Origin of the sequence: Streptomyces sp. NPDC058872 (assembly GCF_042743065.1) — a bacterium.
GTDB lineage: Bacteria > Actinomycetota > Actinomycetes > Streptomycetales > Streptomycetaceae > Streptomyces.
In genome coordinates, this window is the sequence record NZ_JBHYMK010000055.1 from 1 (window position 1) to 53397 (window position 53397).

The following is a 53397-nucleotide window of genomic DNA, read 5'->3' on the forward strand; positions in this document are numbered from 1 at the left end:
GGCCCGTCGAGATCGCCACCCACGGCGACCACCGGATCGTGATGTCCTTCGCGGTCACGGCGCTGCGCACGCCCGGCATCACCTTCGACGACCCCGGCTGCGTGAAGAAGACCTTCCCGGACTTCCACCGGGTGTTCGACGCGTTCGTCCGCACCCCGTGAAGACGGCACGGGGTTTGCGGTGAGAATGGGGGCATGAGCGACCGCCCCTCTCCTCTTGCCGATCCGCACATCGCCTTCGACGTGTCCGAAGGACGCCGGGACGTCGTCGTCCTCGGCTCGACCGGGTCCATCGGCACCCAGGCCATCGACCTGGTGCTGCGCAACCCCGACCGCTTCCGGGTCACCGCCCTGGCCGCTTCCGGCGGCCGGGTCGGCCTGCTCGCCGAGCAGGCGCACCGGCTGAAGGTCGCCGCGGTCGCCGTGGCCCGTGAGGAGGTGCTTCCCGAGCTGCGCGAGGCACTGCGGGCGCTGTACGGCTCCGAGCCGCTCCCCGAGCTGCTGGCGGGTCCCGACGCCGCCACCCGGCTGGCCGCCTCCCCCTGCCACACCGTCCTCAACGGCATCACCGGCTCCATCGGCCTCGCCCCCACCCTCGCCGCCCTCGAAGCGGGCCGCACCCTGGCCCTCGCGAACAAGGAGTCGCTGATCGTCGGCGGCCCCCTCGTGAAGGAGCTCGCCAAGCCCGGTCAGATCATTCCGGTCGACTCCGAGCACGCGGCCCTCTTCCAGGCGCTCGCCGCCGGCACCCGCGCCGACGTCCGCAAGCTGGTCGTCACCGCGTCCGGCGGCCCCTTCCGCGGCCGTACCCGCGAAGAGCTGGCCCACGTCACCCGCGAGGACGCCCTCGCCCACCCGACCTGGGCCATGGGCCCCGTCATCACGGTCAACAGCGCGACCCTGGTGAACAAGGGCCTGGAGGTCATCGAGGCCCATCTGCTCTACGACATCCCGTTCGACCGCATCGAGGTCGTCGTCCACCCGCAGTCGTACGTCCACTCGATGGTCGAGTTCACGGACGGCTCGACGCTCGCCCAGGCCACCCCGCCGGACATGCGCGGCCCGATCGCCATCGGCATCGGCTGGCCCGAGCGGGTCCCGGACGCGGCCCCCGCCTTCGACTGGACCAAGGCGTCCAGTTGGGAGTTCTTCCCGCTCGACACCGAGGCCTTCCCGTCCGTCGGTCTGGCCCGGCACGTGGGCGAGTTGGGCGGCACCGCCCCCGCCGTCTTCAACGCCGCGAACGAGGAGTGCGTCGAGGCGTTTCTCGCCGGACGGCTGCCGTTCAACGGAATCATGGATACGGTCACAGCGGTCGTCACCGAGCACGGACAGCCCATCCGGGGAACCTCGCTCACGGTGTCGGACGTCCTCGAAGCGGAGACCTGGGCCCGGGCCCGGGCCCGAGAGCTCGCAGCGAAGGCAACAGCGGAGGCCCGCGCATGACCGAAATGCTCCTGTACGCCCTGGGCATCCTGCTGTTCGCGCTGGGGCTCCTCGTCTCCATCGCGTGGCACGAGCTGGGCCACCTCTCCACCGCCAAGATCTTCGGCATCCGCGTGCCGCAGTACATGGTCGGCTTCGGCCCCACGATCTGGTCGAAGAAGCGCGGCGAGACCGAGTACGGCATCAAGGCCATTCCGGCCGGCGGCTACATCCGCATGATCGGCATGTTCCCGCCCGGCGACGACGGCAGGATCGAGGCCCGTTCCACCTCGCCCTGGCGCTCCATGATCGAAGACGCCCGGGAGGCCTCGTACGAGGAGCTCCAGCCCGGCGACGAGACGCGGCTCTTCTACACGCGCAAGCCGTGGAAGCGCGTGATCGTGATGTTCGCCGGTCCCTTCATGAACCTGGTCCTGGCGGCGGCGCTGTTCTTCGGCTCGATGATGACGCTCGGCATCGAGGGCCCGACGACCCAGGTGGCCGGCGTCCAGAAGTGCGTCATCAAGCAGAGCGAGAAGCGCAACGAGTGCCAGGCGGGCGACCAGGTCTCGCCCGCGTACGCGGCGGGGCTCAAGGACGGGGACCGCATCCTCGCCCTGAACGGACGGCCGGTCGCCGACTGGGACGCGCTCTCCGACCGCATCCGCGCCACCATCGGCCCCGCCACCCTCACCGTGGAGCGGGACGGGCAGCGGCTCGACCTGCATCCCAACCTGGTCGTCAACAAGGTCGAGAAGAAGGACGCGGACGGCAACGTGGTCCGACCGGTCCAGTACGTCGACGCCGGCTACCTCGGCTTCCAGCCGACGTCCGAGGTCGCCCCCCTGACCTTCGGCGAGACCTCCGAGCGGATGACCAGCCTCCTGGAGAACGGCGTCCACTCGGTCATCGCCCTCCCGGGCAAGATCCCCGGCCTCTGGGACGCCACCTTCGGCGACGGCGAGCGGGCCGAGGACTCCCCGGTCGGCGTCGTCGGCGCCGCCCGCATCACCGGCGAACTGCTGACCGTCGAGGCGCCGCCGACGACGATCCTCGTGATGTTCATGAACCTGCTGGTCATGTTCAACGTCTCGCTCTTCCTGTTCAACATGCTCCCGCTGCTGCCGCTCGACGGCGGCCACATCGCGGGCGCCCTGTGGGAGTCCCTCCGCCGGCACACGGCGCGGATCTTCAAGCGCCCCGACCCGGGCCCGTTCGACGTGGCCAAGCTGATGCCCGCCGCCTATGTGGTGGCCGGCGTCTTCGTCTGCTTCACGCTGCTCGTCCTCGCCGCCGACATCGTCAACCCGGTGAAGATCACGTGATCCCCAGGAGGGCCGGACCCGGTGGTGTCCGGCCCTCCGCCCCCGGGGCGGTAACCTCGGAGACCTGAGCCCGCCGACGCACAACCTTGAGGTTGCACTTCAGATGACCGCGATTTCTCTCGGTATCCCGACCGTTCCGACCCGGCTCGCCGAGCGGCGCAAGAGCCGCCAGATCCAGGTCGGCAGCGTGGCCGTCGGCGGTGACGCCCCCGTCTCCGTGCAGTCGATGACGACGACCCGCACCTCCGACATCGGCGCCACGCTCCAGCAGATCGCCGAGCTCACCGCCTCCGGCTGCCAGATCGTCCGGGTGGCCTGCCCCACCCAGGACGATGCCGACGCGCTCGCCACGATCGCCCGGAAGTCCTCCATTCCGGTCATCGCCGACATCCACTTCCAGCCGAAGTACGTCTTCGCCGCGATCGACGCCGGCTGCGCGGCCGTCCGCGTCAACCCGGGCAACATCAAGCAGTTCGACGACAAGGTCAAGGAGATCGCCAAGGCGGCCTCCGACGCCGGCACCCCGATCCGGATCGGGGTCAACGCCGGCTCGCTCGACGCCCGGCTCCTGAAGAAGTACGGCAAGGCCACCCCCGAGGCGCTCGTCGAGTCCGCGCTCTGGGAGGCGTCCCTCTTCGAGGAGCACGGCTTCCGCGACATCAAGATCTCGGTCAAGCACAACGACCCGGTCGTCATGGTGGAGGCGTACCGCCAGCTCGCCGCCCAGTGCGACTACCCGCTCCACCTCGGCGTCACCGAGGCGGGCCCCGCCTTCCAGGGCACCATCAAGTCGGCCGTCGCCTTCGGTGCCCTGCTCTCCCAGGGCATCGGCGACACCATCCGGGTCTCGCTCTCCGCGCCGCCGGCCGAGGAGATCAAGGTCGGCATCCAGATCCTGGAATCGCTGAACCTGCGCCAGCGCCGTCTGGAGATCGTCTCCTGCCCGTCCTGCGGACGCGCCCAGGTCGACGTCTACAAGCTCGCCGAGGAGGTCACCGCCGGCCTCGACGGCATGACCGTCCCGCTGCGCGTCGCCGTCATGGGCTGCGTCGTCAACGGCCCCGGCGAGGCCCGTGAGGCCGACCTCGGCGTCGCCTCCGGCAACGGCAAGGGCCAGATCTTCGTCAAGGGCGAGGTCATCAAGACCGTTCCCGAGTCGAAGATCGTCGAGACCCTCATCGAAGAGGCGCTCAAGATCGCCGAGCAGATGGAGAAGGACGGCGTCACCAGCGGCGAGCCGACGGTCGCCATCGCCGGCTGATCCCTCCGGAACCCCGTACGAGGCCCCTCCGCCCCACCCGGTGGAGGGGCCTCGTCGGCATGACGGGCCCCGCCCGGTGCCGCGGGGGTACAGTGCGGAGACCAGCAGATCCGTACCGTGAGGCCCCCTCGTGCTGACAGAGACCACCACGCGGGTCCTCGAACCCGCCGACCTCGGTGCCGCGCTCGCCGTCCTGGAGAGCGCCCCCGTCGAGAACGCCTTCGTCGCCGCTCGCGTCCGGGCCGCGGGACTCGATCCCTGGCGTCTCGGCGGCGAGATGTGGGGCTGGTACACCGAAGGCAGACTGCGCTCGCTGTGCTACTCCGGCGCCAACCTCGTCCCCATCTGCGCCACCCCCGAGGCCGTCCGCGCCTTCGCCGACCGGGCCCGCAGGATCGGCCGCCGGTGCTCCTCGATCGTGGGCCCCGCCGAGCCCACCGCCGCGCTGTGGCGGCTCCTGGAGCCCGGCTGGGGCCCGGCCAGGGACGTCCGCGCCCATCAGCCGCTGATGGTCATCGAGGAGCCCTCCAGCACGGTCGTGCCGGATCCGCTGGTCCGCCGCGTCCGCAAGGACGAGATGGAGGTGATCATGCCCGCCTGCGTCGCCATGTTCACCGAGGAGGTCGGCGTCTCCCCGCTCGCCAACGACGGCGGCCTGCTCTACCAGGCCCGGGTCGCCGAGCTCGTCGGCGCCGGCCGCTCCTTCGCCCGCATCGAGGAGGGCAAGGTCGTCTTCAAGGCCGAGATCGGTGCCGCCACCCACCAGGCCTGCCAGATCCAGGGCGTCTGGGTCGCCCCCGAACACCGCGGCAAGGGCCTCTCCGAGACCGGCATGGCCGCCGTCGTCCGGTACGCCCTGGCCGACGTCGCCCCCGTCGTCAGCCTGTACGTCAACGACTTCAACGCCCCGGCGAGGGCCGCGTACCGCCGCGTCGGCTTCCGCGAGACCGGCGCCTTCATGAGCGTGCTGTTCTGAGGCCCCGGGCGCTTGTAGGGTGCGCCGCATGGATGACGCAGAGGTCGCGATCGGACCGGTCAATCTCGCCGCCCGGGTGGACGAGGCCCTCGCCGTGCAGGCGGTCGCCTTCGGCCTGGACGACGACGAGGTCGCCGTGCGCCGCCACATCGTGCTGCGCCACCTCCTCAGCCCCGGCGCCCGCGCCCTCGGGGCCACCACGCCCGGGGGACGGCTCGTCGGCTTCGTGTACGGGATGCCGAACGACCGCACCCACTGGTGGTCCACCGTGGTCGAGACGTACCTGAGGGCCACCGGCACCGCCGACTGGCTCGACGACTCCTTCGCCATCACCGAGCTCCACGTCCACCCCGCCTTCCAGGGCCGGGGCGTGGGGCGTTCCCTGATCACCACGCTCACCGACGGCGCCGCCGAGCCGCGTTCGATCCTCTCCGCGATCGACGCCGACAGCCCGGCCCGCTGTCTCTACCGGTCCCTCGGCTACGTCGACCTGGCCCGGCAGGTCCACTTCCCCAGTGCCATCCGTCCGTACGCGGTCATGGGCGCCCCGCTGCCGCTCAAGCGCCGGAACTGATTTCTCGTCGCCGGTGCCCCCCGGCTAACCTCCTAGCCATCACCTCCCCCACGCTCGGCCGCGTTTGAGCGGGGGGACCACCAGCCCGGCAGGAGTACGAGAACCATGGCCAACGCACCGGTCCAGCGCATGTCCCAGTTGATGGCGAAGACGCTGCGCGACGACCCGGCGGACGCCGAGGTCCTCAGCCACAAGCTCCTCGTCCGTGCCGGCTACGTCCGCCGCACCGCCGCCGGCATCTGGAGCTGGCTGCCCCTCGGCAAGAAGGTCCTGGCCAACGTCGAGCGGATCGTCCGCGAGGAGATGGACGCCATCGGCGCCCAGGAGGTCTCCCTCCCCGCGCTGCTGCCCCGCGAGCCCTACGAGGCCACCGGCCGTTGGGACGAGTACGGCGCCGAACTCTTCCGGCTCCAGGACCGCAAGGGCGGCGACTACCTCCTCGGCCCCACCCACGAGGAGATCTTCACGCTCCTGGTGAAGGACCAGTGCTCGTCCTACAAGGACCTGCCGGTGATCCTCTACCAGATCCAGACCAAGTTCCGTGACGAGGCCCGTCCCCGCGCCGGCATCCTGCGCGGCCGCGAGTTCCTGATGAAGGACTCCTACTCCTTCGACACCGAGGACGAGGGCCTCGCCCACTCCTACGCCCTGCACCGCCAGGCCTACCAGCGGGTCTTCGAGCGCCTCGGCCTCGACTACCGCATCTGTGCCGCCACCGCGGGCGCCATGGGCGGATCGAAGTCCGAGGAGTTCCTCGCCCCGGCCGAGGCCGGCGAGGACACCTTCGCCGACTGCCCGAACTGTGACTTCGCGGCCAACACCGAGGCCGTCGCGTACGAGCTGAAGGCGGTGGACGGCTCCGCCGTCGCCGCTGCCGAGGAGATCCCCACCCCGGACACCCCGACGATCGAGACCCTCGCGGCCTCCTTGGGCGTGCCCGCCTCCGCGACCCTCAAGAACCTCCTGGTGAAGGTCGACGGCGAGATCGTCGCGGTCGGCGTCCCCGGAGACCGCGAGGTCGACCTGGACAAGGTGGAGGCGCACTTCGCCCCGGCTACCGTGGAGATGGTGACGGAGGCGGACTTCGCCGAGCGAGCGGACCTGGTCCGCGGCTACGTCGGCCCGCAGGGGCTGGAGAAGGTGAAGTACCTCGCCGACCCGCGCGTGGCCCCCGGCACCGCCTGGATCACGGGTGCCAACAAGGACGGGATGCACGCCAAGAACGTGGTCGCGGGCCGTGACTTCGAGGTCGACGAGTACGTCGACGTCGTCGTCGTCCAGGAGGGCGACCCCTGCCCCACGTGCGGCACCGGCCTCAAGCTGGACCGCGCGATCGAGATCGGTCACATCTTCCAGCTGGGCCGCAAGTACGCCGACGCCCTCAAGCTCGACGTCCTCGGTCAGAACGGCAAGCCGGTCCGGGTGACCATGGGCTCGTACGGCATCGGCGTCTCCCGCGCGGTCGCGGCCCTCGCCGAGCAGACCGCCGACGAGAAGGGCCTGTGCTGGCCCGCGGAGGTCGCCCCCGCGGACGTCCACGTCGTCGCCGCCGGCAAGGCACTCCAGATCGAGCTGGCCCTGGAGCTCTCGGACAAGCTGGCCGCCGCCGGCCTCCGCGTCCTGGTCGACGACCGCGCGGGGGTCTCCCCGGGCGTCAAGTTCACCGATGCCGAGCTGATGGGCGTCCCGAAGATCCTCGTCGCGGGCCGCCGCTCGGGCGAAGGCGTGGTGGAGCTGAAGGACCGCCGGACGGGGGAGCGCGAGGAGCTTCCGGTCGACGAGGCCATCGCCCGTCTGACGGCGTGAGCAGAGGGGGGCGCCGCCCCGCCGGGCGGCGCCCCCCTCCGTCCGCCCCCGTGTGCGCGGGGCGGCACCCGTACCCACCCGCGGCCCGCCGGTCCGGAACGGTCCGGGGCCGGCGGGGCGGGGCTCAGGCGCCGTCCTCCCGGGGAGCCGGTTCCACCGACGTCCCCGTCAGGTCTTCGATCGCTTCCTCCGCCGCCGCCCGGCCCCGCAAGTACGCCTCGCTCAGCGGCGGCGCCGGAGTGACCGCCTCCTCACCCGCCGCTCCGGGAGCCGCGCGCTCCAGGAAGCGCAGCAGTTCCACCGGGATCGGCAGGACCAGCGTCGAGTTCTTCTCGGCGGACACGGCCATCACCGTCTGCAGCAGCCGCAGCTGCAGTGCGGCCGGCTGCGCCGACATCACCCCCGCCGCCTCCGCCAGCTTCTTCGAGGCCTGGAGCTCCGCGTCCGCGTTGATCACCCGGGCCCGCCGCTCGCGGTCGGCCTCCGCCTGCCGGGCCATCGAGCGCTTCATGGTCTCCGGCAGCGACACGTCCTTGATCTCGACCCGGTCGATCGCGACGCCCCAGCCCATCGCCGGACTGTCGAGCATCAGCTCCAGGCCCTGGTTGAGCTTCTCCCGGTTGGAGAGCAGGTCGTCCAGGTCGCTCTTGCCGATGATGGACCGCAGCGAGGTCTGCGCCATCTGCGAGACCGCGAACTTGTAGTCCTCGACCCGGACCACCGCGTCCGCGGGGTCGACGACCTTGAAGTAGACGACCGCGTCGACCCGCACCGTCACGTTGTCCCGGGTGATGCCCTCCTGCGCGGGCACCGGCATCGTGACGATCTGCATGTTCACCTTGTGCAGGGTGTCCACGATCGGCACGATCATCGTGAACCCCGGTGGGCGGACGTCGTTGCGCAGCCGACCGAAGCGGAAGACCACGCCGCGCTCGTACTGCTTCACGATCCGTGCCGCCGCACCCGCGTACACCACGAGCGCGGCGCCCACACCGGCCGCCACCATCAGCAGCTCTTGGATCATCACGGCCCCCTGGAATCGAGCCGAACAGTACAAAAAGGGTATTCCCCTAAAGCCAGCTCGCGAACTCCAGGAGCAGTTCGGCATCCTGTCGCCGCCCCGCCGCCAGTGCCCTCGTCCCCGATTCGACGGCGCGGAACAAGGTCCAGCCGCGCAGTCGCTCACGGTCCACGTCCAGCGAGTCCGCCAGCTTGTTGACCCGTCGCCGGGCCGCCGAGGCGCCCGAGGAGGCGGCCACGAGGTCCTCGACCCGGTCCCGGACGAGCCGGGCGAGGTCATAGGCCCGTTCGCCGACCAGCGGCTCGGGGCCGACGGCCAGCCAGGGCGCCCGGTCGCCGGCGAGCACCTTGCCCTGCCGGAAGTTCCCGTGCAGCAGGACGGTCTCGGCGTCGGTCGCCACCAGTTCCTCGCGCGCCGCCAGCGCCGCCGCCGTCAGTTCGGCGGTCGCCGCCGCGGAGCGGTGGGGGACCATGGCCCCGGCCTGCCGGGCCGTCCGCTCCGCCACCGTCTCGAAGCCGTGCGACGGCGGCGGCTCGACCCACAGCCTCCGCACGGTGCCGGCCGCTTCCAGGAGCGCCTTCGCCTCCGGCAGGGACCGCAGCGACACCTCGGGGTGCAGCCGCTCGAGGAGGAGAGCCCCCTCACCCGCCTCGTCGAGGAGCCGCACCGCGCCCCAGCCGTCCCAGTGCGCCAGCGCGTCCCGCTCCAGGTCCGGTCGGGCGAACGGCGGCGCGAGCTTCAACGCGGCGGGGGAGCCGTCGGGGCGCCGGACGAGCACGACCATGCTGCTCCGTCCGCCGGGAGCCATCACCCGTTCGCCGTCCAGGGAGGCGTGGTCGAGCACCTGATCGGCGAGCGCGGGCAGCTTTTCCAGCCACTCGGCCGCCGTGGCGTCCCCGTAGGTCTCGCCGAGCGTCCTGAGCAGCCGCTGCGGCGGTTCGAAACCCATGCGTGCGTTGTTCCTTCGGTCGGTGCGGGACTACGCGCGCTCGGCGAGCCCAGGAAAGGTTACGTCGCTGCCGCGCCAGCGGACCGCGCGTACCGCCGCCTCCCGGAGCGCAGCGGCCGCCTCGGCCCGCGCGCTGCCCTCGGTGGCCCGTACGAGATCGGAGTACACCCCGGCCACCCGGTCCTCCAGGACGGCGGCGAGGCGTTCCGCGTCGGCCGCGTCCGCGACCCGGAACGGCAGCGCGTACGCGGCCTCGGCCACCACCGGAGTCCCGCCGAGGTCCCGCACGGTACGGCGCAGCGCGTCCCGGCGCGCCCGGTGGGCCGTGTGGGCGGAGGCGGCTTCGGCGCGCCGCTCCGCTCCCAGGCGCCCGCCGACGACGCCGTAGCCGTACACCGCCGCGTGCTCGGCGGCCAGCGCGGCCTGGGTGGCGTCGAGGGCGCTCATGCCCGGGCTCCTTCGGTCAGCAGATAGGCGTGCACGGCGCCCGACGCCGCGACCGAGGCGAGGAGCCGTGCGTACTCGGGAGGGGCGGCGAGCAGCGCGGCCGCGTGCCCGTCCGAAGCGGCGCGCTCGGCGGCGGCGAGCTCCTGCAGGGCGGCCCGGGGGTCGGCCGCCACCCGAACGGGCGCGCCGGAGGCCGTGGGCTTCCCGGTGGCGGTGGCGGTGGCGGTGGCGGTCGACGGGGCCGTGGGCGGCGCGGGCGGCGCGGGCTGCGAGGGCGGCGGCGTCGCGCCCCCCTCGCCCAGGACCTCGGCGTGCGCCACCACCGCACCGCGCAGCGGGGCGAGCCGGGCCGCCAGGGCCGGGTGTGCGGCCAGCGTGGCGTCGTAACGTTCCAGCAGCCCGTGCGCGGTGGTCACCGACCGCAGGCGCAGGGCGGCTTCGGCACGTGCCACCCGTTCGGCCTCCAGCTCGGCGGCGCTCGGCCGCCGGGGTCCACCGCCCGTCGAGGTGCAGGCCGTGAGGACCGTCGCTCCCGCCGCCGCTCCCGCGACGAGGAGTCCGCGTCTGTCCGTCGTCCGCACGTCTTCTCTCCCCGTCTGCCGTCCGTCGTCGAAGATCGCCGAGATCACCGCAGGCGAGCGTACCCGCGGGCTCCGGGGCGGTGGACGGCAACACCCTCCGGGACCGGATACCCTTTGGTCTGACACGCGACGAACCCACAACAGCACACGCGGCCGAGGAGTCACCCGGATGAGCACCACCCAGAGCGACAGGCTGCGCGGACTCGTGGAGCCGCTCGTCGCCGCCAAGGGCCTGGATCTGGAAGAGATCGAGACGTCCCGGGCCGGCCGCCGCGGACTGCTGCGGATCGTCGTCGACTCGGACGAGGGCGTGGAGCTGGACGCCTGTGCCGAGCTGAGCCGCGCGATCTCCGAGAAGCTCGACGAGACCGATGCGATGGGCGAGGGCGAATACGTCCTCGAAGTCAGTTCCCCCGGCGCCGACCGCCCCCTGACCGAGCACCGCCACTACGTGCGGGCCACCGGCCGGCTGACGAAGCTCCAGCTCGTCGAGGGCGGGGACCTGGTGACCCGGATCCTCGCCGTGGACGAGGACGGCATCGACACGGAGGTTCCCGGCGTGAAGGGGCGCAAGCCCACCGCCCGCCGCGTCGAGTTCGCCGAGATCGCCAAGGCGCGTGTCGAGATCGAGTTCAACCGCAAGGACAAGAAGGAAGAGGAGGCGTAGCCGTGGACATCGACGTGAAGCTCCTGAAGGGCTTGGCACAGGAGAAGGAAATCTCCTTCGAGATGCTGGTCGAGGCGATCGAATCGGCCCTCCTCATCGCGTACCACCGCACCCCCGACGCCCGCCGTCACGCGCGCGTGGAGCTGAACCGGGCCACCGGCCACGTGACGGTGTGGGCGAAGGAGGACCCCTCCGACCTGGAGGAGGGCCAGGAGCCCAAGGACTTCGACGACACCCCGTCGGACTTCGGCCGGATCGCGGCGAGCACCGCCCGTCAGGTCATCCAGCAGCGGCTGCGGGACGCCGAGAACGACGTGACCTTCGGCGAGTACGCGCGCCGCGAGGGCGACGTCGTCGCCGGTGTGGTGCAGCAGGGCAAGGACCCGCAGAACGTCCTGGTGAAGCTGGACGACAAGCTGGAGGCCATCCTCCCGAAGCAGGAGCAGGTGCCGGGCGAGGACTACACGCACGGCCTGCGGCTGCGCACGTACGTCGTCCGGGTGGCGAAGGGCGTCCGCGGTCCGTCCGTCACCCTTTCGCGGACCCACCCCAATCTGGTGAAGAAGCTCTTCGCGCTGGAGGTGCCGGAGATCGCCGACGGTTCCGTCGAGATCGCGGCCATCGCCCGTGAGGCGGGTCACCGCACCAAGATCGCCGTGCGGTCCACCCGTTCGGGCCTGAACCCCAAGGGCGCCTGCATCGGCCCGATGGGCAGCCGGGTCCGCAACGTGATGGCGGAGCTGCTCGGCGAGAAGATCGACATCGTCGACTGGTCGGACGACCCGGCCGAGATGGTGGCGAACGCGCTCTCCCCGGCGCGGGTCTCCAAGGTCGAGATCGTCGACCTGGCCGCCCGCTCCGCCCGGGTCACGGTGCCGGACTACCAGCTGTCGCTGGCGATCGGCAAGGAGGGGCAGAACGCCCGCCTCGCCGCGCGGCTCACCGGCTGGCGGATCGACATCCGTCCGGACACGGAGCCGGTCGAGCCGCAGGACTGAGGCCCTTTTTGGCCATCGACTGTTCGATTCTTGCCCCAAACGGGTGAGGTCGATACGGGGAGGTAGACTTAATCGTGTCTGGCCGGACGCATGCCCGCGCGTGCCCTGAGCGAACCTGTGTGGGGTGCCGGGAGCGGGCGGCCAAGAGCGATCTGCTGCGGATCGTGGTGAGTAAGGACGAGTGCGTTCCCGATCATCGCGGTACGCTACCCGGCCGGGGTGCGTACCTGCACCCCGCCGTGGTCTGTCTCGATCTGGCGGTACGCCGTCGAGCCTTCCCGAGGGCCTTCAAGGCCCAGGGACCGCTCGACACCGAGGCGCTCCGCCAGCACGTCGAGCAGGTGGCACCGCAGTGAACAAGAAGTACGGCACGGAACACCGTGCGGTCAGGTACCTCGCGAGTTGGAAGTAGGTCGAGATTGCGATGAGCACTCGATGAGTACGCGATGAGTACGCCCATGAAGTAGCGACGGTCCGGCGGTAATCCGGACCTCAAAGGAGCGAAGTGGCTAAGGTCCGGGTATACGAACTCGCCAAGGAGTTCGGTGTGGAGAGCAAGGTCGTCATGGCCAAGCTCCAAGAACTCGGTGAATTCGTCCGTTCGGCGTCCTCGACGATCGAGGCGCCGGTCGTGCGCAAGTTGACTGACGCTTTGCAGGGTCCCGGCGGCAACGCCGGCAAGACCGCTGCGAAGCCCGGCGCGCCCCGCAAGGCAGCGCCTTCCCCCGCCGCGCCCAAGCCGGCACCGTCGGCTCCCGCGCAGGCCGGGGGCACCTCCCCCGCCGCCAAGCCGGCGGCCCCCCGTCCCCCTGCCCCGAAGCCTGGCGCGCCCACCCCGGCGCCCAAGCCCGCGGCGGCCGAGAAGCCCGTGACGCCGGCCACTCCCGGCCCGCGTCCCACCCCGGGTCCGAAGCCCCCGGCCGCGCCGAAGCAGGCGCCGGCCTCTCCGGCTCCGACCACCCCGGAGTTCACCGCGCCCCCGTCGGCCCCCGCCGCCGGTCAGCGCCCCTCCGGTGCGACCCCGGGCCCCCGTCCGGGCGCGCGTCCGGGCCAGCAGAACCGCCCGCAGGGCCAGGGCGCACCGCGCCCCGGCGGCCAGCAGGGTCCCCGTCCGGGCGGTGCCCGTCCGGCCGGTCCCCGTCCGGGCAACAACCCCTTCACCTCGGGTGGCTCCACCGGCATGGCGCGCCCGCAGGCGCCCCGTCCGGGTGGCGGCGCCCCCCGTCCCGGCGGCCCCGGTGGTGCTCCGGGCGCCCCGCGTCCGCAGGGCGGCCCCGGTGGTGCTCCGCGTCCCCAGGGCGGCGCTCCGCGTCCGACCCCGGGCGGCATGCCCCGCCCGCAGGCCCCCCGTCCGGGCGGCGCGCCCGGCGGTAACCGTCCGAACCCGGGCATGATGCCGCAGCGTCCCGCTGCCGGCCCGCGTCCCGGCCCCGGCGGTCGTGGTCCCGGTGGCGGTGGCGGTCGTCCCGGCGGTGCCGGTGGCGGCGGCGGTCGTCCGGGCTTCGCCGGTCGTCCGGCCGGTCCCGGCGGCGGTGGCGGCGGCTTCGCCGGTCGTCCCGGCGGTCCCGGTGGCGGCGGCGGTCGTCCCGGCGGTCCCGGTGGCGGCGGCTTCGGCGGTCGTCCCGGCGGCTTCGGCGGTCGTCCCGGCGGCCCGGGTGGCCGTGGTGGCACGCAGGGCGCCTTCGGTCGTCCCGGCGGTCCCGCGCGTCGCGGTCGCAAGTCGAAGCGGCAGAGGCGCCAGGAGTACGAGGCCATGCAGGCCCCGTCCGTGGGCGGCGTGATGCTGCCCCGCGGCAACGGCGAAGCCATTCGCCTGTCGCGCGGTGCCTCCCTCACCGACTTCGCCGAGAAGATCGGCGCCAACCCGGCGTCGCTCGTCGCGGTCATGATGAACCTCGGCGAGATGGTCACGGCCACGCAGTCCGTCTCCGACGAGACCCTGCAGCTCCTCGGCGACGAGATGAACTACCAGGTTCAGATCGTTTCGCCGGAGGAGGAGGACCGTGAGCTGCTCGAGTCCTTCGACATCGAGTTCGGCGAGGACGAGGGCGGCGAAGAGGCGCTGGTCTCCCGTCCGCCGGTCGTGACCGTCATGGGTCACGTCGACCACGGTAAGACCCGACTCCTCGACGCGATCCGCAAGACCAACGTGGTCGCGGGCGAGGCCGGTGGCATCACCCAGCACATCGGTGCCTACCAGGTCACGACCCAGGTCAACGACGAGGACCGGGCCATCACCTTCATCGACACCCCGGGTCACGAGGCGTTCACCGCCATGCGTGCCCGTGGTGCGAAGTCGACCGACATCGCGATCCTCGTGGTGGCGGCCAACGACGGCGTGATGCCCCAGACGATCGAGGCGCTCAACCACGCCAAGGCGGCCGACGTGCCGATCGTCGTCGCGGTCAACAAGATCGACGTCGAGGGTGCGGACCCGACCAAGGTCCGCGGCCAGCTGACCGAGTTCGGTCTGGTGGCCGAGGAGTACGGCGGCGACACGATGTTCGTCGACATCTCCGCCAAGCAGGGTCTCAACATCGACTCCCTGCTGGAGGCCGTGGTCCTCACCGCGGACGCCTCGCTCGACCTGCGGGCCAACCCGAACCAGGACGCGCAGGGCATCGCGATCGAGTCCCACCTCGACCGTGGTCGCGGTGCGGTCTCGACCGTCCTGGTCCAGCGCGGAACGCTGCGCATCGGCGACACGATGGTCGTCGGCGACGCGTACGGCCGTGTCCGGGCGATGCTCGACGACAAGGGCAACAACGTCGAAGAGGCGGCGCCGTCGACTCCGGTCCTCGTGCTCGGTCTCACCAACGTTCCGGGTGCCGGTGACAACTTCCTCGTCGTCGACGAGGACCGCACCGCCCGCCAGATCGCCGAGAAGCGCGCTGCGCGCGAGCGCAACGCCGCTTTCGCCAAGCGCGTCCGCCGGGTGTCCCTGGAGGACCTCGACAAGGTGCTCAAGGCCGGTCAGATCCAGGAACTCAACCTCATCATCAAGGGCGACGCGTCCGGTGCGGTGGAGGCCCTCGAGTCCTCGCTGCTCCAGCTCGACGTCGGCGAAGAGGTCGACATCCGCGTCCTGCACCGCGGTGTGGGTGCGGTCACCGAGTCCGACATCGACCTGGCCATGGGCTCCGACGCCATCGTCATCGGCTACAACGTCCGTGCGGCCGGCCGGGCCGCGCAGATGGCGGAGCGCGAGGGCGTCGACGTCCGGTACTACTCGGTCATCTACCAGGCGATCGAGGAGATCGAGGCGGCGCTCAAGGGCCTCCTCAAGCCGGAGTACGAAGAGGTCGAGCTCGGTACGGCGGAGATCCGCGAGGTCTTCCGCTCGTCCAAGCTGGGCAACATCGCCGGTGTCCTCATCCGCTCGGGCGAGGTCAAGCGCAACACCAAGGCGCGCCTCATCCGCGACGGCAAGGTCATCGCGGAGAACCTCAACATCGAGGGCCTGCGCCGCTTCAAGGACGACGTCACCGAGATCCGCGAGGGCTTCGAGGGTGGTATCAACCTCGGAAACTTCAACGACATCAAGGTCGACGACGTCATCGCGACGTACGAGATGCGCGAGAAGCCGCGCGCCTGATCGCGTCCGATCGCAGCACTGAGTCGGGGCCGGTCGGCGGAACTTATTCCGTCGATCGGCCCCGGCCGTTGCGTGTACGGTTCTGGTGTCCCTGCCCCGCGACGGCGCGGCAGGCCACCGAACCCGAACCGGCGGGACATCCGGCACCGCATGTACGTGGGGACACTGTCCTTCGACCTCCTCCTCGGCGATGTCCATTCGTTGAAGGAGAAACGCTCCGTCGTCCGGCCCATCGTCGCCGAGCTCCAGCGCAAGTTCTCCGTGAGCGCGGCCGAGGTGGGCGAGCAGGACCTCCATCGCAGGGCCCGGCTGGGCGTTGCGCTGGTGTCCGGGGACCACGGATTCGTATCGGACGTGCTCGACCGCTGTGAGCGGCTCGTCGCCGCCCGGCCGGAGGTGGAGCTGCTGTCGGTGCGCCGCAGGCTCCACACTGATGAAGACTGATTGAGCAAGGCAAAGAAGGAGAAGGACCAGTGGCCGACAACGCTCGGGCGAAGAAGCTGGCAGACCTCATCCGGGAGGTGGTCGCCGAGAAGCTGCAGCGCGGCGTCAAGGACCCCCGACTGGGCACGCACGTGACCATCACGGACACCCGCGTCACCGGTGACCTGCGGGAGGCCACGGTCTTCTACACGGTCTACGGCGACGACGAGGAGCGGGCGAACGCCGCGGCCGGCCTGGAGAGCGCCAAGGGCGTCCTCCGCTCGGCCGTGGGTCGGGCGGCGGGGACCAAGTTCACCCCGACCCTGACCTTCGTGGCCGACGCCCTCCCGGAGAACGCCCGCACCATCGAGAACCTCCTCGACCGTGCGCGCGCCTCGGACGCCCAGGTGCGCCAGGCCTCCTCGGGGGCGAGCTTCGCGGGTGACGCCGACCCCTACAAGAAGCAGGGCGAGGACGAAGCCGCCGAATGAGCAACACGACCAAGTCCTTCCCGGCGACCGCCGGGAAGGACCCCCGAGACGGCCTCGTCATCGTCGACAAGCCGTCGGGCTTCACTTCGCACGACGTCGTGGCCAAGATGCGCGGGATCGCCAAGACCCGTCGCGTCGGCCACGCGGGCACGCTCGACCCCATGGCCACCGGTGTCCTCGTCCTCGGCGTGGAGCGGGCGACGAAGCTCCTCGGACACCTCGCGCTGACCGAGAAGGAGTACCTGGGCACCATCCGCCTGGGGCAGACGACCATCACCGACGACGCCGAGGGCGAGATCACGGCGTCGGTCGACGCGTCGAAGGTCACCCGCGAGCAGATCGACGCGGGAGTGGCCGAGCTGACCGGCGACATCATGCAGGTGCCGTCGAAGGTCTCCGCGATCAAGATCGACGGCAAGCGGTCGTACGCCCGCGTCCGCGGGGGCGAGGAGTTCGAGATCCCGGCCCGCCCGGTCACGGTCTCCTCCTTCCGTGTCTACGACGTCCGCGAGGCCACCGCCGAGGACGGCACCCCGGTCGTGGACCTGGTCGTCTCGGTGGTCTGCTCCTCCGGCACGTACATCAGGGCGCTCGCCCGGGACCTCGGTGCCGGGCTCGGCGTCGGCGGTCACCTGACCGCGCTGCGGCGCACCAGGGTCGGCCCGTACAAGTTGGACGCGGCCCGCACCCTGGACCAGCTCCAGGAAGAGCTCACGGTCATGCCGGTCGCCGAAGCGGCTGCCGCGGCGTTCCCGCGCTGGGACGTCGACGCGAAGCGGGCCAGGCTGCTGCTGAACGGCGTCCGCCTGGAGATGCCGGAGTACCCGAAGGGGCCCGTCGCGGTCTTCGGACCCGAGGGCACGCTGCTGGCCCTGGTCGAGGACCAGCGGGGCAAGGCCAAGAGCCTCGCCGTCTTCGGCTGAACCGGAGCGGCCGTGGAGGTCGTCGTGGGGCGGGCACGCACGCGTGCCCGCCCCACGTTTTTCCCCCGTCACCCCCCTCTGTTTCCCCTGGAAGTGTCTGTCCCGCGAAGTCGTGGAAATTCACCTCATCAGGGAGGCGCTCGGAGTGAACCGGGGGAGCGCCGGGGGCGCGTTTCCTGAGGAGCGCCTCCGGGTGATCAACGGCCGCCTACCGTCGACACCATGGGACGCGGGGACCTGGGGACGCTGGTGAGGATCTGCGATCCGGCGGGCCGGCCGCGCGGCACCGGGTTCTTCGTCGACCACCACGGAACGGTCGTCACCAGCCACGAAGCCGTCGACGGGCTCGGCCGCCTGATCCTGCGCGCCCCCGACGATCGGACCTGTTCCGCCGGTGCCGGGTCCATCACCCCCCTGCCGGAGAGCGGCCTCGCCCTCGTACGGACCGAAGGGCTCGGCGGTCGCCCGCTGCCGGTCGCGACCCGCAGCGAGATCGATCCCGGCACGTACGTGCGGATCACCGCCGGGGGCTGGCGCGAAGCACGCGTGCTCGGCCCCGCGACCGTGAGCCATCTCGCCACCGGCCGTCTCCACTCCTTGGCCGATGCCCTCGCACTCGCCATCGGCACCGAAGGTGCCGACGCGCTCCGTCGCGGCGGACAGGCCACCGGCGGCCCCGTCCTCGACACCGCCACCGGCACCGTCCTCGGCGTGCTCGGCACCTCCCTACGGGGCGACCGCAGGGCCGCCGGATACGCCGTGCCGCTCCGGCCCGTCGGCCCGCTCGCCCCCTTGCTCCGGCGCAACGCGGCCACCGTGCCCGCCTACGGCCCCGATCTCAACCTCGCCGCGATCCTGGAGCTCACCGCCACCTCCACCGGACCCGCGCGGAATCCCGATCCCTGGCCCGAGCCGGTCGAACGCCCCGACTGCCTGCGCGAGTTCACCCGCTTCACGGCCGGTGACGCGCCGGTCCTGGCCCTCGTCGGCGCCCCCGGCACCGGTCGCACCACCGCCCTCGCCGCCCTCTGCGTCCGTCGGGCCCGGGGAGCGTCTCCCGCCCCCACCGTCCGGCTGCGCGGCGCGGACCTGCGCGCCGAGGACCGCTCGCTCGCCGATGCCGTCGCCCGCGCCCTCCACGAAGCCGGCCGCATCGTCACCGCTTCCGGAGCACCCGGCGACACCACGACCGCGACCCCGGAACGCGCCGCCGCACTCGCCCGGGAGGCCGGCCGCCCGCTGCTGGTCGTCCTCGACGGACCCGAGGAGATGCCGCCGCTCCTCGCCCACCGGCTGGCCGACTGGACCGCGACCACCGAGCAGTGGCTCCGTGCCCACCGGGTGCACCTCGTCACGGCCTGCCGCCCCGAGCACTGGGAGCAGGCCGGCGCCCTCTACGCCCCCGACGCCCTGCACCGACCGACCGTGCCTCCCGCCGACGGGCTGCCCTCCGCCGTTTCCCTCGGGCCGTACACCGAGGCCGAGGCGCGTGCCGTGCGGGAGGGGTACGGGATCGGGGCGGAGGCCGTCGCCGAGGCGGACGCCCGTCACCCGCTGGCCCTGAGGCTGTTCGCCGAGGTGCGGGCGGCACTGCCGGGAGAGGTGCCCGGGCGGCCCGGGCGGGAGGAGATCTTCACCGCCCACCTGGACCTGATGTGCCTGCGGATCGCCGTCCGGATCGCCGCCGGGACCCGGCCGCAGCTCCGCGGGGCCGCGGTCCGCCGACTCGCCGCACGGGTGACCGGACGGGTCCACGAGGCGGCCCGCAGATGCCTCGGACCCGGTCACGGCGTCCTCGACCGGCCCTCCTTCGAGGAACTGTTCCCCTGGCGGGAGGGATGGGCCCCGGCCGTCCTCACCGAGGGCCTCCTCGTCCCGGCGGGCGCGGGCTACCGCTTCGCCCACGAGGAACTCGCCGACTGGGTCCAGGCCGCCCACCTCGACCTGGACGCGGCCCTCCAGGGGCTGGTCCACGGCCACCACGGAGAGCCGCTGCCGGGGGAAGCCACGGCCCGGGTCGACCTGCCGGCGCAGCGGGACGACGGCACCGAAGGACCGGGCGGACAGCTGCCCGTGCCCCGGCACCGGATCGGTCCCGTGTCACAGGCGCTCTCGCTGCTCCACCGGGAGCAGGGGCCTGCCGGGCTCGCCCCCCGGCTCGTCGCGCTCGTCGAGGCACTGGCGCGGTTCGCCGAGGCGGAGGAGCACGGGGACGGGGCCTGGTGGGCGGCCCGGCTCCTCCGGGACGGCGTGCAGGGGACGTCCGACCCGCGCCCGTACCTCTCCGTCCTGCGCCTGCTCGCCGACCGGATCGGCGCCCGTCCCCGACGGCACCCGGTCTTCGCCCCTTTCGGGCCCCCGTTCTGGCTGGCCCTGTCCCTCGGCGAAGACGAGCGGATCGACCTGCTGCGGCGGCTCGTCCCCGCCGACCCGCCGCCCGGCGCACCGCCCCACGAGGAACGCGTCCTCGAAGCGGTCGCCGTGCTCCTCACCGCCGACCCCCGGGGCGTCCAACCCCTCCTCTGCCGCTGGTTCGGCGACGCACGGCCGCTGCCCGCCGCTCCTCACGCGACCGTCGCCACCGCCGCCCAGGCCCTCCTGCACACCCATCGGGGCCTCGCCGTCGACGACCTGTGCGAGTCGCTCGTCGCCACCGCCCATCCGCTCGCCGACCGCCTCCTCGTCGCGCTCGCCGAGGACGAACCCTCCGCGCTCTGCCGGGCCGTCGACCGCTGGGCCCACGACGACGGGCGCCCGGAGCGACGCGCCGCCGCCGCCGCGTACGGGAACGTGGTGGCGCGGCACACCACCACGACCGCCGACCGCGAGCTCCTGCGCTACGCGGCCCTCGCCCTGCTCGCCCGCCCCGGCGAGGAGAACCTCCACGGCGCCGCCCTCGGACTGCTCGTCCGCGACCCGCACAGCAGGCCCCGGCACCTGCCCCGCGCCCTGGTCGACCCCCGGGTCCCCGCGGACGCCCTCGCCGCGGCCCTCCCGACCCACCCCGACGAGGCCCTCGTCGGTCTCCGGCTCCGGCTGTACGGTGCCGGGGAGGCGCCGGCCGCCGCCCTGCAGGTCCTCGCAGAGGTCGACACGCCGGCCCTGGCCCGCAGGATCGCCGCCCTCGTCCGCAACTACGCCGCCGGCCACCCCGAGGGGGCCCGACACGTCGCGGCCTTCGTCGACCGTCGGTTCGAGGACGGACCGGTGGCCAGGGCAGTCCTCTTCCCCCTGGTCACCTCGCTGATCAGGAGTCGCACCGCAGCGCTGCGGTGCGCACTCGCCCCCGTTCTCGCCGCTCCCGGCACCGGTGCCTCCCGCCATCTGCGGGCCGAGTTGCTCGACGTTCTCCTGGAGCACGAGCGCCACGAGGCCGGGAGCGGTGACCGCACGGTCCTGGAGGCGCTCCTGAGGGCCGCCGCGGAGGGGGCGGAGCTGCGCAGCGCGGTCCGCACCCGGGCGCTCGTGCAACGGGTCGGCGCGCTGTGCGCCCGGACTCCGGAGGGGGCCCGGTGGTTCGACCGGGCCCTGGCCGGGGCCGTCCGCGAGCGGCCCGCGTTCGCCGCACCGCTACTGACCTGGGTGGTCGCCGCCCCCGACGACGGGGCGCCGCTCCTCGGCCCGGAGGGCCTCCGGGCCCTGCGCAGCACCGGCACCGCCATGCCGATGCGTGCCGACAGCCGTGGACATGGCAGTCTTAGACCTGCGTAAGGGCGAACAGGGCGAACAGGCGGACGAGGAGCGGTCACAGTGCAGCGCTGGCGTGGCTTGGAGGACATCCCCCAGGACTGGGGGCGCAGCGTCGTCACCATCGGCTCCTACGACGGGGTGCACCGCGGACACCAGCTGATCATCGGCCGGGCCGTCGCGCGCGCCCGGGAGCTCGGCGTCCCCTCCGTCGTGGTCACCTTCGACCCGCACCCCTCCGAGGTCGTCCGCCCCGGCAGCCACCCCCCGCTGCTCGCCCCGCACCACCGGCGTGCCGAACTGGTCGAGGAACTGGGCGTGGACGCGGTGCTCGTGCTGCCGTTCACCACCGAGTTCTCCCGGTTGTCCCCGGCCGACTTCATCGTGAAGGTGCTCGTCGACAAGCTGCACGCCAAGCTGGTCATCGAGGGCCCCAACTTCCGCTTCGGGCACCGGGCCGCCGGCAACGTCGAATTCCTCACCGAGACGGGCGCCACCTACGACTACGAGGTCGAGGTCGTCGACCTGTACGTCAGCGGTGCGGCCGGTGGCGGCGAGCCCTTCTCCTCCACCCTCACCCGTCGTCTGGTCGCCGAGGGCGACATGGCGGGCGCGGGCGAGATCCTCGGCCGTCCGCACCGGGTCGAGGGAGTGGTGGTCCGCGGCGCGCAGCGCGGCCGGGAGCTCGGCTTCCCGACGGCCAACGTCGAGACCGTGCCGCACACGGCGATCCCGGCGGACGGCGTCTACGCCGGCTGGCTGACGGCCGCGGGAGAGCGGATGCCGGCAGCGATCTCGGTCGGCACGAACCCGCAGTTCGACGGCAAGGACCGGACGGTGGAGGCGTACGCGATCGACCGCGAGGGGCTCGACCTGTACGGGCTGCACGTGGCCGTGGACTTCCTCGCGTACGTGCGCGGCATGCTCAAGTTCGACACCCTGGACGACCTCCTCCAGGCGATGGCCGGCGACGTGAAGCGCTGCCGCGAACTGACGGAGGAGTACGACCGGGCCTGATCGTCCGGTCCTCCGGCGGTGGGACCCGCCCCGGTGCCGGCCCGGCCGCCCGCCCCGCGGGGCGGTGCCGGCACCGGGGCGGGCTCAGTCCCCGGCGGTCGCCGTCACCCAGTGGCAGGCCACCGCCCGCCGCCGTCCGTCCAGGACCGGCAGGTCCTCGCCCCGGCAGCGGTCCGACACCGCCGACGCCCCTCCCGAGGCCAGGACCGGGCACCGCACGTGGAAGCGGCAGCCGGACGGGATCCGGGACGGGTCCGGCGGTTCCCCGGACAGCACCACCGGTGCGCCCCCCGACTCCGGCAGCACCGACAACAGCGCACGGGTGTAAGGGTGTTGGGGATGCACCAGTACGGACTCCACCGGTCCGATCTCCACCACCCTGCCCAGGTACATCACTGCCACCCGGTCCGCGATGTTCCAGGCCAAGCCCAGATCGTGCGTCACCACCAGTGCCGACAGGCCCAGTTCGTCACGCAGCCGCAGCAGCAGCGCCAGGATCTCGCCGCGCACGGACGCGTCCAGGGACGCCACCGGCTCGTCGGCGACGAGCAGTTCGGGTTCCAGGACGAGCGCGCCCGCGATGACCACCCGCTGCCGCTGTCCTCCGGACAGCTCGTGCGGATAGCGGAGGAAGAACCGCTCCGCCGGTCGCAGTCCCGCACGTGCCAGGGCGCCGGCGACGGCCGCCCTCTCGTCCCCCTCGTACCGGTGGATCCGCAGTCCCTCCGCCACCGCGTCGTACACGGTGTGCCGCGGGTTCAGCGAACCGCTCGGGTCCTGGAGGACCAGCTGCGCCCGCTTCCGGAAGGTCTTGAGGGCCCCGGAGGAGCGGGCGAGCGGCTGCCCGTCGAAGGAGACCGTCCCCGACGTGGGGCGGACCAGACCGAGCAGGGAACGGGCCAGCGTCGTCTTGCCGCAGCCCGACTCGCCGACCAGCGCCATGATCTCGCCGGCCCCGACGTCCAGGTCCACGCCGTCCACCGCGCGCGCGGGCGGTGCGCCCCGCCGACCCGGGAAGGCGACGTGCAGTCCGCGCGCAGAGAGGAGCGGGCGGGCGGGGATTTCGGTGTTCACGGCGTGCTCCCCCCGTGGATGCAGGCGACCCGGCGGCCCGCCCCCGCCTCCCTCAGTTGCTGGTCCGACGCGAAGCAGACCTCCAGCGCCACCGGGCAGCGCGGGTGGAAGGCGCAGCCGCCGGGCAGGGCGGCGGGGTCCGGCGGATCGCCCGGCAGGCCGCGCGGCGCTCGACGGGACGCCGGGTCCCCGATGCGGGGGAAGGCCGAGGACAGCGCCCGCCCGTAGGGGTGCGCAGCCGCCTCGTGGACGGCCCGCGCCGGTCCCTCCTCGACGATCCGGCCCGCGTACATCACGGCCAGCCGGTCGCAGGTGTCGGCGAGGACCGCCAGGTCGTGGCTGATCATCAGCAGGCCGATGGACTGCTCGGCGACGAGGAGCTCGATCAGCCGCAGGATCTGGGCCTGGACCATCACGTCCAGCGCGGTCGTCGGCTCGTCCGCGATGATCAGCCGGGGGTCGCAGGCGAGTGCCATGGCGATCATCACCCGCTGCCGCTGCCCGCCGGACAGCTCGTGCGGATGGGCCGCGGCCCGGGCCGCCGGAAGGCCGACGTGTTCGAGCAGCTCGGCGACCCGTCCACGGGCCGCCGCCGGGGTCGCCCGGCCGTGCACGAGCAGCGGTTCGGCGATCTGCTCGCCGATCCGCTGCACCGCGTTCAGCGCGTGCATCGCGCCCTGGAAGACGATTGACGCCCCCGCCCAGCGCACGGCCCGGAGCCGTCCCCAGGGCATGGTCAGCACGTCCTCGCCGTCGAGTCGGATCGTGCCCTCGATCCGTGCCGAGGCGGGGAGCAGCCGCAGCAGCGCGAGCGCGAGGGTGGACTTGCCGCAACCCGATTCGCCGGCCACGCCCAGCTTGGTCCCCGGCTCCAGGGTCAGGTCGACCCCGCGCACGGCGGGCACGGCGTCCGCACCCGACCCGTAGGTCACCCTCAGGTCCCGTACGTCCAGCAGGCTCATCGCCCCACCCCCAGTTTCGGATTGAGCACGGACTCCACCGCGCGCCCGCACAGGGTGAAGGCGAGCGCGACCAGTGCGATCGCGATCCCGGGCGGGGCCAGGTACCACCAGTGCCCGGAGGAGACGGCGCCCGCCTCCCGGGCGTCCTGGAGCATGCCGCCCCAGGACACCACCGTCGGGTCACCGAGGCCGAGGAAGGCGAGGGTCGCCTCGGTGAGGATCGCGGTCGAGATGCCGAGCGTGGTCTGCGCGAGCACCAGGGGCATCACGTTCGGCAGCACGTGCCGGGTCATCACGTGCCGGTGGCCGCCGCCCAGCGCCACCGCCCGCTCGATGTACGGGCGGGACTCCACCGCGATCGTCTGCGCCCGCACCAGGCGGGCCGTGGTCGGCCACGAGGTCACGCCGATCGCCAGCACCACCGTCCACATCGACCGGGACATCACCGTGGCGAGCACGATCGCGAGGACCAGGGTGGGCATCACCAGGAACCAGTCGGTGATCCGCATGACGGTGGTCGAGAGCCAACCGCCGTAGTGCCCCGCGAGGATGCCCACCAGCGTTCCGATCGCGACGGAGAGGGCCGCTGCGAGCAGGCCGACGAGCAGGGAGATCCGCGCCCCCCAGACCAGCAGGCCGAGCAGGGGGCGCCCGAACCGGTCGGTGCCGAGGGGGAACTCCGCGCCCGGTGGTTCCAGGGCCGTGCCCGGTGCCGCCGTCACGGACTGCACGTCCGCGCCGACGAGCAGCGGGGCCGCGAGCGCGATCAGGGCGATCAGGGCGAGTCCCCCGAGGCCGTACAGTCCTGCCCGGTGGGTGCGGTACTGCTTCCAGAAGCGGGCGGCCGATTCCCTGCGGCGCTCCCGGGCGAGGGAAGTCATCGGCCCACCCGGGGGTCGAGCAGCGGATAGAGCAGGTCGGCGATCAGGTTCATCAGGATCATCGCTCCGGCGAAGACCACGAACAGCCCTTGGACCAGCGGAAGGTCGGGCACGCTCAGCGCCTGGTAGAAGAGCCCGCCGAGCCCGGGCCAGGAGAACACCGTCTCCACCAGGATCGAACCGGCCGCCACGTGGCCCAGGTTGATGAAGACCATGGTGAGGGTGGGCAGGAGCGCGTTCGGCACCGCGTGCCGGCGGCGCACGAGGTCGTCCCGCAGGCCCTTCGCCCGCGCCGTCGTCAGGTAGTCGCTGCCCATTTCGTCGAGCAGCGAGGAGCGCATCACCAACAGGGTCTGCGCATAGCCGACCGCGACCAGCGTGACGACGGGCAGGACCAGGTGGTGGGTGACGTCGAGGACGTGGGCGAGGCCGGTCTCGCCCGTCCCGGACTCCATGCCGCCGGTCGGGAAGAGCCCCGGCACCGGGCCCGCGCCGACCGAGAAGACGATGATCAGCAACAGCCCGAGCCAGAAGGAGGGCACCGACCACAGGGTCAGCGCGATGCCGGTGTTCAGCTTGTCGCCGAGACCGCCGTGCCGCCAGGCCGAACGGGTGCCGAGCCACAGTCCGAGCGCCGAGTAGATCACCACGGCGACCCCGGTGAGCAGCAGCGTCGCCGGAAGTTTCGCCGCGATCAACTCCCCGACCGGGGAGCGGAACTGGAAGGAAGTGCCGAGATCGCCGCTCAGCGCCTTGGCGCAGTAGTCGGTGAACTGCTGCCACAGCGGGAGGTCGAGACCGAACTGGTGCCTCAGCGTCGCGAGTTGTTCGGCCGAGGTGGGGACGCCGTGCGTCATCGCCTTCACCGGGTCGCCGGGGACGATCCGGAACAGGAAGAAGCTGGTGACCAGGACCGCGAGGAGCGAGACGAGCGCGCCGCCCAGCTTCCCCGCCGCATGGCGGAGATAGCCGGAGGAGGAACCGGTGCGGGGTGCGCCCTCCGCGGCGCGGGCCGAGGAGGCCCGCGCCGCGTCGGCGGGTGTGCTTGCCGTCGTCATGCGCTACTCGCGGTCGTCGGCGGTGGCACGGCGGCGCAGCCCGAACAGGGTGCCGAGGCCGACCGCGACCACCACGGTCGCACCGATGCCGACGATCACTCCGGTGGACGGGGCCCCCTCGGTCTGCGCGGCCCGCGCGGCGGGCACGGCCGACCACCAACTCCAGTAGCCGTCCTGTCCCCACAGGTTTCCGGCGGCCTCGGGCATGGTCGTGATGGATCCGATCTGGTCCGTGCGGTACGCCTCCAGGGCGTTCGGATAGGCCATGACGTTCATGTACCCCGTGTCGTACAGCCGGGACTGCATCCGCTTCACCAGGTCCGCCCGCTTGGCGGCGTCGTACTCCACCGCCTGCCGTGCGTAGAGCCCGTCGAACTCCCGGTCGCAGATGAAGTTGTCGGTGGCGCCGGAGTCCTTCGGCGTCGCCGGGAGCGCGCCGCAGGTGTGGATCGAGAGGACGTAGTCCGGGTCGGGATTGACCGACCAGCCGTCGAACGCCAGGTCGTAGTCGCCCTTGGCCCAGGGGTCGGAGACGCTGTCCAGGCACTCCATCTGCAGGCCGATGCCGAGCTTTCCCCACCACTCCCGCAGGTACTTGCCGACGGCCTTGTCGTTCGGGTCGGTGGCATGGCAGAGGATGCGGAAGTCCAGGGGCACGCCGTCCTTGCCGACCCGCTTGCCGGTGGCGTCCTTCCGGTAGCCGGCCGCGTCGAGGACGTGAGCCGCCCGGGCCGGGTCGTAGGCCCGTTCCTGTCCGGCCGCCGGCTTCCAGAAGTACGAGCCGAAGCGGGGCGGGACGTACCCCTCGCCCTCGACGGCGTGCCCCTGGAAGACCTTGTCGACGAGCGTCGCCCGGTCGACGGCGAGGAACAGGGCCTTGCGGACCTCCGGGTCCAGCAGTGCCCGGTGGCCGTTGCCGAAGGTCCTGCCGTCCCGGGCCTTCGCTCCGGGGTTGGTGGCGAGGGCGTAGAAGCGCCGGCCGGGGGCGTCGTTGACCTTGATGTCCGGTTGGGTCTTCAGCGCCGCTGCCTGAGCGGGCGTCAGGTTCGGCACGAAGGACACCTCGCCCTTCTGCAGGGCCGCGACGGCGGCGTCACCGTCCTTGTAGTACTTGAAGACCAACTCGTCGAACCGGGGCGCACCCCGCCAGAACGTCTTGTTGGGCTTGAGTTTGACGTACTGGTCGACCTTGAAGTCCGTGATGACGAAGGGGCCGTTGCCGACGATCGGGAACGCCTTGTCGTTGTTGAACGTCGAGAAGTCGGTGACCTTCTCCCAGACGTGCTTCGGCACGATCGGCACGTCCAGCGCCGTCATCGTCGCCTGGGGCTTCTTCAGCCGGATGACCAGGGTCCGCGGGTCGGTCGCGGTGACCTCCGCGAAGTTGGCCGTGAAGCTTCCGTTGGCGGTGGCTGCGTTCGGGTCGGTCATCATCGTCCGGAAGGTCCAGGCCGCGTCCTCGGCAGTGGCCCGTCGTCCGTCCGACCACGTCGAGTCCTCGCGGATCGTGTACGTCCACGTCAACTTGTCGGGGGAGGAGGTCCAGGCGGTCGCCAGGCCCGGCACCGTGCGGGCGTCCTTCGGGTCGTAGTTCGTGAGGTACTCGTACGCCAGCCGGTGGATGCTGGTCGAGGTGAGCCGCTGTGCCAGGAACGGGCTCAGCGAGTCGATGCTCTGCGAGACCGCCACCGTGAGGGTGGTGCCGCCGCCCTTCTCGTCCTCGGCCTGCGCCGTGGCGGGGGAGACGGCGAGGGGGCCGGCGGCGATGCCGGCGGCGAGCACCCACCGCAAGGCCCTGCGGGCGGCGGGGGGACGGGGCGGGACCTTCGTGACCATGACCATGAGACGTTGTCCTCGCGTCGGAGTTCTTGTCGTGGATCCTGGGCTGACGACGGATGGAGCGAAGGTGTATCAGCGGTGGTCTGCCGTCGTCAACGATCCCTCAAACCCCTTCTGTGCTGCGGGAACGCCAAGAGACCCCGTATCGGTGAACCGATACGGGGTCTCATTGGTCTAAGCCGGTGACGCCCTACTGCTGAGGCGCTGGCGGTGCCTGTCCGGGGTGTTGCGGATCCGTCTGCGGAGGAAGCGGCCGTCCCGGCTGGGACTCGCCCGCGTCCTGCGGCTGCTGCCAGGGCTGCGGCATGCCCGGTTGTCCGTAGGGGGGCGTGCCCGGTTGTCCGGGGTGCGGCGGGTGGGGCTGTCCGGGCTGTGCTCCGTAGGGCTGTCCGGGTGCGTACTGTCCGGGCATGGGGCCCGGTTGTCCGGGCATCGGCTGTCCGGGCATCGGCTGTCCGGGTACCTGTCCGGGGGCGGGGTGTCCCGGACCCTGCTGACCCGGCATCGGCGGGTACGGCTGAGGCGGGTAGGGCTGAGGGTGCCCTTGGGGCTGCGGCATGCCCGGTTGTCCGTAGGGGGGCGTGCCCGGTTGTCCGGGGTGCGGCGGGTGGGGCTGTCCGGGCTGTCCGGGCTGTGCTCCGTAGGGCTGTCCGGGTGCGGGTGGGCCGGGTGCGTACTGTCCGGGCATGGGGCCCGGTTGTCCGGGCATCGGCTGTCCGGGTACCTGTCCGGGGGCGGGGTGTCCCGGACCCTGCTGACCCGGCATCGGCGGGGCCATGTGCGGCGGTGCCGCGCCCTGACCGTCACCGGTCCACAGTCCCTGCGCCTGCTGGGCCCGGACGAAGTCCTCGGCCACCATCGCGGAGAGGTGGAAGTACGCCTCCCGGGTCTTCGGCCGCATCATGTCGAGGTCCACCTCGGCGCCGGCCGCCAGGTGCTCGTCGAAGGGCACCACCACGACACCGCGGCAACGGGTCTGGAAGTGCTGCACGATGTCCTCGACCTTGATCATCTTTCCGGTCTCGCGGACCCCGGAGATGACCGTGATCGAGCGCTGCACCAGATCCGCGTAACCGTGCGCCGAGAGCCAGTCCAGCGTCGTCGAGGCGCTGGACGCACCGTCCACGGACGGCGTGGAGATGATGATCAACTGATCGGCGAGGTCGAGGACCCCGCGCATGGCGCTGTACAGCAGGCCCGTACCCGAGTCGGTCAGGATGACCGGGTACTGCTTGCCGAGGACGTCGATGGCCCGTCGGTAGTCCTCGTCGTTGAAGGTCGTCGAGACGGCCGGATCCACGTCGTTGGCGAGGATCTCCAGACCGGACGGCGCCTGCGAGGTGAACCGCCGGATGTCCATGTACGAGTGGAGGTACGGGATCGCCTGCACCAGGTCGCGGATGGTCGCCCCGGTCTCGCGCCGCACGCGGCGGCCGAGCGTGCCCGCGTCCGGGTTCGCGTCGATCGCCAGGATCTTGTCCTGCCGCTCGGTGGCCAGCGTCGCACCGAGCGCGGTGGTCGTCGTGGTCTTGCCGACGCCGCCCTTGAGCGAGATGACGGCGATCCGGTAGCAGGAGAGGACCGGTGTCCGGATCAACTCCAGCTTGCGCTGCCGCTCCGCCTCCTCCTTCCGGCCGCCGAGCTTGAAGCGGTTGCCGGCGCCGGGGTTCCGGCTCGACTTGGGCTTCTGCTTGTTGTTGCGCAGCAGCCGGTCGGACGAGAGCTCCACGGCCGCGTTGTAGCCCAGCGGCGCGCCCGGCACGGAACGCTCCCGCTGGTCGTGGGTCACCGGCGAGGGCCAGGCGGCCCCGGTCCGCGGATCGACGGGCGGCTGTCCGTCCTGAGGCGGCTGCGGGACCTGCGGGACCTGCGGGGCCTGCGGGGGTACGGCTCCGGGGTGCGGGTAGCCGTATCCGGCCGGGGCCTGCGGGGGCAGGCCACCGGGAGCCCCGGGCTGCTGCGGGTAGCCGTATCCGGGCTGCTGCGGAGGCGTCCCGGGAGGGGGGAAGCCGTACCCGCCCCGAGGCGCAGGGGCCTGCGGGACCTGCGGATAGCCGTAGGCACCGGAGGCCTGTGGGGGTACGGGGCCGGCTGCGGGCGCCGCCGGCGTCGTCCAGGCACCCTGCTGCGGCATCGGCGCGACGGGCGGCGGTACCGGCGGGGAGCCCGGGGGCGACCACTGTTGCGCGGGTTCGGGAGCGGCCGGCTGGAACGCCGGGGGCAGCGGGGGCAATCCGGCCCCCGCCTGCGGCGCGGGCGCGGCGGGGTGAACACCGGGGAAGGCCCCCGGAGCACCGCTGGCGCCCTGTCCGGTGACGTCCTGCGGGGCGGCGTCCTGCGGTGTGCTGTCGGTCGGGTGTGCAGAGGGGGAGGGAGTGGCTCCGGAAGCGACCCCGACCGCTCCGCCCATGAGGTCTGCGCCCGGCTCGACCGTGGCCTCCGAGGGCGCCGTGGTGTCCGTCTCCGCGGCGGGCGCGGCCGGTTCGTCCTGCGGACCCGAGGCGTCGTCGTCGGCCGGGACCGAGGCCGGGGCGGCAGAGGGCACGGTTCTGGTTCCGGCATCCGCCGCACCGCCGTCGGCCGCACCGCCGTCGGCCGGCGCGACGTCGGACTCCGCGGAAACGCCCTCCGGGAGGGCGCCCTCCTCCGAAGCGTCCCCTGCGGGAGCGCCGTTCGGGGTCTCTGCGGACGCCCGGTTCCCGGTGTTCTCCGCGCCGTCGTCCTCCCCGGCTTCCGCTCCCCCGGCGGTGTCCGGTGCGGATCCGGCGGGAGCCGCCGCATCCGTCGCCCGCTCCGCCGAACGCGCCGCGATCTCGTGCTGGAGGGCGACGGGGGAGAAGCGCATGGTGGCGCCGCTCTCGATGTCGCCGCCGCCGAACGGGGGCCCGGCCGGGGGCGCTTCCGGTGCCGGAGCGGGGACGGGCGGCACGTCGGCGGGTTGCGGACCGCCCACCGACTGACCCGGAACCGGCGCTCCGGGCGTGACCGCCGGCGGAGCGGAGGTCGGTGCAACGGGACCGGGGGCCGCGGGCGGAACGGCGGCCTGGGGAACCGCGGCCTGCGGAACGGAGGCCGGGGGAACGGCGGCCGGGGGAACGGCGGCGCCCGCCGTCGGAGGGGCCGGCGGTGCGATGTTCCAGCCGGGTTCGAAACCGCTGCCCGCGGGGAGGCCCGGTACGGCGACCGGCGCTCCGCTCGGCGGCGGGGGAGTGGCACCGCCCGCCCCCGCACCGCCCGACGCGTTCTGCGTGTACCAGGCGGGCGGGGTGTAGTCGATGGTGAACTCACCCGTCATCTCGGCAGGATCCGCGTCGGACTGATCGTCGGCGGGCGGATTCCAACCCCCGTGGATCTCGTCGCGATCGCCGTTCACTTTTGCCTCCTGGTGTGGTCGAGCACCCTTGTGCCGTGCTGGGCGGGGCCCCTTCCACCCTAATCGCCGCGGGCCGCCCCCGGACATGCCCGACGAGCCCTCCCCGCCCGTCCCCGCGCACCGGCCGGACCCCCAAGTGACCCGGCCGTGCCGCAGAGTGAGAACCCCCACCCTTTCAAACGATGCAAAACGGACGTACGCGGGCGACTCGTGTGCCCTGGTCCCCGCTCAGTCCATCCGGCGGGCGCTGCCCAACAATCCGGTCTCGGCGTCCGTCGCCTGCGTCATCACGAACTGGCGGTCGCCCGGCGTGCACCAGAGGGTCACTCCGTCCGCGAGCGTGGACAGCGCCTCGTACTCCTGGCGCTGCAGGCCCATGATGCGACCGATCTGCTCCGCCTCGTCGGGGGATACCCGCTGGATTCCCACCAGGGAGGACTTCTCCAGGAGGCGCGGTGCGGCCGGACTCAGATACGGCAGCAGCGTCACGACGGACTGCCAGGGAGCCGAGACCACCCGGCCGCGCGGCGGTCGCATGCCGCAGTCGCGCACCACGACCACCGGACTGCCCGCCGATGCGCCCTGCGGCGGCACCCGCCCCACGTCGTGCAGGGTGATGCACGGTTGCCCGCCGCCCGCTGCCTGCGCGAGGGAGGTCCAGCCCGGTGCCCGCCCGGTCTCGACCGCCACCCGGGCGCCCGTCGCGGCGGCCCGCAGGGCCAGCACCTGGGCGGTCCACAGACCGCCGATCAGGGTCACGTCGTACGGGACGGGCCGGTTGATGCCGAGGACCGCCGGCCGGCCCTCGGCATCGACGCCGATCACCACGCCGTCGTCGCCCACCGGCAGCGCCAGTGCGTCGAGTTGCTCGACGGGCACGGAGTGTCGGTCGCGGCGCGGTCCGACGAGCCCGAAGCCGAACCGGGGCCGTGCGCTCCGCCCCGGCCGTCGGGGCGCGCCGCCGACGGTCCGCGAGGCGCCGAAGGAAGACGTGGACATCAGCGTGCACCTCCCAACGGCAGCGTGGCGAGGATGCCGGGCACCTGCTCCCGGTCCAACCGGACGAGTCCGGTCTTCACCCCGCGCGCCGCGCGCTCCAGTTCGTGCCGCGCACTCACCAGTTCCTCGTCGCTGCGCCCCGTGATCCGCACGTGTCCGGTCACCGTCACCTCCTGCCGGTCCCCGCCGCTCAGCGTCAGGCTGAACGTCGTCGCGAGCGCGGGCAGCGAAGTCAGCAGCGCCACCAGTTGCGGCATCGACGCACCGGCACCGCCGTTCCGGCCCCCCAACTGCGGCCAGCGCCCGACCCAGTACGTCGTGTGCCGCCGGTCGTCCACCCGCCAGGTCCGGGCCGTCTCCTGGGTCCGACGTCCCTGCGCCTGCCCGCGCCCCGCCTGTGCGATCGCCATCGGGCTGGCGCAGCTCGACGTGGCGAGCGCGGAGGTGAGCTCCTGCTCGGTCAGGACGTTCGCCCGGAACCCGGCCCCCGCGAGCCGGCTCGCCAACTGGTCGGCCGCCCGGACCACGCACTTCTGGGCGCCGACGAGACCACCACCACGTGCGGCGACCGCCTCCGAGCAGAGTTCGGGGTCGAGCTTGAGCGCGATCCAGGTGATCCGCACCGCGGGCGAACCCGTCTGCGCCTGCAGCGGGCCGTAGTTGCGGGCCGCCATCGACTGGGCGGGCAGGTGCGGTGCGGGCGCCGGCTGGGTGTGCTGCACGATCTGTGCCGACTCCAGACGGATCCCGTCGACGCTCAGCGCGTCCCGGACCAGCCCGACGGGCAGCGGCTTCGCCGCGCGGTCCGCGCGCAGCGCCGTACCGTCCGATTCGACCCGCAACACCGCGGTGAGGAAGGTGCCGTCACCGACCATCCCGACCGGACGCCGTTCGCGGTCGCTGTACGCGTAGGTCCGGAGCGCCGGATCGCACTCGACGAGCGGGGCCAGCCCCGGCTCGGTGCCCTGGGGCACCGTGAACGAGGAAGCGCGGCGCGACCGGGCGCGCAGGGCGAGGAAGGTGCCGAGCCACTCGGGCAGCGAACGCCGGTGCCTGCGCACCACGGCGAGCAGGACGAGTGCCACGGCGACCGCGCCCGCGGGCACGAGCAACACCGGCTCCACGACCCAGGCGAGCAACAGCAGGGCCGCCGCCACCTCGATCAGCACCAGTTGTTGCAATCGGAACGAACCGAAGTGTCCGGGACGCGCCTGAAGCCTCGGTGCGACCGAGGCGGCGGTTCCCGTGGGCGGGGGTATGGAGGCAGCGGCTGCGGCGGGCCGCCTCCGCCTCGCGGAAGCCATGATGGAGAATCCCCCTCAATTCATCCCGATGACCCTGGCCCGCCAGGGCTTTGGCGGCCGGATCACCCTACCCGCCCCTCGAACCCCACGGGACAGCAGGCATAGTAGGGGGCCGGTCCGAAGGCCGGGGCCCGGGTGTCAACACCCCCGGGACCCCGTGCGGAGATCGCGCCTGACGAGAATGGGGACTCATGGCATCGCGGCGGGACGAGCTCAACGCGTACACCTTTGCGAAGAAGCGCACGGTGGCGGCATTCCTCCAACCCTCCCCCTCCGGCACGGAGGAGGGGGCGCCGAAGCCGGTCCGCGCGATCCTCCCCGGACTGATCGTCTCCGCCCTCGTCGTCGCGGGATTCGGCGCCTGGGGCATGTTCAAGCCCAGCGCGCCCAAGGGGTGGGACACCCCCGGTACCCGGGTCATCGTCGGCAAGCAGTCGACGACCCGCTACGTGGTCCTGGAGACCGGCACGGGCAAGGACAAGAAGACCCTGCTCCACCCGGTCCTCAACCTCGCCTCCGCCCGACTCCTCCTCAACCCGGACCAGTTCCAGGTCATCCAGGTCGAGGACAAGAAGCTGGACGAGGGAAAGCCGCCCCGCGGCCCCATCCTCGGCATCCCGTACGCCCCCGACCGGCTGCCCGGCGCGGAGGACGCGGGCACGGCCAAGCGCTGGGCCGTCTGCGAGCAGCCCGGAGGCGGCAAGGGCGCCAGCGTCCAGAAGGCGACCTTCCTCTTCGCCCAGCGCGACGCCCGGCGGACCGAGGGCGCCAACCAGCTCAAGGACGGGCAGGTGCTCTACGTCAAGGGGCAGCAGGGGAAGGCCCAGTTCCTCATCGACCACACCGGCACCAAGTACCCGGTGAAGGCCGACCGCCCCGGACTCCTCACCGCCCTCGTCGGCCTCGGGAAGGAGCCGCAGGCCGTCACCGACGACTGGCTCGCCACCCTGCGGACCGGCGACGAGATCGACTTCCCGCACATCGACGGCGAGGTCGGCGCCGCGGCCGACATCCCCGGCAACACCCTCAGCGGCACGGAGAACCGGATCGGCATGGTCCTGCTCGCCCAGACCGGTTCCGGGCCGCAGCACTACGTCGTGCTGGCCGGCAAGGTCCAACCCGTCACCCCCTTCACCGCCTGGCTGCTCATCAACGCCCCGCAGACCGGCGTCCTCGACATGGACGGCAAGGCCACCACCGTCGACGCCTCCGCCTTCGTCCCGGACCCCACCGTCTTCCACGACGGCGTTCGTTGGCCGACGCGGAAGTCCACCCAGATCAACGCGTCCACCGGCGAGGGCGCCCGCGACACCATCTGCAACGTCCTCACCGCCGTCGACGAGAAGGGCAACGCCACCCTCACCACCTGGGCCGGCACCGACTACCCCGCGGACATCAGCACCGGCGGCACCAGCACGTACGTGACCCCCGGCACCGGCCTCCTGTACACCCAGGTCCAGGGCCGGCAGAAGACGCCCGACGGCTCGCTCTTCCTGGTCACCGACACCGGCCTGCGGTACGCCGTGCAGGCCAACGGCGACAGCGACTCGGCCCGTTCCGAGATCGGTGCCGGAGAGCAGAAGCAGACCGACAACCGGCCCGAGCCCAGCGATGCCCAGAAGCGTCTCGGATACGAGCAGGTCCAGCCGGTCCTCGTCCCGATGGAGTGGTCGGAGTTCCTGTCGAAGGGCCCCCGCCTCGACACCAACAGTGCACGTCAGCCGCAGGGTTCCTGAGGAGGTGGCACCGGTGACGACGACGTACCGCACGCCCGCCCTGCTCGCCGCGGGCCTCCTCGCCGCCCTGCCCGCCGCGGCTGCCGCTCCCGTGGAGACCGCCGCGGCTGCCGCCCCCGCCCCGCCGCGCCCTTCCGGTCCCGCCCTCGACGGCAGCGGCCAGTGCACCTTCCCCATGAAGGAGCAGATCGAGGGAACCCCCTGGCCGCTCCAGCGGGTCCTGCTCGACGAACTGTGGCAGGACACCAAGGGCAAGGGCGTCCGGGTCGCCGTCATCGACACCGGTGTCGACGACGTCAATCCCCAACTGCGCACCGCCGTCGACGCCAAGGCGGGCAAGGACTACCTCAAGCCCGACAAGGAGAACCCCTCCGCCGGCGACGTGCAGCGCGGCAAGACCGACGGAACCGTCGACGAGGTCGGCCACGGCACCAAGGTCGCCGGCATCATCGCCGCCCGCCCCCGCAAGGGCACCGGCTTCGTCGGCATCGCGCCCGAGGCCACGATCATCCCGATCCGGCAGAACGACGAGAAGAACAGCGGCAAGTCCGACACCATGGCCCTGGCGATCGACCACGCCGTCCAGGCCGGCGCGCACGTCATCAACATCTCCCAGGACACCACCCAGCCGCTGGGACCCGACTCGACCATGGCCAAGGCCGTGGCCCGGGCGATCGCCAAGAACGTCGTCGTGGTCGCCTCCGCCGGCAACGACGGCATGGACGGCACCCTCAAGAACACCTATCCGGCGGCCTTCCCCGGGGTCCTGGCCGTCGCCTCCTCCGACCGGAACAACGAACGCGCCGCGTTCTCCCAGTCCGGCACCTTCGTGGGCGTCGCCGCCCCCGGCGTCGACATCGTCTCCACCGTCCCCGGCGGCGGCCAGTGCATCGACAACGGCACCAGTTTCTCCGCCCCGTACGTCGCCGGGGTCGCCGCCCTGCTCCGCGCCAAGCACGACAAGTGGACCGCGGCCCAGATCGTCACCCGGATCGAGCAGACCGCCGTCCGTTCGATCAACGGACGTGACAACCACGTCGGTTGGGGGGTGGTGGATCCGGTGCGGGCACTCGCGGACCAACCCGGGACGCCGCCCTCCTCGCCCGTGCCGGACCCGGGGCCGCCCAAGCCGCCGGCCCCCGAACCGGCGCTCCTGTCCCTGTCGGAGACCCCTCAGGAGCGTTCCGAACGGTTGGCCACCTACGCCTTGGGAATCGGGGGCGTCCTGGTCGCCGTGGTCGCCGGGACCGCCACCGTGATCCGCGACAGTCGCCGCAGGAAGGGGGCCCGATGACCCGCGCACCGACCAAGTGCCGAGAGCTCCCTTTGCAGTTGGAACTGCCGCCGCCAATGGCTACAGTGACCGCTGGGGGCACGCCAGTGCGACCCCAGCACGGGGGCGGCATCAGAAGATTCCCGTCCGCATCACCACCGGAAAGCCCGACGGTCCGTCCGTCGCGGTCACCGAAGGAAGAAGGGGCAAGATGTCGAAAGACCTGAACGTAACCAGTGCCGAACAAGTCAAGCTCGCCGGCCGGATCCAGGACTTCTCCGACGAGCTCCAGTCCCGCATCACCTCCCTCAACGGAGTGGTGGACCGCATCCAGGCGGGCTGGCAGGGCGCTGCGAGCAAGGAGTACGACCGGGTCCAGAACGACCTGAACCAGCGTCTCCGCAACATGCGCGTCGAGCTCGTCAAGCTCGAAGAGATCATGCGCATGAGCGCCGACGGGTTCACGCAGGAGGAAGAGGACCGCGTGCGCTCCTTCCGACGGATGGACGACACCTCCAGCGGCCAGAGCGCCATCCTCGGCATGGCCTGAGCCGTCCGGCTCGACCACCCCTCCGCGCCACTCTCACTCCAGGAGTCATCACCATGACCACTGCGGTCAATTACGACACCGTGACGCAGGCGGCGGCCGACGTCCGCCTGACCTCCAGCACCCTCACCCAGAAGCTCGACGACCTCATGGCCGAGGTCAACCGCGTCGCCTCCAACTGGGAGGGCGAGGCGAAGATCGCCTACCGCGAGAGCCAGGACCGCCTGACCCGCGACATGGCCGGCATGAACCAGGACCTGTCGCGCATCGCCCAGCTCCTCGACGAGTCGGTCATCGGCTACCAGGACACCGACCGGGGCAACGCCGCCCGGTTCCGCATGATGTGAGCCGTCCGGTTCGACACCGGCGCACATGAGGGGGTGGCCCGTCCCGCGGGCCACCCCCTCATGCACGTCCGGCGCGGATCAGCGAAGGTCGAACTCGCCGTCCCTGGCGCCCAGGACGAACGCGTCCCACTCCGCCTTCGTGTACCGGAGCACCGTCTCCTGGTCGAGGGAGGAGCGCATCGCCACCGCGCCGCCGGGCAGCCGCGCGATCTCCACCCGCTCCTCGTCCGGGCTGGTCCCGGGGGCGCCCTCCCACGCGACGCCGGAGATGTCGAGCGCGTACAGCTCCTCCTTCTCGCGCTCCCGCTCGGCGGCGCGGGCGCCGTCGGCGGCGCCCTCCGAAGGGCCGTCGGCCGTGCTGTCGTGTGCGTCGCTCATCGGCGCGTTCCCTTCGCGGTGGTACGGCGTTCCCTCCCACAGTAGTGGGAGGGAACGCTCCGCTCAGTGCTGTTCGGGCAGCCAGCCCAACTGGACCAGCGGAGCACCACGCTTCCGGGACACGAACGTGCCCCGACCCGGAGGCATCGGCCGCGCCCGGACGCTGCCCAGGATGTCGCCCTCCTGCGGGTCGCCGGAGAGGATCACGCCCTGTGCGCCCAACTCCCGCATCCGCTGCATGAACGGCTCGTACATGGCCCGGGAGGCCCCGGCCTGGTTGCGCGCCACGATGAACCGGATGCCGACGTCCCGCGCGAACGGCAGGTTCTCCACCAGGACCGCCAGCGGATTGCCCGAGTTGGTCGCCACCAGCTCGAAGTCATCGACCAGCACGAAGAGTTGCGGCCCCGTCCACCAACTGCGGTCCCGCAGCTGCTGTGGCGTGATGTCGGGCTTCGGCGCCCGCTTCGTCATCACCGTGTTGATCGCGTCCATGTGCATCTGCATGGCCGAGGCCATCGGCGCGTACTCCAGCAGGTGCGAGGGCGCCACCGCCTCCAACATCGTCCGCCGGTAGTCGCCCACCACGATCCGGGCCTGCTCCGGCGTGTACCGCTCGCACAACTGCTTGGCGATCAACCGCAGCAGTGCCGTCTTGCCGGACTCGCTCTCGCCGAAGACCAGGAAGAACGGATCCGACTCGAAATCGACGAAGACCGGCTCCAGGTTCGTCTCGTCGATGCCGATCGCGATGCCGTGCTGCGGGTACTCGAAGCCCTTCGGGAGCTGCTCCGCCGGCAGCTTGCGCGGCAGCAGTCGCACCGCCGGGGCCGGTGCCCCGGGCCACGCGGCCTTCACCGACTGCACGAACGCCGCCGTGCCCTCCGCCAGGTCGGCCGCCGAACTCGACCCGTCGATCCTCGGCAGCGCACCCATGAAGTGCAGCTTCTCCGGCACCTGCCCGCGGCCCGGCACGCCGGTCGGCACGTTCGCCGCGACCTTGCGGTCGAACTCCGAGTCCATGACGTCACCGAGCCGCAGTTCGAGCCGGCCCAGCATCTGGTCCTTGAGCGCCGCCCGCACCTCCATGTAACGGGCCGCGGTGATCACCACGTGGATGCCGTAGCCCAGACCCCGCGCGGCGATGTCCGCGACGACCGGCTCCAACACGTCGTAGTCGTTGCGGAAGCCGCCCCAGCCGTCCACGACCAGGAAGACGTCGCCCCAGGCCTCGCCCGGCAGTTCGCCCGCGGCGCGCTTGCGCCGGTAGGTCGCGATCGAGTCGATGGAGTGCGAGCGGAAGAACTCCTCCCGCCGGTTGAGCACCCCCATCACCTCCGCGACCGTCCGTCGCACCCGCTCGGGGTCGAGCCGCGAGGCCACCCCGCCGACGTGCGGCAGGTCGACCAGCGACACCAGGCCGCCGCCGCCGAAGTCCAGGCAGTAGAACTGCACCTCGGCCGGTGTGTGCGTGAGCGCGAACGAAGAGATCAACGTCCGCATCATGGTCGACTTGCCGGACTGCGGACCGCCGACCACCATCATGTGACCGGCCGCACCCGAGAAGTCCCGGTACAGCACCTCGCGCCGCTGCTCGAACGGCTTGTCGATCAGCCCGAGCGGCACCGTCAGCCCGCCCTGACGCGTGTACTCCGCCGCCGTGAGCCCCCGGTCCGCGGTCTGGGCCAGACCGGGAAGCAACTGGTCCAGCGAGGGCGCCTGGTCGAGCGGCGGCAGCCACACCTGGTGCGCCGGCACCCCCTGCCCCTCCAGACGGCGCACGATCACGTCGAGGACCGTGTCCGCGAGGGCGTCGTCCTCCTCCTGGCGCCGCGCCGTCAGGTACGCCGGGTCCGGAGCCGCGTACACCACGGGCACCGGCGCCGCGGTGAACAGCGCGGGTCGCCGCTCCACCGGCAACTGACCGACCTCCAGCCGCGGTCCGCCCGTCCGGTACGTCCCCGACACGTACGCCGCCTTGAAGCGGGTCATCTCGTCCGTGCCGAACTTCAGATATCCCGAGCCCGGCACCGACGGCAGGTGGTAGGCGTCCGGCACGCCGAGCGCCGTCCGCGACTCCGCGGCCGAGAAGGTCCGCAGACCGATCCGGTACGAGAGGTACGTGTCCAGGCCGCGCAGCTTGCCCTCCTCCAGGCGCTGCGAAGCGAGCAACAGGTGCACGCCCAGGGAACGGCCGATGCGGCCGATCTGGATGAACATGTCGATGAAGTCGGGCTTGGCGGTGAGGAGTTCGGAGAACTCGTCGATCACCAGGACCAGCGAGGCCAGCGGCTCCAGCGGAGCACCCGCGGCCCGCGCCTTCTCGTAGTCGTGGATGTTCGCGTAGTTGCCCGCCGAGCGCAGCAGTTCCTGGCGCCGCTGGAGCTCACCGCGGATCGCATCGCCCATCCGGTCGACCAACGTCAGGTCGTCCGCCAGGTTGGTGATGACCGCCGCCACGTGCGGCATCTGGGACATGCCCGCGAAGGTCGCGCCGCCCTTGAAGTCGGCGAGGACGAAGTTCAGCGTCTCCGACGAGTGGGTCACCGCCAGACCCAGCACCAGCGTCCGCAGCAGTTCCGACTTTCCGGAACCCGTCGCGCCGACGCACAGGCCGTGCGGGCCCATGCCCTCCTGCGCGGCCTCCTTCAGGTCCAGCATGACCGGCTGGCCGTCCTCGCCCACCCCGATCGGCACCCTCAGCCGCTCGGCCACCGAGCGGGGCCGCCAGGTCCGGGCCACGTCCACCGAGGCCGCGTCGCCCAGGTTCAGCAGATCCGTGAAGTCCAGGTTCGCGAGCAGCGGTTCGTCGTCGTCACCACCGCCCGTCCGCAAGGGTGCGAGCTGCCGGGCCAGCGCCTCGGCCGCCGGCAGCGACATCCCGTCCGGCGTCCCCTCGTACGCGAAGCCGGCGCCCGACTCCAGCCACAGCCGACCCGGCCGCACCACCACCGAGAGACCACCGCGCGGCTCGTCGAGCTCGCCGGAGACGACCTCCACGATCGTCACGCCCTGCAGGCCCTCCGGCGTCGCGAGCAGCGAGTCCGGCGGCACCAGACCGCCGCGCACCGAATCGGAGTCCAGCACCACCACCATGTGCGGCTGGTCGAGCACCGGCTGGTTGTCCCGGGAGAACCGGGGACGCCCGTCCAGCATCGACCTCACCGACTGTTCCAGCTCGGTGAGGTCGTCCCCGAACAACCGCTTGCTGCCCGCACCGTCCACCTGACCCGGCACCTGGGCGTGCGGCAGCCACTTCGTCCAGTCCCAGCGCTCCTGCGCCGAGCGCGCCGCCACCACGGTGAGCATCAGGTCCTCGGGCGAGTGCAGCGTCACCAGTTGCGCCACCAGGGCCCGCGCCGCCGCCTGCGCCGCCTCCGGCTCACCGGACACCGTCACGTGGTAGAACGCCCGCATCGAGACCGCCATCGGCAGCCCGTCCAAGGTCCCGTGCACCGCGAGGAACTGCTGCATCGCCCCCGCGCACAGCGGCTCCAGTTCGTCCACCGGCGCCGTGTCCGGGGCCACCAGCGGCGTCGCCAACTGCTGCGCACCGAGCCCGATCCGCACCTGCCCGAAGTCGTGGTCGCCGACCCGGCGCTCCCACACCCGGGACCCTTCGGCCACCACCGACCACAACTGCTCAGGCGCCGGGTGCAGGTACAGCTGGGCGTCCCGCTGCTTGCGCGCCGTCCGACGGACCGCACGCCGGGTCTGCGCAAGGTATTTGAGGTAGTCGCGGCGGACATCGGCCATTTGCCCCTGCGTACCGCGCCGGAACCTCACGAACTGCGCGACGGCCATCGCGACCGTCGACGCCAGCATGAGCGTGCCCATGATCCGCATGATCGGAGACGGGGTCATGAAGAAGAAGACCACCGACGAACCCATGCCGAGCATCGGCAGGAGTTGCATCAACGCCGACTCCTGCTGTCCCCGCGGGAGTTCCGGCGGGGACTCCAGGACCAGTTCCTCACCGGGCACTTCCGGAGGAAGGGACCTCGGCGGGCGTTTGACGACGATCTGGCTCACCGGCGCATCAATCCCTCGTTGGAGGTGGGCTCGTGGCGGGAGCTTCCGCACGGCACCCCTGTCGGCAGCCGAGCGCGCGGACTTCCCCCATGGGACGGCGATCCTACTTGCAGCCCCCTCCACCGGTCCCCGGTAGGGTGGCGCGCGCATCGTGCGCAACCGCGAATCAGGGGGTCCAGACACGTGAGTACGACCGCAGCGACCGGCTTCTGCCGCGTCACCGTCGTGGCGCCGGACAGCCGCATCGACGTCGCGCTCCCGGAGGACATCGCCGTCGCCGACGTCTACCCGGAGATCCTGCGCCTCACCGGACAGACCCAGGACCCGGGCACCCCGACCGGCTACCACCTGGTCCGCCGCGACGGATCCGTCCTCGACGGCGCCCGCACCCTCGCCGCCCAACAGGTCCTCGACGGCGAAGTGCTCTCCCTCCGCCCCTTCGCGCAGTCCCTCCCGCCCGCCGTCTACGACGACGTCTCCGACGCCGTCGCCTCCGCCGTCACCCGCGACCGACACCTGTGGAGCGACGACCTGCTGCGCGGCGCCGGCCTCCTCGGCGGAGTCCTGCTGCTCGTCCTCATGGGCTTCGTCCTCTGGTTCGCCGACCCGGTCCGCCACGACATGCACAGCCTCCCCGGGGTGATCGCGGGCTCCGCGGGAATCCTCCTCACCGCCTTCGCCGGCGTCCGCGCCCGCGTCTACGCCGACCGGGCGACCGCCGTCGCCCTCGGCCTCGGCGCACTCCCCCTGCTCCTCATCGCCGGCTCCGGCATCATCGCCGCCGACGCCGGCCAGGGCCCCGGCCGCCTGCAGTTCCTCCTCGGCTGCGTCACCGTCCTCGTGGCCTCCGTCGCCCTCGTCGCACTCACCCCCAGCGGTGACGCCCCCTTCGTCGCCGCCACCTTCCTCGCCGGCATCGGCACCCTCGCCACCTTCCTGGTGATCCTCACCGAGGCCACCGCCACCGAGGCCGCCGCCGTCTGCGCCCCCGTCGCCCTCGGCCTCGTCGCCTTCCTGCCCGGCCTCTCCGCCCGCTTCGCCCGGCTCCCCATCGGCTACGCCGCCCCGCGCAGCGCCACCGAGGACGAGTTCTCCACCGACCCGCAGCAGGGCGAGGAGGCGCAGCCCGTCGACGGCGAGCGCATCGCCCTGCAGGCCCGCCGCGGCCACGAGATGCTCCTCGGGCTGGTCGGCGGCTGCGCGGCCGTCCTCGTCGGCTCGGCGGCCGTCCTCGGTTTCGCCGGAAACGTCTGGGGCCAGCTCCTCGCCCTCGCCGCCGGCCTCGCGATGCTGCTGCGCGCCCGCCTCTTCCGCTACACCTCGCAGGTCGTCTGCGTCCTCGTCGCCGGAATCGCGGCCATCGCCCTGCTCGTCCTCGGCCTCTCCCTCAACCCGCCGGCCGACCTGGTCAAGGACCTCCTCATGTACGGGGACCGGGGCGGGCTGGACATCCGCACGATCTGGCTCACCGCCTCCGTCGCCGCCGGGGCCGCGCTGATCACCGCGATCGGCCTGATCATCCCGAAGAAGGGCCTCTCGCCGTTCTGGGGCCGTCTCCTCGATCTGGCCGAGGCCTTCGTCCTGCTCTCCCTCGTTCCGCTCTGCCTCGCCGTCCTCGACGTCTTCTCGACCGTCCGCTCCCTCACCAGCAAGTAGGAACCGGATCACGGGGAGCTCCGGCGAGCTGGTACGCTGTGTGACGGCCGTTTGTGTACGCGCTTCCGGAAACCCGAGGTCACTCGGAAACCTCTGGAAGCTGCGCCCATCGGACCTTCGCCCGTCGAGTCACGGAAGCTTCCCCTGAGAACAAGACCAGGGGCACTCACGGGCGCACGAACACTACTGAGGAGATCCGCGTGGCTCTCGACGCCGCCGTCAAGAAGCAGATCATGGCCGAGTTCGGCACCAAGGAGGGCGACACCGGCTCCCCCGAGGTCCAGGTCGCGATGCTGTCCCGCCGCATCTCGGACCTGACCGAGCACCTCAAGCAGCACAAGCACGACCACCACTCCCGCCGTGGTCTGCTGATCCTGGTCGGCCAGCGCCGCCGCCTGCTGCAGTACCTGGCCAAGAAGGACATCCAGCGCTTCCGTGCGCTGGTCGACCGCCTCGGCATCCGCCGCGGTGCGGCCGGCGCCAAGTAAGACGCTGCACGAGGGAGCGGTTCCCACTTTTAGGGGGCCGCTCCCTTTGCTGTACGTGCGCAAAGTGCACATCGCCACTTAGTCTGGTCGCACAACCCCATACGACGGGCGAGGAGCCGCCGGTCCTCGGTAGTGGCCCCCGGGAAAGAGTCCCGGGTGCTTCGATCGAAGACCGGCCCGCATTTGAGGCGAGCTTCTCCGTCCCCGTCGATCACCGTCCCCGGCCACACGGGCCGAAAGACGCAAAGACGAATACGTAGGAGAAACCCATAGTGGAGAACGAGACCCACTACGCCGAGGCCGTCATCGACAACGGCACCTTCGGCACCCGCACCATCCGCTTCGAGACCGGCCGCCTCGCCAAGCAGGCCGCCGGTTCCGCCGTCGCCTACCTCGACGACGACACCATGGTCCTCTCGGCGACCACCGCTTCGAAGAAGCCCAAGGACCAGCTCGACTTCTTCCCCCTGACGGTCGACGTCGAGGAGCGGATGTACGCAGCCGGAAAGATCCCCGGCTCCTTCTTCCGCCGGGAGGGCCGCCCCTCCGAGGACGCGATCCTCACCTGCCGCCTGATCGACCGCCCGCTGCGCCCCTCCTTCAAGAAGGGCCTGCGCAACGAGATCCAGATCGTCGAGACGATCATGGCGCTCAACCCCGACCACCTCTACGACGTGGTCGCGATCAACGCCGCCTCCTGCTCCACGCAGCTGGCCGGCCTGCCCTTCTCCGGCCCGATCGGCGGCACCCGTGTCGCCCTGATCAACGGCCAGTGGGTCGCCTTCCCGACGCACACCGAGCTCGAGGACGCCGTCTTCGACATGGTCGTCGCCGGTCGCGTCCTCGAGGACGGCGACGTCGCGATCATGATGGTCGAGGCCGAGGCCACCGAGAAGACCATCCAGCTGGTCAAGGGCGGCGCCGAGGCGCCGACCGAGGAGGTCGTCGCCGCCGGTCTCGAGGCCGCGAAGCCCTTCATCAAGGTGCTCTGCAAGGCCCAGTCGGACCTCGCCGCCAAGGCCGCCAAGCCCACCGGCGAGTTCCCGGTCTACCTCGACTACCAGGACGACGTCCTGGAGGCGCTCTCCGCCGCCGTCAAGGACGAGCTCGCCCAGGCACTCACCATCGCCGGCAAGCAGGAGCGCGAGACCGAGCTCGACCGCATCAAGGAGCTCGCCGCCGAGAAGCTCCTCCCGGCCTTCGAGGGCCGCGAGAAGGAGATCTCGGGTGCCTACCGCGCGCTGACCAAGAAGCTGGTCCGCGAGCGGATCATCAAGGACAAGGTCCGCATCGACGGCCGCGGCATCACGGACATCCGTACGCTCGCCGCCGAGGTCGAGGCCATCCCGCGCGTGCACGGCTCGGCGCTGTTCGAGCGTGGCGAGACCCAGATCCTGGGCGTCACCACCCTCAACATGCTCCGCATGGAGCAGCAGCTGGACACCCTCTCCCCGGTGACCCGCAAGCGCTACATGCACAACTACAACTTCCCGCCGTACTCCGTCGGCGAGACCGGTCGCGTGGGCTCGCCCAAGCGCCGCGAGATCGGCCACGGCGCCCTCGCCGAGCGCGCCATCGTGCCGGTCCTCCCGGCCCGCGAGGAGTTCCCCTACGCGATCCGTCAGGTGTCCGAGGCCCTCGGCTCCAACGGCTCGACGTCCATGGGCTCCGTCTGCGCCTCCACCATGTCGCTGCTGAACGCCGGTGTGCCGCTCAAGGCCCCCGTCGCCGGCATCGCCATGGGCCTGATCTCCGAGGAGATCGACGGCCAGACCCACTACGTCGCCCTCACCGACATCCTCGGTGCCGAGGACGCCTTCGGCGACATGGACTTCAAGGTCGCCGGTACGAAGGAGTTCGTCACCGCCCTCCAGCTCGACACCAAGCTGGACGGCATCCCGGCCTCCGTCCTGGCCGCGGCCCTCAAGCAGGCCCGCGACGCCCGTCTCCACATCCTCGACGTGATGATGGAAGCGATCGACACCCCGGACGAGATGTCCCCGAACGCCCCGCGGATCATCACCGTCAAGATCCCCGTGGACAAGATCGGTGAGGTCATCGGCCCCAAGGGCAAGATGATCAACCAGATCCAGGAGGACACCGGCGCCGAGATCACGATCGAGGACGACGGCACCATCTACATCGGTGCCGCCGACGGCCCGGCCGCCGAGGCCGCCCGCGCCACGATCAACGGCATCGCCAACCCGACCATGCCGGAGGTCGGCGAGCGGTACCTGGGCACGGTCGTCAAGACCACCACCTTCGGTGCCTTCGTCTCCCTGCTCCCGGGCAAGGACGGCCTGCTGCACATCTCGCAGATCCGCAAGCTCGCCGGTGGCAAGCGCGTGGAGAACGTCGAGGACGTGCTCGCGATCGGCTCCAAGGTCCAGGTCGAGATCGCCGAGATCGACCAGCGCGGCAAGCTCTCCCTGATCCCCGTGATCGCGGACGAGGACGCCGCCGAAGGTGACAAGGACGACGCTGCCAAGTGACGTCCCGTAGTTCCCGCGCGACGGCCCGCCCCTCTTCGGAGGGGCGGGCCGTCGCCCGTACCCAAACGCTCCTCCCGGGCAAGGACGGCATCGGCACGGTCCGCCGCACGACCCTCCCCGGAGGACTGAGGATCGTCACCGAGACCCTCCCCTCCGTGCGCTCCGCCACCTTCGGCATCTGGGCACACGTCGGTTCCCGTGACGAGACCCCCACGCTCAACGGCGCCACCCACTACCTGGAGCACCTCCTCTTCAAGGGCACCCGCAAGCGGTCCGCCCTCGACATCTCCGCCGCGATCGACGCGGTCGGCGGCGAGATGAACGCCTTCACGGCGAAGGAGTACACCTGCTACTACGCCCGGGTGCTCGACACGGACCTGCCGCTGGCGATCGACGTCGTCTGCGACATGCTCACCGACTCGCTCATCCTCGACGAGGACGTGGACGCCGAGCGCGGCGTCATCCTCGAAGAGATCGCGATGACCGAGGACGACCCGGGCGACGTGGTGCACGAACTGTTCGCGCAGACGATGTTCGGTGACACCCCGCTGGGCCGTCCGGTCCTGGGCACCGTCGACACGATCAACGCGCTGAGCCGCGGCCAGATCGCCCGCTTCTACAAGAAGCACTACGACCCGACCCATCTGGTCGTCGCCGCCGCGGGCAACATCGATCACGCCACCGTGGTGCGCCAGGTCCGCCGGGCCTTCGAGAAGGCCGGCGCCCTCACCCGCACCGATGCGGTTCCCGTCGCTCCCCGTCAGGGAGTGCGGAGCCTCCGCACGGCCGGCCGCATCGAGCTCCAGACCCGCAGGACCGAGCAGGCCCACGTGGTCCTCGGGATGCCGGGCCTGGCCCGCACCGACGACCGCCGCTGGGCCCTCGGAGTGCTGAACACCGCCCTCGGCGGCGGCATGTCCTCCCGGCTCTTCCAAGAGGTCCGCGAGAAGCGGGGCCTGGCCTACAGCGTGTACTCGTACACCTCGGGCTTCGCCGACTGCGGCCTCTTCGGCGTGTACGCGGGCTGCCGACCGAACCAGGTCCACGACGTCCTGAAGATCTGCCGGGACGAACTCGACAAGGTCGCCTCGGACGGCCTCACGGACGAGGAGATCACCCGGGCCGTCGGCCAGCTCTCCGGCTCTACCGTCCTGGGGCTGGAGGACACCGGCGCGCTGATGAACCGCATCGGCAAGAGCGAACTGTGCTGGGGCACCCAGATGTCGGTCGACGACATGCTCGCCCGCATAGCCGCCGTCACCCCGGACGAGGTCCGCGAGGTCGCCCACGACGTACTGAACCAGCGGCCCTCGCTCTCGGTGATAGGCCCGCTGAAGGACAAGCAGGCGGACCGCCTCCACCAAGCGGTCTCCTGACCCCGAGCACTTAAGGAATTCAGAGCAATGAGCAAGCTGCGCGTGGCGGTCCTCGGTGCACGGGGCCGCATCGGCTCGGAGGCGGTCAAGGCCGTCGAGGCGGCCGAGGACATGGAACTGGTCGCGGCCCTCGGCCGCGGCGACCGGCTGGAAGCGCTCACCGAGGCGGGCGCCCAGGTCGTCGTCGAGCTGACCACCCCCGACTCGGTCATGCAGAACCTCGACTTCTGCGTCGGCCACGGCATCCACGCCGTGGTCGGCACCACCGGATGGACCGAAGAGCGCCTCGCGCAGCTGAACTCCTGGCTCGCCGCTTCCCCGGACACCGGTGTCCTCATCGCGCCGAACTTCTCGATCGGCGCGGTCCTCACCATGAAGTTCGCACAGATCGCGGCCCCGTACTTCGAGTCGGTCGAGGTCGTCGAGCTGCACCACCCGAACAAGGTGGACGCCCCCTCCGGCACCGCCACCCGCACGGCCCAGCTGATCGCCGAGGCCCGGTCGAAGGCAGGCTGCGCCCCGCAGCCCGACGCCACGACCACCGCCCTCGACGGGGCGCGGGGGGCGGACGTGGACGGCGTTCCCGTGCACGCCGTACGCCTCCGGGGGCTCCTCGCCCACCAGGAGGTGCTGCTCGGCGGTGAGGGGGAGACCCTCACCGTCCGCCACGATTCGCTGCACCACTCCAGCTTCATGCCGGGCATCCTGCTGGCCGCCCGCCGCGTGACCTCCGCCCCGGGCCTCACCTTCGGCCTGGAGAACTTCCTGGACCTGGGCTGACGGTCATGGGCGGAAAGATCACATACGTATTCCTGGCCACCGTCCTCGTCCTCGTCTTCGGCGTGGTGGCGATGGAGGGCGTGCTCCTCCTCCTCACGGGGGAACCGGCCGCCATGGGCATGGGCGCGGTGGCGTTCCTGCTGCCGGCCGTCGGCGGTTGGTTCCTCTGGAAGAACACCAGCTTCGCGCGCCGGGCCAACCGCCTCGCCGCGGAGCTGGAGGCCGAGGGCGGCCTGCCCGTCGACGAGCTGAAGCGCACCGAGGGCGGTCGGATCGACCGGGACTCCGCCGACGAGGTGTTCGCCCGGCGCAAGGCCGAGGCGGAGGACTCGCCCGAGGACTGGCGCTGCTGGTTCCGGCTCGCGGTGGCCTACCACGACGCACGGGACACCCCCCGGGCCCGCAAGGCGATGCAGCGGGCCATCGCGCTCCACGAGGGGCGTCCGGTCAGCGCGTAGCCGTCTGGCCCGTGCCGTATTCGGCGTTCCAGGCCTCGATGGTGTCGGCCGCCCGGTCGAAGGCCTCCACGCGGGAGAGGAAGTCCGAGTTGTGGTCGGTGAGCAGCAGGAGCTGTTCACCGGCCCGCCGGTCGAGCACCAGGGCCTGGCCCTGGACCGTGCGGGGGAGCCCCAGCCAGCGCACCGGCTGCTGGGCGGTCCGGACGGAGGTCACCTTCGTCCAGGGCACGGTGGAGGTCGCGAGGAAGCCCACCCGCCGGATGCCGGCGCGGCTCACCCAGGTGCCCATGCGCAACATGCGCAGGGCGCTCGCGATGATGAGCACGGCGATGCCGAAGGTGACGGCCGCGCCGCCGAAGGCTCCCGCCGCCGCAATGATCACTGCGGCGAGCAGCACGAACGAAGCGAGCAGCAGCGCGAGCGCGGCCGTCCCCACCCGCCAGGACCCCGGCCGGTACGGACGGCGCCACTGGTCGTGGTCGTCGAACGGCAGGGCGACGTGGTCGGTCGTGTCAAAAGCACGGTCGGCCGTCAGGAAGGGCAGGGGCACGGCAGGTCCTCACTCATCAGCACGCTCGAAGGGGCAGTGCCCGGTGAGGCTACCTCAGCGGTTGTCGGAGGCCTCGGACTGCTGCTGACGACCGGCCGGGTCACCGGACTGGAGCGAGGGCATCCCGAGGACCAGGGAGCCGACGAGGCCGGCCACGATGGTCAACCCGAGCAGCGCGCGACCCACGACCTGGGAGGGGCTGAGGCGCTCCCGGGGCGGTGGAGTGACGTTACTGCGGAAGTGGTCCGCCTCCGCGACGAACGCGAACGGCACGGCCTCTTCCCCGGGGCTACCTCCCGGCGGGGTCTGGGGGAGGAACATCGGGGCCACTCTCCTTCTTTCGTCGTCCTGTGTCACAGGTACAGACGACGAAACGGTGGTTTCGGTGCCCTTTTTCATCACAGCAGCCGTATCTCATCCTTCGGGAGGAGGGCGGGGAGGCCGACGGATGTGAGAACTGGCCGATCGTGCGGTTCCGGAGGGCACATATGTCCGAACACACGATGGGAAGTGTCCGTATTGCGACGTTTAGTGAAGTTCATCTAGGCTGATCAAACGGACCCGGCGCTGCCTGAACCCCCGAGCAGGCAGCGCCGGGATCCCTTTCTCCCGTCCCCCTAGGGGACACCCGGCGCTGAGCAGCGAGTAGCGTGTTACCCATGGCTCCGATCTCCACTCCGCAGACCCCCTTCGGGAGGGTCCTCACCGCCATGGTCACGCCCTTCACGGCGGACGGCGCACTCGACCTCGACGGCGCCCAGCGGCTCGCCACCCATCTGGTGGACGCAGGCAACGACGGCCTCGTCATCAACGGCACCACCGGCGAGTCCCCGACCACCAGCGACGCGGAGAAATCGGAGCTCGTGCGGGCGGTCCTGGAGGCCGTCGGCGACCGCGCCCACGTCGTCGCCGGCGTCGGTACCAATGACACGCACCACTCCGTCGAGCTCGCCCGCGCCGCCGAGCGCGACGGGGCCCACGGCCTCCTCGCCGTGACGCCCTACTACAACAAGCCCCCCCAGGAGGGCCTGTACCGACACTTCTCGGCCATCGCCGACGCCACCGGCCTCCCCGTGATGCTCTATGACATCCCCGGCCGCAGCGGCGTCCCGATCGCCACCGAGACGATCGTCCGCCTCGCCGAGCACCCCCGCATCGTCGCCAACAAGGACGCCAAGGGCGACCTCGGACGCGCGAGCTGGGCCATCGCCCGCTCGGGCCTCGCTTGGTACTCCGGTGACGACATGCTCAACCTGCCGCTGCTCTCCGTGGGAGCCTGCGGCTTCGTCTCCGTCGTCGGCCACCTGGTCACCCCCGAGCTCCGCGCCCTCCTCGACGCCCACCTCGGCGGAGAGGTTCAGAAGGCGACCGAGATCCACCAGAAGCTGCTCCCGGTCTACACCGGGATGTTCCGCACCCAGGGCGTCATGACCACCAAGGCCGCCCTCGCCCTCCAGGGCCTGCCTGCCGGCCCCCTGCGGCTGCCGCTCGTCGAGCTCTCCGCGCAGGAGACCGCGCAGCTCAAGGTCGACTTGGCAGCCGGCGGGGTAGAACTCTGACATCGGACTTCACAACTGAACACTGACAACGGCAAGTGCACGATTGTCATGCGCGCCACGTGCCCGAACGGTACGTGGCGCGCATGGTGAGGAGAGTCTTTTGAGTCATCCGCATCCCGAACTCGGCGCCCCGCCGAAGCTGCCCAAGGGCGGCCTGCGCGTCACCCCCCTCGGTGGTCTCGGTGAGATCGGCCGGAACATGACGGTCTTCGAGTACGAGGGCCGTCTGCTCATCGTCGACTGCGGCGTCCTCTTCCCCGAGGAGGAGCAGCCCGGCGTCGACCTGATCCTGCCGGACTTCACCACCATCCGTGACCGCCTCGACGACATCGAGGGCATCGTGCTCACGCACGGTCACGAGGACCACATCGGCGGCGTCCCCTACCTGCTCCGCCTGAAGCCGGACATCCCGCTGATCGGTTCCAAGCTGACCCTCGCCCTGATCGAGGCCAAGCTGCAGGAGCACCGCATCCGCCCCTACACCCTGGAGGTGGCCGAGGGGCACCACGAGCGGCTCGGCGCCTTCGACTGCGAGTTCATCGCGGTCAACCACTCCATCCCGGACGCCCTCGCCGTCGCCATCCGCACCCCTGCGGGCATGGCGGTCCACACGGGCGACTTCAAGATGGACCAGCTGCCGATGGACGGTCGCCTCACCGACCTCCATGCCTTCGCGCGGCTCAGCGAGGAGGGCATCGACCTCCTCCTGAGCGATTCGACGAACGCAGAGGTCCCGGGCTTCGTCCCGCCGGAGCGCGACATCTCCAACGTGCTGCGGAACGTCTTCGCCAACGCCCCGAAGCGCATCATCGTGGCCAGCTTCGCCAGCCACGTGCACCGCATCCAGCAGATCATCGACGCCGCCCACGAGTACGGCCGTCGGGTCGCCTTCGTCGGCCGCTCGATGGTCCGCAACATGGGCATCGCCCGTGACCTCGGCTACCTGCGGGTCCCGGCCGGACTGGTCGTGGACGTGAAGACCCTCGACGACCTGCCGGACGACGAGGTCGTGCTGGTCTGCACGGGGTCCCAGGGCGAGCCCATGGCGGCGCTGTCCCGCATGGCCAACCGTGACCACCAGATCCGCATCGTCCCCGGCGACACGGTGATCCTCGCGTCCTCCCTGATCCCGGGCAACGAGAACGCGGTCTACCGCGTGATCAACGGCCTGACGCGGTGGGGCGCGAACGTGGTCCACAAGGGCAATGCCAAGGTCCACGTCTCGGGCCACGCCTCGGCCGGCGAGCTGCTGTACTTCTACAACATCTGCAAGCCGAAGAACCTCATGCCGGTGCACGGCGAATGGCGCCACCTCCGGGCCAACGCCGAGCTCGGTGCCATGACGGGCATCCCCAAGGACCACATCGTCATCGCGGAGGACGGCGTCGTCGTCGACCTGGTCGACGGTCGCGCCCGCATCACCGGCAAGGTCCAGGCGGGATACGTGTACGTGGACGGCCTCTCGGTCGGCGACGTCACCGAGACGTCCCTGAAGGACCGCCGCATCCTCGGCGAGGAGGGCATCATCTCGGTCTTCGTCGTGGTCGACTCGTCGACGGGCAAGATCGTGGGCGGCCCGCACGTCCACGCCCGTGGCTCCGGGATCGACGACTCCGCCTTCGACGCGGTGGTCCCGAAGATCGACCAGGCCCTTAACAAGTCGGCCCAGGACGGCGTCGTCGAACCCCACCAGCTCCAGCAGCTGATCCGCCGCACGGTCGGCAAGTGGGTCTCCGACACGTACCGCCGGCGCCCGATGATCCTCCCGGTCGTCGTGGAGGTCTGACCAGCGGGACAGCGGAGCGGGGCCCCTCGATTTGCATCGGGGCGCCCCGCTCCAGTACGTTTACGGCTCCGCCAGATCGGGAAACCCCGAGCGCCCCAGTGCGCCCGGAAGGTGAACCGGGAGGCGGGAAATCCGACTCAGAACATCTGATAAAGTCGGAAAGCGCCGGAAGGCCTCGGAAAGAAATTCGGGACCGGAAAGCACCGAGGAAATCGGGTCGGAAAGATCTGATAGAGTCGGAAACGAAGGAAGCGCCCGGAGGGCCTGGGAACAGGAACGATGGA

43 protein-coding genes and 1 pseudogene are annotated in these 53397 nt (G+C 71.6%); 28 read left to right on the forward strand and 16 right to left on the reverse strand.

What is annotated here, in order from left to right; genetic code table 11:
- From ACFW22_RS27995 to ACFW22_RS28025, 7 genes and pseudogenes are all read left to right on the forward strand, one after another.
- A pseudogene (locus tag ACFW22_RS27995) lies at positions 1 to 161 on the forward strand (3-phosphoshikimate 1-carboxyvinyltransferase); the annotation flags it as partial.
- 33 nt (positions 162 to 194) lie between these two features.
- Positions 195 to 1445 carry a 1-deoxy-D-xylulose-5-phosphate reductoisomerase gene (dxr, locus tag ACFW22_RS28000; RefSeq protein WP_386409641.1) on the forward strand — a complete coding sequence of 417 codons (1251 nt, stop codon included), beginning with the start codon at positions 195 to 197 and terminating at the stop codon, positions 1443 to 1445.
- A complete protein-coding gene (locus ACFW22_RS28005) occupies positions 1442 to 2749 on the forward strand; it encodes a M50 family metallopeptidase (RefSeq protein WP_386409643.1) in 1308 nt (435 codons plus the stop codon). The genes dxr and ACFW22_RS28005 overlap by 4 nt, the downstream gene beginning before the upstream one ends.
- Positions 2750 to 2852: 103 nt before the next feature.
- Positions 2853 to 4010, forward strand: coding sequence for a flavodoxin-dependent (E)-4-hydroxy-3-methylbut-2-enyl-diphosphate synthase (ispG, locus tag ACFW22_RS28010; RefSeq protein ID WP_386409645.1), 1158 nt, complete (start codon positions 2853 to 2855; stop codon positions 4008 to 4010).
- A gap of 130 nt (positions 4011 to 4140) precedes the next feature.
- Entirely contained in the window at positions 4141 to 4986 is an 846-nt protein-coding gene (locus ACFW22_RS28015; protein ID WP_386409647.1) for a GNAT family N-acetyltransferase, read from the forward strand.
- 28 nt (positions 4987 to 5014) lie between these two features.
- Positions 5015 to 5560 carry a GNAT family N-acetyltransferase gene (locus ACFW22_RS28020; protein ID WP_386409649.1) on the forward strand — a complete coding sequence of 182 codons (546 nt, stop codon included), beginning with the start codon at positions 5015 to 5017 and terminating at the stop codon, positions 5558 to 5560.
- Positions 5561 to 5665: 105 nt separating this feature from the next.
- The gene (locus ACFW22_RS28025) at positions 5666 to 7366 is read left to right on the forward strand and encodes a proline--tRNA ligase (protein ID WP_386409651.1); all 1701 of its coding nucleotides are present in this window, start codon (positions 5666 to 5668) and stop codon (positions 7364 to 7366) included.
- 124 nt (positions 7367 to 7490) lie between these two features.
- On the opposite strand, the gene ACFW22_RS28030 is transcribed toward ACFW22_RS28025, so the two are convergent.
- Genes ACFW22_RS28030 through ACFW22_RS28045 form a run of 4 tightly spaced genes read right to left on the reverse strand, consistent with a single transcriptional unit; the run spans position 7491 to position 10409 of the window.
- Positions 7491 to 8390, reverse strand: a complete 900-nt coding sequence (locus tag ACFW22_RS28030) for a slipin family protein (protein WP_386409653.1) — start codon at positions 8388 to 8390, stop codon at positions 7491 to 7493.
- 46 nt (positions 8391 to 8436) lie between these two features.
- Positions 8437 to 9336: an aminoglycoside phosphotransferase family protein gene (locus tag ACFW22_RS28035; RefSeq protein WP_386409655.1), complete on the reverse strand. Its 900-nt coding sequence runs from the start codon at positions 9334 to 9336 to the stop codon at positions 8437 to 8439.
- Between the two features lie 30 nt (positions 9337 to 9366).
- Complete coding sequence (locus ACFW22_RS28040) at positions 9367 to 9783, reverse strand: ferritin-like domain-containing protein (protein ID WP_386409657.1); 417 nt, start codon at positions 9781 to 9783, stop codon at positions 9367 to 9369.
- Positions 9780 to 10409: a hypothetical protein gene (locus tag ACFW22_RS28045; RefSeq protein WP_386409714.1), complete on the reverse strand. Its 630-nt coding sequence runs from the start codon at positions 10407 to 10409 to the stop codon at positions 9780 to 9782. The genes ACFW22_RS28040 and ACFW22_RS28045 overlap by 4 nt, the downstream gene beginning before the upstream one ends.
- Before the next feature lie 124 nt (positions 10410 to 10533).
- Between ACFW22_RS28045 and rimP the strand changes: the two genes are divergently transcribed.
- From rimP to ACFW22_RS28090, 9 genes are all read left to right on the forward strand, one after another.
- The gene (gene rimP / locus ACFW22_RS28050; protein ID WP_386409659.1) at positions 10534 to 11031 is read left to right on the forward strand and encodes a ribosome maturation factor RimP; all 498 of its coding nucleotides are present in this window, start codon (positions 10534 to 10536) and stop codon (positions 11029 to 11031) included.
- Between the two features lie 2 nt (positions 11032 to 11033).
- Positions 11034 to 12029, forward strand: a complete 996-nt coding sequence (nusA, locus tag ACFW22_RS28055) for a transcription termination factor NusA (protein WP_384883917.1) — start codon at positions 11034 to 11036, stop codon at positions 12027 to 12029.
- 74 nt (positions 12030 to 12103) lie between these two features.
- On the forward strand, positions 12104 to 12385 hold the full coding sequence (locus ACFW22_RS28060) for a YlxR family protein (RefSeq protein ID WP_384883914.1): 282 nt from the start codon (positions 12104 to 12106) through the stop codon (positions 12383 to 12385).
- A 149-nt stretch (positions 12386 to 12534) separates the two neighbouring features.
- Positions 12535 to 15624, forward strand: coding sequence for a translation initiation factor IF-2 (gene infB / locus ACFW22_RS28065; RefSeq protein ID WP_386409662.1), 3090 nt, complete (start codon positions 12535 to 12537; stop codon positions 15622 to 15624).
- A 150-nt stretch (positions 15625 to 15774) separates the two neighbouring features.
- Positions 15775 to 16068, forward strand: a complete 294-nt coding sequence (locus ACFW22_RS28070; protein WP_386409664.1) for a DUF503 domain-containing protein — start codon at positions 15775 to 15777, stop codon at positions 16066 to 16068.
- Between the two features lie 29 nt (positions 16069 to 16097).
- On the forward strand, positions 16098 to 16538 hold the full coding sequence (gene rbfA / locus ACFW22_RS28075; RefSeq protein WP_384883908.1) for a 30S ribosome-binding factor RbfA: 441 nt from the start codon (positions 16098 to 16100) through the stop codon (positions 16536 to 16538).
- Complete coding sequence (truB, locus tag ACFW22_RS28080) at positions 16535 to 17461, forward strand: tRNA pseudouridine(55) synthase TruB (protein WP_386409666.1); 927 nt, start codon at positions 16535 to 16537, stop codon at positions 17459 to 17461. The genes rbfA and truB overlap by 4 nt, the downstream gene beginning before the upstream one ends.
- 222 nt (positions 17462 to 17683) lie before the next feature.
- Positions 17684 to 21172: a trypsin-like peptidase domain-containing protein gene (locus tag ACFW22_RS28085; RefSeq protein WP_386409668.1), complete on the forward strand. Its 3489-nt coding sequence runs from the start codon at positions 17684 to 17686 to the stop codon at positions 21170 to 21172.
- Between the two features lie 39 nt (positions 21173 to 21211).
- The gene (locus ACFW22_RS28090; protein WP_386409670.1) at positions 21212 to 22165 is read left to right on the forward strand and encodes a bifunctional riboflavin kinase/FAD synthetase; all 954 of its coding nucleotides are present in this window, start codon (positions 21212 to 21214) and stop codon (positions 22163 to 22165) included.
- 84 nt (positions 22166 to 22249) lie between these two features.
- On the opposite strand, the gene ACFW22_RS28095 is transcribed toward ACFW22_RS28090, so the two are convergent.
- The 8 genes from ACFW22_RS28095 to eccE form a co-directional block, all read right to left on the reverse strand.
- Positions 22250 to 23239 carry an ABC transporter ATP-binding protein gene (locus ACFW22_RS28095; RefSeq protein ID WP_386409672.1) on the reverse strand — a complete coding sequence of 330 codons (990 nt, stop codon included), beginning with the start codon at positions 23237 to 23239 and terminating at the stop codon, positions 22250 to 22252.
- The gene (locus tag ACFW22_RS28100; RefSeq protein WP_386409674.1) at positions 23236 to 24201 is read right to left on the reverse strand and encodes an ABC transporter ATP-binding protein; all 966 of its coding nucleotides are present in this window, start codon (positions 24199 to 24201) and stop codon (positions 23236 to 23238) included. The genes ACFW22_RS28095 and ACFW22_RS28100 overlap by 4 nt, the downstream gene beginning before the upstream one ends.
- On the reverse strand, positions 24198 to 25082 hold the full coding sequence (locus ACFW22_RS28105) for an ABC transporter permease (RefSeq protein WP_386409676.1): 885 nt from the start codon (positions 25080 to 25082) through the stop codon (positions 24198 to 24200). Before ACFW22_RS28105 ends, ACFW22_RS28100 begins: the two co-directional genes overlap by 4 nt.
- Positions 25079 to 26140, reverse strand: a complete 1062-nt coding sequence (locus ACFW22_RS28110) for an ABC transporter permease (protein WP_386409678.1) — start codon at positions 26138 to 26140, stop codon at positions 25079 to 25081. The genes ACFW22_RS28105 and ACFW22_RS28110 overlap by 4 nt, the downstream gene beginning before the upstream one ends.
- Positions 26141 to 26143: 3 nt before the next feature.
- Entirely contained in the window at positions 26144 to 27976 is a 1833-nt protein-coding gene (locus ACFW22_RS28115) for an ABC transporter substrate-binding protein (RefSeq protein ID WP_386409716.1), read from the reverse strand.
- A 193-nt stretch (positions 27977 to 28169) separates the two neighbouring features.
- A complete protein-coding gene (locus tag ACFW22_RS28120) occupies positions 28170 to 31352 on the reverse strand; it encodes an SCO5717 family growth-regulating ATPase (RefSeq protein WP_386409680.1) in 3183 nt (1060 codons plus the stop codon).
- A gap of 228 nt (positions 31353 to 31580) precedes the next feature.
- Positions 31581 to 32351, reverse strand: coding sequence for a hypothetical protein (locus ACFW22_RS28125; RefSeq protein ID WP_386409682.1), 771 nt, complete (start codon positions 32349 to 32351; stop codon positions 31581 to 31583).
- A complete protein-coding gene (gene eccE, locus ACFW22_RS28130) occupies positions 32351 to 33655 on the reverse strand; it encodes a type VII secretion protein EccE (protein ID WP_386409684.1) in 1305 nt (434 codons plus the stop codon). The genes ACFW22_RS28125 and eccE overlap by 1 nt, the downstream gene beginning before the upstream one ends.
- Before the next feature lie 191 nt (positions 33656 to 33846).
- On the opposite strand from eccE, the gene eccB reads away from it, so the two are divergent.
- From eccB to ACFW22_RS28150, 4 genes are all read left to right on the forward strand, one after another.
- Positions 33847 to 35391: a type VII secretion protein EccB gene (gene eccB, locus ACFW22_RS28135; RefSeq protein WP_386409686.1), complete on the forward strand. Its 1545-nt coding sequence runs from the start codon at positions 33847 to 33849 to the stop codon at positions 35389 to 35391.
- Positions 35392 to 35404: 13 nt separating this feature from the next.
- On the forward strand, positions 35405 to 36685 hold the full coding sequence (mycP, locus tag ACFW22_RS28140) for a type VII secretion-associated serine protease mycosin (protein ID WP_386409688.1): 1281 nt from the start codon (positions 35405 to 35407) through the stop codon (positions 36683 to 36685).
- Positions 36686 to 36875: 190 nt separating this feature from the next.
- Positions 36876 to 37214 (forward strand): WXG100 family type VII secretion target, encoded by a 339-nt coding sequence (locus ACFW22_RS28145; protein ID WP_384881150.1) that lies wholly within the window; start codon positions 36876 to 36878, stop codon positions 37212 to 37214.
- Between the two features lie 53 nt (positions 37215 to 37267).
- Positions 37268 to 37558 carry a WXG100 family type VII secretion target gene (locus ACFW22_RS28150; RefSeq protein WP_384881147.1) on the forward strand — a complete coding sequence of 97 codons (291 nt, stop codon included), beginning with the start codon at positions 37268 to 37270 and terminating at the stop codon, positions 37556 to 37558.
- 78 nt (positions 37559 to 37636) lie between these two features.
- Here the strand turns inward: ACFW22_RS28150 and ACFW22_RS28155 are convergent, their stop codons facing one another.
- Positions 37637 to 37936, reverse strand: a complete 300-nt coding sequence (locus tag ACFW22_RS28155; protein WP_386409691.1) for a DUF397 domain-containing protein — start codon at positions 37934 to 37936, stop codon at positions 37637 to 37639.
- Positions 37937 to 37999: 63 nt separating this feature from the next.
- Positions 38000 to 41968 (reverse strand): type VII secretion protein EccCa, encoded by a 3969-nt coding sequence (gene eccCa / locus ACFW22_RS28160; protein WP_386409693.1) that lies wholly within the window; start codon positions 41966 to 41968, stop codon positions 38000 to 38002.
- Positions 41969 to 42151: 183 nt separating this feature from the next.
- On the opposite strand from eccCa, the gene eccD reads away from it, so the two are divergent.
- From eccD to ACFW22_RS28190, 6 genes are all read left to right on the forward strand, one after another.
- Positions 42152 to 43624: a type VII secretion integral membrane protein EccD gene (gene eccD / locus ACFW22_RS28165; RefSeq protein ID WP_386409695.1), complete on the forward strand. Its 1473-nt coding sequence runs from the start codon at positions 42152 to 42154 to the stop codon at positions 43622 to 43624.
- A 200-nt stretch (positions 43625 to 43824) separates the two neighbouring features.
- Positions 43825 to 44112: a 30S ribosomal protein S15 gene (gene rpsO / locus ACFW22_RS28170; RefSeq protein WP_386409697.1), complete on the forward strand. Its 288-nt coding sequence runs from the start codon at positions 43825 to 43827 to the stop codon at positions 44110 to 44112.
- 272 nt (positions 44113 to 44384) lie between these two features.
- On the forward strand, positions 44385 to 46604 hold the full coding sequence (locus ACFW22_RS28175; RefSeq protein WP_386409699.1) for a polyribonucleotide nucleotidyltransferase: 2220 nt from the start codon (positions 44385 to 44387) through the stop codon (positions 46602 to 46604).
- A complete protein-coding gene (locus ACFW22_RS28180) occupies positions 46601 to 47980 on the forward strand; it encodes a M16 family metallopeptidase (protein ID WP_386409701.1) in 1380 nt (459 codons plus the stop codon). The genes ACFW22_RS28175 and ACFW22_RS28180 overlap by 4 nt, the downstream gene beginning before the upstream one ends.
- Positions 47981 to 48007: 27 nt before the next feature.
- Entirely contained in the window at positions 48008 to 48760 is a 753-nt protein-coding gene (gene dapB / locus ACFW22_RS28185) for a 4-hydroxy-tetrahydrodipicolinate reductase (RefSeq protein WP_386409703.1), read from the forward strand.
- Between the two features lie 5 nt (positions 48761 to 48765).
- Positions 48766 to 49218 (forward strand): hypothetical protein, encoded by a 453-nt coding sequence (locus ACFW22_RS28190; protein WP_384887026.1) that lies wholly within the window; start codon positions 48766 to 48768, stop codon positions 49216 to 49218.
- Here the strand turns inward: ACFW22_RS28190 and ACFW22_RS28195 are convergent.
- Entirely contained in the window at positions 49208 to 49768 is a 561-nt protein-coding gene (locus ACFW22_RS28195; RefSeq protein WP_386409706.1) for a hypothetical protein, read from the reverse strand. The genes ACFW22_RS28190 and ACFW22_RS28195 overlap by 11 nt on opposite strands.
- Positions 49769 to 49822: 54 nt before the next feature.
- On the reverse strand, positions 49823 to 50089 hold the full coding sequence (locus tag ACFW22_RS28200; RefSeq protein ID WP_386409708.1) for a hypothetical protein: 267 nt from the start codon (positions 50087 to 50089) through the stop codon (positions 49823 to 49825).
- Positions 50090 to 50427: 338 nt separating this feature from the next.
- Between ACFW22_RS28200 and dapA the strand changes: the two genes are divergently transcribed.
- Together dapA and ACFW22_RS28210 are read left to right on the forward strand one after the other, a co-directional pair.
- Complete coding sequence (gene dapA / locus ACFW22_RS28205; RefSeq protein WP_386409710.1) at positions 50428 to 51327, forward strand: 4-hydroxy-tetrahydrodipicolinate synthase; 900 nt, start codon at positions 50428 to 50430, stop codon at positions 51325 to 51327.
- Between the two features lie 100 nt (positions 51328 to 51427).
- A complete protein-coding gene (locus ACFW22_RS28210; protein ID WP_386409712.1) occupies positions 51428 to 53113 on the forward strand; it encodes a ribonuclease J in 1686 nt (561 codons plus the stop codon).
- Positions 53114 to 53397 lie beyond the last annotated feature (284 nt).

Bases quoted from the DNA above. Each gene is read 5' to 3' on its own strand.
- ACFW22_RS28190 (WP_384887026.1), top strand. From the start codon at position 48,766: ATGGGCGGAAAGATCACATACGTATTCCTGGCCACCGTCCTCGTCCTC.
- ispG (WP_386409645.1), top strand. From the start codon at position 2,853: ATGACCGCGATTTCTCTCGGTATCCCGACCGTTCCGACCCGGCTCGCC.
- ACFW22_RS28125 (WP_386409682.1), bottom strand. From the start codon at position 32,351: ATGTCCACGTCTTCCTTCGGCGCCTCGCGGACCGTCGGCGGCGCGCCC.
- ACFW22_RS28145 (WP_384881150.1), top strand. From the start codon at position 36,876: ATGTCGAAAGACCTGAACGTAACCAGTGCCGAACAAGTCAAGCTCGCC.
- eccE (WP_386409684.1), bottom strand. From the start codon at position 33,655: ATGGCTTCCGCGAGGCGGAGGCGGCCCGCCGCAGCCGCTGCCTCCATA.
- ACFW22_RS28100 (WP_386409674.1), bottom strand. From the start codon at position 24,201: ATGAGCCTGCTGGACGTACGGGACCTGAGGGTGACCTACGGGTCGGGT.
- ACFW22_RS28005 (WP_386409643.1), top strand. From the start codon at position 1,442: ATGACCGAAATGCTCCTGTACGCCCTGGGCATCCTGCTGTTCGCGCTG.
- ACFW22_RS28155 (WP_386409691.1), bottom strand. From the start codon at position 37,936: ATGAGCGACGCACACGACAGCACGGCCGACGGCCCTTCGGAGGGCGCC.
- rimP (WP_386409659.1), top strand. From the start codon at position 10,534: ATGAGCACCACCCAGAGCGACAGGCTGCGCGGACTCGTGGAGCCGCTC.
- ACFW22_RS28105 (WP_386409676.1), bottom strand. From the start codon at position 25,082: ATGACTTCCCTCGCCCGGGAGCGCCGCAGGGAATCGGCCGCCCGCTTC.
- dapA (WP_386409710.1), top strand. From the start codon at position 50,428: ATGGCTCCGATCTCCACTCCGCAGACCCCCTTCGGGAGGGTCCTCACC.
- ACFW22_RS28085 (WP_386409668.1), top strand. From the start codon at position 17,684: ATGGGACGCGGGGACCTGGGGACGCTGGTGAGGATCTGCGATCCGGCG.
- ACFW22_RS28020 (WP_386409649.1), top strand. From the start codon at position 5,015: ATGGATGACGCAGAGGTCGCGATCGGACCGGTCAATCTCGCCGCCCGG.
- ACFW22_RS28115 (WP_386409716.1), bottom strand. From the start codon at position 27,976: ATGGTCACGAAGGTCCCGCCCCGTCCCCCCGCCGCCCGCAGGGCCTTG.
- truB (WP_386409666.1), top strand. From the start codon at position 16,535: ATGAGCAACACGACCAAGTCCTTCCCGGCGACCGCCGGGAAGGACCCC.
- ACFW22_RS28030 (WP_386409653.1), bottom strand. From the start codon at position 8,390: ATGATCCAAGAGCTGCTGATGGTGGCGGCCGGTGTGGGCGCCGCGCTC.
- ACFW22_RS28150 (WP_384881147.1), top strand. From the start codon at position 37,268: ATGACCACTGCGGTCAATTACGACACCGTGACGCAGGCGGCGGCCGAC.
- ACFW22_RS28040 (WP_386409657.1), bottom strand. From the start codon at position 9,783: ATGAGCGCCCTCGACGCCACCCAGGCCGCGCTGGCCGCCGAGCACGCG.
- dapB (WP_386409703.1), top strand. From the start codon at position 48,008: ATGAGCAAGCTGCGCGTGGCGGTCCTCGGTGCACGGGGCCGCATCGGC.
- ACFW22_RS28035 (WP_386409655.1), bottom strand. From the start codon at position 9,336: ATGGGTTTCGAACCGCCGCAGCGGCTGCTCAGGACGCTCGGCGAGACC.
- ACFW22_RS28070 (WP_386409664.1), top strand. From the start codon at position 15,775: ATGTACGTGGGGACACTGTCCTTCGACCTCCTCCTCGGCGATGTCCAT.
- ACFW22_RS28200 (WP_386409708.1), bottom strand. From the start codon at position 50,089: ATGTTCCTCCCCCAGACCCCGCCGGGAGGTAGCCCCGGGGAAGAGGCC.
- ACFW22_RS28025 (WP_386409651.1), top strand. From the start codon at position 5,666: ATGGCCAACGCACCGGTCCAGCGCATGTCCCAGTTGATGGCGAAGACG.
- dxr (WP_386409641.1), top strand. From the start codon at position 195: ATGAGCGACCGCCCCTCTCCTCTTGCCGATCCGCACATCGCCTTCGAC.
- ACFW22_RS28110 (WP_386409678.1), bottom strand. From the start codon at position 26,140: ATGACGACGGCAAGCACACCCGCCGACGCGGCGCGGGCCTCCTCGGCC.
- eccB (WP_386409686.1), top strand. From the start codon at position 33,847: ATGGCATCGCGGCGGGACGAGCTCAACGCGTACACCTTTGCGAAGAAG.